At 67.3% G+C, this 57671-nt stretch carries 44 protein-coding genes (2 of these 44 cut by a window edge); 20 read left to right on the top strand and 24 right to left on the bottom strand.

Translation table 11 applies throughout. The annotated features are described in order from the left end of the window. The 3 genes in view from IFSED24_RS12335 to IFSED24_RS12325 are tightly spaced (at most 46 nt apart) and all read right to left on the bottom strand, a layout consistent with a single transcriptional unit that may run on beyond the window. Positions 1-267 carry the start of a succinylglutamate desuccinylase/aspartoacylase family protein gene (locus IFSED24_RS12335; protein ID WP_491331769.1) on the bottom strand. Its footprint begins 852 nt before the window's first position, so only the first 267 of its 1119 coding nucleotides appear in the window; the start codon lies at positions 265-267; the stop codon falls past the left edge of the window. Positions 268-271: 4 nt separating this feature from the next. Beyond that, the gene (locus IFSED24_RS12330) at positions 272-1486 is read right to left on the bottom strand and encodes a RimK family alpha-L-glutamate ligase (protein ID WP_491331768.1); all 1215 of its coding nucleotides are present in this window, start codon (positions 1484-1486) and stop codon (positions 272-274) included. Between the two features lie 46 nt (positions 1487-1532). Then, on the bottom strand, positions 1533-1997 hold the full coding sequence (locus IFSED24_RS12325) for an ATP-dependent zinc protease family protein (protein WP_491331767.1): 465 nt from the start codon (positions 1995-1997) through the stop codon (positions 1533-1535). Positions 1998-2196: 199 nt separating this feature from the next. Here IFSED24_RS12325 and IFSED24_RS12320 point away from each other — a divergent pair, with 199 nt between their 5' ends. From IFSED24_RS12320 to IFSED24_RS12305, 4 genes are read left to right on the top strand one after another with little or no spacing between them, the layout of a single operon-like run. Then, complete coding sequence (locus tag IFSED24_RS12320; protein ID WP_491331766.1) at positions 2197-2976, top strand: ABC transporter permease; 780 nt, start codon at positions 2197-2199, stop codon at positions 2974-2976. Between the two features lie 4 nt (positions 2977-2980). Next, complete coding sequence (locus tag IFSED24_RS12315; protein WP_491331765.1) at positions 2981-3733, top strand: ABC transporter ATP-binding protein; 753 nt, start codon at positions 2981-2983, stop codon at positions 3731-3733. A gap of 21 nt (positions 3734-3754) precedes the next feature. Then, positions 3755-4777: an MlaD family protein gene (locus IFSED24_RS12310; protein WP_491331764.1), complete on the top strand. Its 1023-nt coding sequence runs from the start codon at positions 3755-3757 to the stop codon at positions 4775-4777. Between the two features lies 1 nt (position 4778). Next, the gene (locus IFSED24_RS12305) at positions 4779-5645 is read left to right on the top strand and encodes a tetratricopeptide repeat protein (RefSeq protein ID WP_491331763.1); all 867 of its coding nucleotides are present in this window, start codon (positions 4779-4781) and stop codon (positions 5643-5645) included. 107 nt (positions 5646-5752) lie between these two features. Here the strand turns inward: IFSED24_RS12305 and IFSED24_RS12300 are convergent, their stop codons facing one another. The 3 genes from IFSED24_RS12300 to IFSED24_RS12290 all read right to left on the bottom strand — a co-directional run bounded on the left by IFSED24_RS12300 (position 5753) and on the right by IFSED24_RS12290 (position 10730). After that, on the bottom strand, positions 5753-6475 hold the full coding sequence (locus tag IFSED24_RS12300; RefSeq protein ID WP_491331762.1) for a hypothetical protein: 723 nt from the start codon (positions 6473-6475) through the stop codon (positions 5753-5755). Positions 6476-6895: 420 nt separating this feature from the next. Beyond that, a complete protein-coding gene (locus IFSED24_RS12295) occupies positions 6896-8257 on the bottom strand; it encodes a sigma-54-dependent transcriptional regulator (protein ID WP_491331761.1) in 1362 nt (453 codons plus the stop codon). 55 nt (positions 8258-8312) lie between these two features. Further along, positions 8313-10730, bottom strand: a complete 2418-nt coding sequence (locus IFSED24_RS12290) for an ATP-binding protein (protein ID WP_491331760.1) — start codon at positions 10728-10730, stop codon at positions 8313-8315. Between the two features lie 445 nt (positions 10731-11175). Between IFSED24_RS12290 and IFSED24_RS12285 the strand changes: the two genes are divergently transcribed. The 4 genes from IFSED24_RS12285 (at position 11176) to IFSED24_RS12270 (ending at position 19118) form a co-directional block, all read left to right on the top strand. After that, a complete protein-coding gene (locus IFSED24_RS12285; RefSeq protein ID WP_491331759.1) occupies positions 11176-12177 on the top strand; it encodes a hypothetical protein in 1002 nt (333 codons plus the stop codon). 215 nt (positions 12178-12392) lie between these two features. Continuing rightward, on the top strand, positions 12393-15836 hold the full coding sequence (locus IFSED24_RS12280) for a protein kinase domain-containing protein (protein WP_491331758.1): 3444 nt from the start codon (positions 12393-12395) through the stop codon (positions 15834-15836). Between the two features lie 167 nt (positions 15837-16003). Next, positions 16004-16579: an ECF-type sigma factor gene (locus tag IFSED24_RS12275; RefSeq protein WP_491331757.1), complete on the top strand. Its 576-nt coding sequence runs from the start codon at positions 16004-16006 to the stop codon at positions 16577-16579. A gap of 370 nt (positions 16580-16949) precedes the next feature. Continuing rightward, complete coding sequence (locus tag IFSED24_RS12270) at positions 16950-19118, top strand: FlgD immunoglobulin-like domain containing protein (RefSeq protein WP_491331756.1); 2169 nt, start codon at positions 16950-16952, stop codon at positions 19116-19118. Positions 19119-19230: 112 nt separating this feature from the next. Here IFSED24_RS12270 and IFSED24_RS12265 read toward each other — a convergent pair whose 3' ends face one another. The 4 genes from IFSED24_RS12265 to IFSED24_RS12250 all read right to left on the bottom strand — a co-directional run bounded on the left by IFSED24_RS12265 (position 19231) and on the right by IFSED24_RS12250 (position 25025). Further along, positions 19231-21165, bottom strand: coding sequence for a peptidoglycan-binding domain-containing protein (locus tag IFSED24_RS12265; protein ID WP_491331755.1), 1935 nt, complete (start codon positions 21163-21165; stop codon positions 19231-19233). Further along, complete coding sequence (locus IFSED24_RS12260; RefSeq protein WP_491331754.1) at positions 21162-23504, bottom strand: efflux RND transporter permease subunit; 2343 nt, start codon at positions 23502-23504, stop codon at positions 21162-21164. Before IFSED24_RS12260 ends, IFSED24_RS12265 begins: the two co-directional genes overlap by 4 nt. A gap of 15 nt (positions 23505-23519) precedes the next feature. After that, positions 23520-24293: an outer membrane lipoprotein-sorting protein gene (locus IFSED24_RS12255; RefSeq protein WP_491331753.1), complete on the bottom strand. Its 774-nt coding sequence runs from the start codon at positions 24291-24293 to the stop codon at positions 23520-23522. A 69-nt stretch (positions 24294-24362) separates the two neighbouring features. Continuing rightward, entirely contained in the window at positions 24363-25025 is a 663-nt protein-coding gene (locus tag IFSED24_RS12250; RefSeq protein WP_491331752.1) for an outer membrane beta-barrel protein, read from the bottom strand. 288 nt (positions 25026-25313) lie between these two features. On the opposite strand from IFSED24_RS12250, the gene IFSED24_RS12245 reads away from it, so the two are divergent. After that, the gene (locus IFSED24_RS12245) at positions 25314-25832 is read left to right on the top strand and encodes a hypothetical protein (RefSeq protein WP_491331751.1); all 519 of its coding nucleotides are present in this window, start codon (positions 25314-25316) and stop codon (positions 25830-25832) included. 100 nt (positions 25833-25932) lie between these two features. On the opposite strand, the gene IFSED24_RS12240 is transcribed toward IFSED24_RS12245, so the two are convergent. After that, positions 25933-26385 carry a DsrE family protein gene (locus IFSED24_RS12240; RefSeq protein ID WP_491331750.1) on the bottom strand — a complete coding sequence of 151 codons (453 nt, stop codon included), beginning with the start codon at positions 26383-26385 and terminating at the stop codon, positions 25933-25935. 124 nt (positions 26386-26509) lie between these two features. Between IFSED24_RS12240 and IFSED24_RS12235 the strand changes: the two genes are divergently transcribed. Next, positions 26510-26710, top strand: a complete 201-nt coding sequence (locus IFSED24_RS12235) for a tautomerase family protein (RefSeq protein WP_491331749.1) — start codon at positions 26510-26512, stop codon at positions 26708-26710. A 45-nt stretch (positions 26711-26755) separates the two neighbouring features. Here the strand turns inward: IFSED24_RS12235 and IFSED24_RS12230 are convergent, their stop codons facing one another. The 5 genes from IFSED24_RS12230 to IFSED24_RS12210 form a co-directional block, all read right to left on the bottom strand. Further along, positions 26756-28609 carry a serine hydrolase gene (locus IFSED24_RS12230; protein WP_491331748.1) on the bottom strand — a complete coding sequence of 618 codons (1854 nt, stop codon included), beginning with the start codon at positions 28607-28609 and terminating at the stop codon, positions 26756-26758. Positions 28610-28869: 260 nt separating this feature from the next. Beyond that, positions 28870-30300, bottom strand: a complete 1431-nt coding sequence (locus IFSED24_RS12225; protein ID WP_491331747.1) for a S41 family peptidase — start codon at positions 30298-30300, stop codon at positions 28870-28872. Positions 30301-30437: 137 nt separating this feature from the next. Continuing rightward, positions 30438-32978 (bottom strand): hypothetical protein, encoded by a 2541-nt coding sequence (locus tag IFSED24_RS12220; protein ID WP_491331746.1) that lies wholly within the window; start codon positions 32976-32978, stop codon positions 30438-30440. 81 nt (positions 32979-33059) lie between these two features. Continuing rightward, positions 33060-34124: a magnesium/cobalt transporter CorA gene (gene corA / locus IFSED24_RS12215; protein WP_491331745.1), complete on the bottom strand. Its 1065-nt coding sequence runs from the start codon at positions 34122-34124 to the stop codon at positions 33060-33062. A 91-nt stretch (positions 34125-34215) separates the two neighbouring features. After that, on the bottom strand, positions 34216-34809 hold the full coding sequence (locus IFSED24_RS12210; RefSeq protein WP_491331744.1) for a CIA30 family protein: 594 nt from the start codon (positions 34807-34809) through the stop codon (positions 34216-34218). Positions 34810-34939: 130 nt separating this feature from the next. Here IFSED24_RS12210 and IFSED24_RS12205 point away from each other — a divergent pair, with 130 nt between their 5' ends. Continuing rightward, positions 34940-36385 carry an SDR family oxidoreductase gene (locus tag IFSED24_RS12205; RefSeq protein WP_491331743.1) on the top strand — a complete coding sequence of 482 codons (1446 nt, stop codon included), beginning with the start codon at positions 34940-34942 and terminating at the stop codon, positions 36383-36385. A gap of 17 nt (positions 36386-36402) precedes the next feature. On the opposite strand, the gene IFSED24_RS12200 is transcribed toward IFSED24_RS12205, so the two are convergent. Both IFSED24_RS12200 and IFSED24_RS12195 read right to left on the bottom strand, forming a co-directional pair. Next, the gene (locus IFSED24_RS12200; RefSeq protein WP_491331742.1) at positions 36403-37131 is read right to left on the bottom strand and encodes a metallophosphoesterase family protein; all 729 of its coding nucleotides are present in this window, start codon (positions 37129-37131) and stop codon (positions 36403-36405) included. A gap of 3 nt (positions 37132-37134) precedes the next feature. Next, positions 37135-39201, bottom strand: a complete 2067-nt coding sequence (locus IFSED24_RS12195; protein ID WP_491331741.1) for a cache domain-containing protein — start codon at positions 39199-39201, stop codon at positions 37135-37137. A 261-nt stretch (positions 39202-39462) separates the two neighbouring features. On the opposite strand from IFSED24_RS12195, the gene IFSED24_RS12190 reads away from it, so the two are divergent. From IFSED24_RS12190 to IFSED24_RS12175, 4 genes are all read left to right on the top strand, one after another. Continuing rightward, positions 39463-39762, top strand: a complete 300-nt coding sequence (locus IFSED24_RS12190; RefSeq protein ID WP_491331740.1) for a DUF485 domain-containing protein — start codon at positions 39463-39465, stop codon at positions 39760-39762. Then, on the top strand, positions 39759-41630 hold the full coding sequence (locus IFSED24_RS12185) for a sodium/solute symporter (RefSeq protein WP_491331739.1): 1872 nt from the start codon (positions 39759-39761) through the stop codon (positions 41628-41630). Before IFSED24_RS12190 ends, IFSED24_RS12185 begins: the two co-directional genes overlap by 4 nt. Positions 41631-41800: 170 nt before the next feature. Then, positions 41801-44245, top strand: a complete 2445-nt coding sequence (locus tag IFSED24_RS12180; protein ID WP_491331738.1) for a tetratricopeptide repeat protein — start codon at positions 41801-41803, stop codon at positions 44243-44245. Between the two features lie 158 nt (positions 44246-44403). After that, entirely contained in the window at positions 44404-45729 is a 1326-nt protein-coding gene (locus tag IFSED24_RS12175) for an SdrD B-like domain-containing protein (RefSeq protein WP_491331737.1), read from the top strand. Positions 45730-45795: 66 nt separating this feature from the next. Here the strand turns inward: IFSED24_RS12175 and IFSED24_RS12170 are convergent, their stop codons facing one another. Beyond that, positions 45796-47028, bottom strand: coding sequence for a hypothetical protein (locus IFSED24_RS12170; protein WP_491331736.1), 1233 nt, complete (start codon positions 47026-47028; stop codon positions 45796-45798). A 98-nt stretch (positions 47029-47126) separates the two neighbouring features. Continuing rightward, positions 47127-48581, bottom strand: coding sequence for a FlgD immunoglobulin-like domain containing protein (locus IFSED24_RS12165; RefSeq protein ID WP_491331735.1), 1455 nt, complete (start codon positions 48579-48581; stop codon positions 47127-47129). 327 nt (positions 48582-48908) lie between these two features. Between IFSED24_RS12165 and IFSED24_RS12160 the strand changes: the two genes are divergently transcribed. The 3 genes from IFSED24_RS12160 to IFSED24_RS12150 all read left to right on the top strand — a co-directional run bounded on the left by IFSED24_RS12160 (position 48909) and on the right by IFSED24_RS12150 (position 53310). Further along, positions 48909-50708: a hypothetical protein gene (locus IFSED24_RS12160; RefSeq protein WP_491331734.1), complete on the top strand. Its 1800-nt coding sequence runs from the start codon at positions 48909-48911 to the stop codon at positions 50706-50708. A 189-nt stretch (positions 50709-50897) separates the two neighbouring features. Further along, positions 50898-52631 carry a TolB-like translocation protein gene (locus IFSED24_RS12155; protein ID WP_491331733.1) on the top strand — a complete coding sequence of 578 codons (1734 nt, stop codon included), beginning with the start codon at positions 50898-50900 and terminating at the stop codon, positions 52629-52631. A gap of 238 nt (positions 52632-52869) precedes the next feature. Beyond that, positions 52870-53310: a hypothetical protein gene (locus IFSED24_RS12150; protein ID WP_491331732.1), complete on the top strand. Its 441-nt coding sequence runs from the start codon at positions 52870-52872 to the stop codon at positions 53308-53310. A gap of 159 nt (positions 53311-53469) precedes the next feature. Here the strand turns inward: IFSED24_RS12150 and IFSED24_RS12145 are convergent, their stop codons facing one another. The 4 genes from IFSED24_RS12145 to IFSED24_RS12130 all read right to left on the bottom strand — a co-directional run bounded on the left by IFSED24_RS12145 (position 53470) and on the right by IFSED24_RS12130 (position 55128). After that, positions 53470-53760, bottom strand: coding sequence for a type II toxin-antitoxin system RelE/ParE family toxin (locus tag IFSED24_RS12145; RefSeq protein WP_491331731.1), 291 nt, complete (start codon positions 53758-53760; stop codon positions 53470-53472). Continuing rightward, positions 53757-54038: a type II toxin-antitoxin system Phd/YefM family antitoxin gene (locus tag IFSED24_RS12140; RefSeq protein ID WP_491331730.1), complete on the bottom strand. Its 282-nt coding sequence runs from the start codon at positions 54036-54038 to the stop codon at positions 53757-53759. Before IFSED24_RS12140 ends, IFSED24_RS12145 begins: the two co-directional genes overlap by 4 nt. A 195-nt stretch (positions 54039-54233) precedes the next feature. Continuing rightward, a complete protein-coding gene (locus tag IFSED24_RS12135) occupies positions 54234-54524 on the bottom strand; it encodes a hypothetical protein (protein ID WP_491331729.1) in 291 nt (96 codons plus the stop codon). Positions 54525-54606: 82 nt separating this feature from the next. Then, positions 54607-55128, bottom strand: a complete 522-nt coding sequence (locus IFSED24_RS12130; protein WP_491331728.1) for a YkgJ family cysteine cluster protein — start codon at positions 55126-55128, stop codon at positions 54607-54609. Positions 55129-55459: 331 nt separating this feature from the next. On the opposite strand from IFSED24_RS12130, the gene IFSED24_RS12125 reads away from it, so the two are divergent. Both IFSED24_RS12125 and IFSED24_RS12120 read left to right on the top strand, forming a co-directional pair. Next, complete coding sequence (locus IFSED24_RS12125; protein ID WP_491331727.1) at positions 55460-57121, top strand: FlgD immunoglobulin-like domain containing protein; 1662 nt, start codon at positions 55460-55462, stop codon at positions 57119-57121. A gap of 90 nt (positions 57122-57211) precedes the next feature. Continuing rightward, positions 57212-57671, top strand: partial view of a right-handed parallel beta-helix repeat-containing protein gene (locus IFSED24_RS12120; RefSeq protein ID WP_491331726.1) — the start only. 578 nt of this gene lie beyond the right edge of the window; only the first 460 of its 1038 coding nucleotides appear in the window; the start codon lies at positions 57212-57214; its stop codon lies off the right edge, out of view.

Genomic DNA, 57671 nt, shown 5'->3' with positions numbered 1-57671 from the left:
GATCACCGCGCCGCGCTGCAGCTGGAACTCGGGGTCGTGGATCAGCTCGCGGATGGCGCCGGTGCCGTTGATCTCGTCGCCATGCAGGGCGGCCGTGACGAACACCACCGGACCCGGCTCGGTCGCCCGGCGGATATGGATGGGGATCTCCACGGTCATGCTGCTGTAGCTCTCGCTGACCGGGAGGGTCACATTGCGGGACTGGCCGGCGGGGATCTCCTCGCCGAACCACTCGTCGATGGGCTTGCGACGTCGAACCTCGGTCATGATGTCAGTCCTTCCCGCTCGTCGCGGACTCGTCTGTCTCCTGATTGGGCAGCACCTTGGCAGTGGGCCGACGGCGACGGCGCGTGGTCTGGGGGATCAGCCCGCGCATGAACTCCAGCTTGCCGAAGCAGAGCAGACGATCGCCGGCCTCCAGCACCCGCGAGGACCGGGGATTCGGAATCACCGTGGTGCCACGGTTGAGCGTGAGCACGTTGATGTCCTGCTCACGCAACTTCGAGGATTCGATGGTCTTGCCCACGTACTCCGATCCTTGGGGGATGTTCAACTCGGCCACGCCGTAGCCCCGGCTCACCGTCAACCGCTGTCGCAGGTCGATCTCCGGAAAATCCACCTGGGCGGCGATGTAGTCGATGATCACGCCGGCGATGTCCAGCTGCGTACAGGTCTCGATGCCCTCGAGGCCCGGCGACGAGTTCACCTCGACCACCTGGGGCCCGTCGCGTCCCTCCAGCAGATCGACGCCAGCGATGCGCAGGCCCATGATCTGGGCGGCCCGCACGGCGGTCTCGCAGTACGCGTCGTCGAGAACGACGCGCTCGGTGACGCCGCCCCGATGGACATTGCTGCGGAACTCCTGGCCCTGGGCCATGCGGCGCATGGCGGCCACCACACGGTCGCCGACCACGAAGGCGCGGATGTCGCGACCCTTGCTCTCGGCCACGAACTTCTGGATCAGCACGTTCTGCTTCTGGCTCTGCAACAGTTCGATCATCGCCTCGGCCGATTTCACCGTCTCGGCCAGGAGCACCCCGATGCCCTGCGTGCCCTCGATCAGCTTGATGATCACCGGTGCGCCGCCCACCCGCGCGATGGCCGGCAGCACGTCACGCTTGTCGCGCACGTAACTGGTGGTGGGGATGCCGATATGGTGGCGGCTGAGGATCTGCAGACTGCGAAGTTTATCCCGCGAATTGCCGATGCCGATCGACGAGTTGGCGCAGAAGATATCCATCTGCTCGAACTGCCGGACCACGGCGGTACCGAAATAGCTGATCGAGGCGCCGATGCGTGGCAGCACGGCGGTGTAGTTCGCCAGGTGTTTTTGCCGGTAGAAGAGGTCCGGCTCTCCCTTCTCCAGGTCGATGGCGAATTTGAGGGTGTCGAGGACCTTGACATCGTGGCCGCGCTCGGCAGCGGCGATCCGCAGCCGGCGGGTGCTGTAGCACCCGGGGCTGCATGATAGGATGGCCAGTTTCAAATTGTCTCGTTTCGATAAAGCCCGGAGCTGGATCCGGCCGAGTTGTTCAGGTGGAGCGCTTCTTCTTGGGCTTGCCCCCGTAGTAGGACGTCCCGGCATCGACGAGGAACCGGTGGCGAATGGCTTCGCGGCCCAGCAGCATGCGGAACCCCATCTCGTCACGGCTGGCCAGGGTCAATTCGACGGGCCAGATCTGGCCGAGCAGGGAGATGTCGGTGACGATGACCGGTCGCCGTGTCGCCTTGCCGTTGGAACTGCGCACCGTGCGGTATTCCAGCACCGGCGCCTCCACCTCGACGATCCTGGTGCACTTGCGCTGCATCGGATAAACCTGGAAGTGGACCCAGGTCTGCCCGTGGCGCTCGAAGGTTTCGAGGTTGAACGCATGGAGCGACGAGGAGCGTGCACCGGTATCGACCTTCACCTTGATGGTCTTGATTCCCAGCTCTGGCAATCCTACCCATTCCCGCCAGCCGATGATCGATAGCGGAGTCCGTTCACGTTTCGCCATGGTGTTCATTCACCCGAGGATGTTGAGGAAGATCATTTGTTCTCCACCCAACATAATTCCGTTTTTATCCCGGCACCTCTCCTGGTCGCGCGGCCAGGACCGGCGGCTCGATGGATCCGAGCAGTGGCCCCAGCCCGCGGTGAGCTGCGCTGCACAGAACACTGGACCGCCCAGCGGACCGCAGCCTATCATCGCTCCCATGATCACGACACTCGGCCGCCGCGTCCGCCACACCGCCAGTGACATGTTCTACGGCCTGGGCTTCGCCTACGTGCTGCAGCGGGAGTCGTTCCTGTTCCTGCGGCGGGGGCGCATCAGCCTGCCCGTGCTCGTGGCCCAGGTGTACTTCACCGGCGTGGAGGCGCTGCCGATCCTGGCGCTCATCTCGCTGGGCATCGGCGCGGCGGTGATCATCCAGGGCACCAGCCTGCTGCCGCAGTTCGGCCAGAGCGAGCTGGCCTTCCGCATCCTGATCCTGGTGATCACTCGCGAGCTGGGCCCGCTGCTCACCGCCCTGGTGATCGCCGCCCGCTCGGGCAGCGCCATCACCACCGAGCTGGGCAACATGGTGGTCGACCACGAGATCGAGGCGTACCACGCCGCCGGCATCGACCCCGTCGCGTTCCTGGCGGCGCCGCGCCTGATCGGCGTCACCGTGGCCATGGTCTTCCTGAACCTCTACTTCAGCCTGGTCGGCCTCTTCGGATCCTGCGCGGTGGCTTCCCTCATCCACGACGTGCCCCTCTCGGAGTACCTGCGCAACCTCGTGGGCGCGCTCAACGGCGCCGACATCGCCTCCTCGGTGGTCAAGAGCCTGGTGTTCGCCAACATCCTGGCCACGGTGGCCACCTACTACGGCTTCAAGGTGGAGCGGGCGGTGACCGAGGTCCCCCAGAAGACCATCGCCTCGCTGGGGGTCGCCATGACCCTCTGCATCGTGGCCAACGTCGTCATCACCATCCTTTTCCAGCAGGGGTAGAAACGTGCGCATCGAGCTGCAGGGCGTGACGGTGGCGCGCAGGGACCGGGTGATCCTGCACGAGGTCGACGCGACCCTCGAGCCCGGCCGCATGACCGTGATCCTGGGCCGTTCCGGCGCCGGTCTGAGCACCCTGCTGAAAACCGCCGCCGGGCTGATCCGGCCCACGTCCGGCCGGGTCCTCTACGACGGTCGCGATCTCGACGCCATGGACGGCCGCTCCCGGCAGATCCTGCAGACCCGCACGGGCTTCATGTTCCAGGACGCCGCCCTCTGGGCCAACACCTCCCTCGCGGTCAACCTGGACCTGCCGCTGCAGGCCAAGTTCCCCGGCCTCGATCCCGCCGAGCGCCGCCGCCGCATCGACTCGGCGCTCAACTCCTGCGGCTTCGATGCCGATCTGGAAAGGCGACCGGCCATGCTCTCGCATGGCCAGCAGAAGGTGGTCTCGTTCCTGCGGGCCCTGATACCGGGACCCGAGGCGCTGTTCCTCGACGAGCCCATGGCGTCCATGGACCAGCGCTGGCGCCGCATCCTGATCCGGATCCTCGGCGAGCAGCGGGAGCGGGGCGTGACCCTGGCGGCCGTCAGCCACGACGCCGAGCTGACCCGGGCCCTGGCCGACCGCCTGCTGGTCCTGCACGAGGGCCGCGTGCTGGCGTCCGGGTCGCCGGACGAGGTGCGGGCCGTGCCGGATCCGCTGGTGGGCGAGATCCTGCGCGACCGGCTCGAGCCGGCGGATCGTGAGCACGGATGAGGCGACGAAGGAGCGTCCGGGATGAACATCATGCTGCGCTACCGCGATCAGGTCGTGGGGGCCTTCGTGCTGGCGGGGATCGTCCTGCTGGTGGGCGCACTGCTGTTCGTGGGCGTCAACAAGCGCTGGTTCAAGCGCGACCCCTTCTACACCACCCGCTTCCTGACGGCCGAGGGGCTGAGCCCGGGCCTGGCCCTCGAGCTGCGCGGCTTCGCCATCGGCCACGTCAAGCAGCTGCGTCTCGGCGCTGACGACCAGGTCGAGGTGACCCTCTCCATCCACGAGGAGTACGCCGACCGCGTCGTGGCCGGCTCGGTGCTCGAGCTGGCGGTGCAGCCGCTGGGCTTCGGCTCGAGCCTGGTGCTCTATCCGGGACGCCAGGGTGGCGAGCCCGTGCCGCCGGGGTCGCTGATCCTGTCCACCGACATGCCGGCGGGCCGGGCGCTGCTGGAACGAGGCGACGTCGACCGTCCCCAGCGACGCGACGCCGTGGCCGGATTGCTGGCCATGCTGCCGCCGCTGGTGGGGGAAGCGGAGTCGCTGGTGACCACGCTCGAACAGCTACTGGCCCGCCTGGACACGCGTCTCATGGGCACGGTCGGCGAGCCGGCCGGCGGCCTCCTGGCCACCGTCGACAACACGACGCGCGAGTTCGGGGACCTCGCGGCCGCCGTCAACCGCAACGCCGCCGAACTGGGCGCCGTGGTCGCCAACCTCGCCGCCTTCAGCGAGCACCTGGCCGACCCCGACGGCCTGATCCCCACCTTGCTGGGCGAGGAAGGCACGGCCGCCCAGCTCTTCCACGACCGCGCCGCGCTCTACGAGCGCCTGATCGCCGCCACGGACCAGCTGGTGGCCCTCACCGAGTTCCTCAACCGATCGGCCCCGGAGATCGGCCTCCTCATGGACGAGACCATCCGCACCCTGGCCGAGAGCGAGAAGGTACTGCAGGGCCTGAAGAACAACCCGCTCCTGCGCGGCGGCATCCCGCCGGAGACCGAGGCGCCCGGGACCTTCGAGGGCCGGCGCCGGGTGGGAGGCTGACATGACGCTGCGCACGACCTGCCTGCTGGCCCTGGTCCTGATGCTGATGGCGGGTTGCTCGTCGTTGCCCCGCAGTCCCGAGCGGGTGACGGCCCTCGATACGCGCGCGGCCACCATCTACCAGGCCGGTCTGCGCCAGTACCGCGAGGGGCGCTTCGCCCAGGCCGCCATCTGCTTCGAGCAGACCCTGGCCTTGCACGCGTCGGTGGACGACCGTGCCGGCACTGCCCAGGCATTGGCCTCGCTGGGGCGCGCCCGCCTGGCCCTGAGGGAGACGGACGCCGCGGCGGCGGCGTTCCAGCGTTCCCTCGACGCCGCCCGTGGCCTCGGTGTTCCGGCTCTGGAGGCGGAGGCCCTCGGCGGTCTCGCGACCGTCGCCCTCGAGCAGGATCGTGTCGACGACGCCCGCGCCTGGCTCGAGGCCGGCCTCGCCTTGCCCCTGGACGATCCGAGCCCCGAGCGTGCCGTGCTGCTGCACGACCTGGGCATGGCCCTCCTGCAGGAAGGCGACGCCGTGGCCGCCGAGGCCCACCTGCGCCGGGCGCTGGCCATGCACGAGTCGTTGAACGATGCCCTCGGCGTGGCCGCCGATTGCCACAGCCTGGCGGTGTTGCGCGCCGGGGCCGGCGACCTCGACGAGGCAGCGGACCTGGCCCGGCGCGCGCTCTCGCGCGACAAGGCGGAGGAGAACCCTCGCGGGGTGGCCCAGGATCTGTCGCTGCTCGGTCGGATCGCCGAACGACGCGGCGAGACGGCCGACGCCGTCGGCTACTTCCGTCGCGCCGAACTGGCCTGGTCCGCCCTGGGCGATGGGGAGGCGGCGGCCGATGTGGCCGTGCGGATCCATGGGCTGCAATCCACTGACTGACGCGCAAGGTAGGCCCGAGCCGATCCATGGTGAGCCTGGCTCGCTGAATGCAATGCCAGCCGGTTGGCTGCTCCTTGCCTGTTAGGCGCCAAAAATGGTCTTGCTGCTCATTGATAAGAAGAACTCAAGTCCAGAAAATTTACGCCTGTCAGCTCTCTTTGCACCCGTAAAATACCGTCTCCATACTCCAGCTCCTTGACAATACCAATCCCCGGGGCACAGAAAACGACTCTGCTGTGTTGAGGCGCCGAAGGTGTGCCCCACCTGTACTTAACACACTCGAAGGTCCCCGCCGGCACTTCAACAGGAACGCCTACGCCAAGAACGACAACGCTCCGGTCATCCGACCTACCATTGTCATCACCTACTTCACAGGGATAGGGCAGGAACAAATGTTCTTCATAATTATCGTCATTAAGCCCGTCTTCACCTGGCGTCAGATATGTCCACCAGAGACCGTCATCACGATTCTTTCTGTAGTATAGTGGGAACTCTGGAGCCGCATAAGCGAACCATTCCTCCCCATGAAATTCGACACTTTCGTGGATCCTGAACCACTGGTCCTCAAAAGTCTGATCAAAAACTCCATCACCATTATTATCGACCTGATGACGTCCGTACCATACATAGTCAACGTGCATCGGCCAGATCTCACTAGTTGAGATTGAACCATCGCCTCCCGCCGGGCTCGTACCTCCATCACCATCGCTGCACGCAATAACCAGAGCGATTAGGATCGCACACGAAATATATATTGATCGCTTAAACGTACGTCGGAACACCGCTCCCTCCCCATGCTTTAACTCAGCGATTGAAAAACGATTGAACATGAAAGCCTCCTCGCTAGCGCCTCCAATGGGGGCAACTTTCATGGCACTCCCCCCAAGATTTTCCTATAACGGTGGATTGACAGCAATCCTTGAGCCCAAAATTTTTCCTTAAATAGTTGTTACTGAATGATTTAATAAATTGGCGCTGAGGTTGGATTAACATTTCCATTAATTCGTCCAGGCAAAGAAATACAATTCATTGTGAAATCGTAAAATACGGAGTGCGCGCTTGAGTTACATGGTGTTGCAGTATGTTAAGAGAGAAGGGGTTTGATCTGCGCATGCCTCCGGTCATCCGACTTGAGGCCACTGCCACGGTTCTTGTATTGGTGAGATTCATAGGCCGAGCAGCGGTGCTTATGATTCAGTTGGCGCAGTAGATATGGAGTTCTTGCCGTTTAGGAGGGAGTCTGCCTTCCCTCATCTCACCCCATACTCCCGACACAGCCGCGAAAAACTCTGCGGCAACACCCCGCTCAACCGCGCCGCTTCCTTCACGCTCCCCCCGGCCAGCGCGAGCTGCGTGCTCAAGTAGCTCACGTAGAATTCCCGCTCCGCCTGCTTCTTGGCCTCGTCGCGCGGGAGCATCGCGTAGCGCGAGCCCACGCCGCCGAGCGCGAGGTCGCTCATGCCGACCAGCTCGCCCTCGCAGTTGATCACCGCTCGCTCGACAGCGTTGCGCAGGTCGCGGACGTTGCCCGGCCAGCGCGACGACATCAGGTAGGTGCGGGCCTGTTCGCTGAAGCCGCACACCGGCTTGCCCTGATCGGCCGCGAAGGATACCAGGAACCGCTCGGCGAGCGGCATGATGTCGGCCGGCCGATCGCGCAGCGGCTGCAGGTGGATACGGTAGACGTTGAGCCGATGATAGAGGTCCTCGCGAAAGCGGCCGTCGTCGCGGGCCTGCTCGAGATCGGAATTCGTGGCGGCGATCAGGCGCACGTCGGTCGTGATCTCGCGGATCCCGCCCACCCGAGGGAATTGCCCCGACTCGAGCACCCGCAGCAGCTTCTGCTGCAGCTCGGGGGCGCTGTCGCCGATCTCGTCCAGGAACAGCGTGCCGCCGTCGGCCAGCTCGAACTGGCCGGGCCGCATGGTGTCCGCGCCAGTGAACGCCCCCTTCTCGTGACCGAACAGGGTCGACTCCATCAACGTATGCGAGATCGCCGTGCAGTTGACCGGCAGGAAGACCTCGCTCCGGCGACGGCTGAGCTGGTGGATCCGCCGGGCGATCATCTCCTTTCCCGTGCCGCTCTCGCCGGTGATCAGCACCGTTGCATCGGTGGGCGCCACCTTCTCGATCTGCCGCGCGACCTGCACCGATCGAGGGTCCTCCGCCACGAGTTCCCCGGCATCCTCGTTCAGTCGACCGGACAGTAGCCGCGTCCGGCGCAGCATCGCGATCTCCTTGAAGCAACGGTCGACGCGCAGGCGCAGCTCGGCGACGTTGGGAGGTTTGCAGGCGTAATCGGTGGCGCCGGCCCGGATGCACTGGACGACCGTGTCGACCCGCGCGTCACCGGTGAGCATGACCACGCGCGGCGGGTCATCCAGCCGCTGCAGTTGTTCGAGGACCTCGAGTCCGGATGGTCCCGAGCCAAGATCGATGTCGAGCAGTACAACCTCGCTGCGCTCGCGGATGACGAGCGGCACCGCGTGTTCGCCCGTCGTGGCGGTCGCAACCTCATAATCGTCCGCGAACAGCGCGAACATGTCCTCGAGGAACAGCGCGTCATCATCCACGATCAGCAGCTTGCGTTGGATCAATGATTCCGGTGCCATACTTGCTCCCATGTCCGAGCGGTCGTGTCGACCGTCTTCAGGCCGTGCCGTTCCGTCAGTTCGCGTCGTCGGTGACCAGTGGCAGAACCATCTCCAGCGTGGTGCCCTGTCCCGGTTCGCTCGCCATCACCCGCAGCGTCCCGCCGAAGACCGCGAGCTCCTGCCGCGAGCGCGCCAGGCCGTAGCCGCCGCCAGGGCGGTCGCTCCAGCCGTCCTCGAAGATGGCCTGCCAGTCGTCGGGTGCGATGCCGCAGCCGCTGTCGGCGACCGTGCACACCACACGTCCGAACTCGACGCGCCAGGCGATGGCCAGAAGGCGTACCGTGCTGTCGCTCATGGCCCGGATCGCGTTGCCGACCAGGTTGTCGAGCACGAACGCGAGGTCCTGGGTGTCGATCGCGACCTGCGGGCCACTGATAGCATAGTCGGGATCCGGATTGCGCACCTCGACCGCGATCCCACCCGCTGCGATCGACTCGCGCTGGGCCTCGAGTACCCGTCCGATGGTGGCGGTCAGATCATCGCGGAAGTGCTTTTCGACGCTGCGGCGGAGTCGCTGCAATACCGCGTCGAACTCCACGGCGAGGCGCGAGACCAGCGGATCGACATCGCGGTAAGGCACCTGATCGCGGTCCGTGTCGGCGCTGCCCGTCACGCGATCGAGCGCTCCGTCGAGCTCGTCTAGCAATTCCCCGCAGGAGACCAGGAGGTGGTCGGGTGCCCCGACCCTGCGGGCCAGCACCAGCAGTTCGTCGAGGCGCGGCGAGGTCTCGCGACGGAACGCGGCGATGGCCTCGCCCACGCGCTCCCTGCTCTGCGGCGTCCGGTCGGTATCGTCACCCATTTCCGCTTCCTTCACCGCCTCGGACTGCAGGCGCCACGAGAGCCGCCGCAGGTGCTGCAGCGCACCGATCTTCTCGTGGCCGCCCTTGGCCAGGCGCGCCAGGAGCTGCAGCCGCAGCTCGCGGAGGATCACCGGATCCGTTTCGGGCTCGCCGCGCCGCTCGCGTCGCCGGCGCCGGGCGTTCCAGATCAAGGTCGCCGCGCCGAGCAGGGCGGCACCGCCGCCGGCGAACCAGGCTGGCGCGACCCGGCGCGGCGCGCGCACGATCCGTAGGGGCGACGTGATGCCATCGGCCGCCTGCACCAACCGTACGCCCTCGGCGGCTTCCCAGACGATCACCGCCGAGGGCGATCTGTCCCCGGCGACCTGGAAACCCGCCAGACGCCTCAGGTCGTGATCCAGGATCTCCACGCGATCATTCATTCTGGCCACGATCTCGGGTCCAGGCTCTTCGGCGATGACCTCGGCGAACTGGATCATCCGGGAATCACGGATCGTGTGTCGGGCCAGAAGCTCGAGGTCGGTGCCGGTCCAGCCGTGGATCTCGATCGCATCGCCCGAGAAATTCAGGCCGACGAGCGCCGTTGCGGAACTCGGGTCGTCGGCGACCGTCAGAGGTTTCAGCAGGCGCTCGGGATACGTACGGTCGAGCCGCAGGTCTCCGGTCGCCGACCAGATCGTGACCCGTCCCCGCGGCGCTCTTGCGCTACTAGAGCCCACGATGATTTCGCAAACGCCATCGCCTTCGAGGTCGAGTGCGCGCGCGGTACTGCTCGCGCCGGGTCCTCCCAGCGCGTGCTGCCATCGGGTCTCGCCGTGGTCGTCGAACACGAACACGCGGCTGCTGTCGTCGCTCGCACCGTAGATCCGCTCGCCGTCGAGGTTGTTGACCGCCAGGGAGGTCGCCAGGATCTCCGGCCGTCCGTCCCGGTCGAGGTCGACGATCTCGACATCATGGGCGCGGATCTTGGCATCGAGGAAGCGGCGCCAGACCACCGTGCCCTCGAGCGGATCGACAGCGAGGAGCCCGCGGCCATGTACGTCGTACTGGACGCCGCAAACGAGCAAGACCGTCGTCCGCGGTCGACCGGCGATGGGCAACTCGCCGATCGGCAGGTAGTAGCCGTCCCAGCGCCCGTCGAACCGTCGTTCTTCGTGGGCGGGCAGGATCAGGCCGCCACGGGGGTGTTTCTCGGAGACATTGGTGGCCCAGACACGCCAGCGCGAGCCATCGCGAGCCGGCGCGACGGCGACCACGTCCTCGCGCCCGTCCCCGTCGCCGTCGTAGGGGATCAGGTCCAGGAACGGCAGCTCGTCGACGTATTCCGGAGGAAAACTCTGCTGGCCGACAACGTAGGGCAGGGATCCATCATGACGGTAGAGCACCAGCCCCTGGTCGATGTTGATGACGAGGTCGTCGTACCCATCGCCATCGGTATCTGCGAGGGTGAAACCGAAGAGGCGATTTCCGGAGATGCGGGCCGGGAGGTAATGGCCTGGATGATCGAGGAGCGTGTAGGGTAGTCCTGCGCTGGCGCGAGGCGACGGCGACACCTCGCTCCGATCGGTGGCCGGCCGGGCGTTCGAGGCGAAGAATGCGAGGAGCGTAAGCAGGAGCAGGTGACGCAAGGCGACTCGGGTTCCATGTCGAATGGGTCGAAGGGTCGTCGGGTGGACGGCTGCGATTCTAGACCATTGGCGATCGCGTTGGAAGAGGGTGATGGTCGACATATTGCCAACTGCGTGAGCGATGCCCCGGCAAGACTTCCCACAGGCGGTTGCCTCGGTACCCTTCTCGTTCACGGCGATGAACGTATGTCTCGCAGAAGCAAAGTTTTCGCACGATATGAAGTCGCTCGCGGTGGTCCCGGTGATCAGTGCTTCCCCATCCCCGTGTCCGCCCGGCCACGTTCCAGCAGTGTCGAGCCGGACACATTAGCGGTGACCGTGACGGGAGTAGACGGCTAAGTAATAGAACTGCAACACGTTATGGATTGGTTATATAGATTGATCCTGGTATACGTCTTGCAAAATCAAGGTGTTGCATCAATCCCCGCACCCGAAGGAGCCCATCTTGCGCCGTCTCGCCATCGCCCTGCTTCTGGCCGCCGCCGTTCTCCTCGCCGGCTGCGGCACCGCCTACTATGGCATGCCCCCGCGCACCCTCCAGAAGGACGAGATGTCCTACGGGGTCGGCATCACCTGGAACTCGCTGGAACCGTGGGGCGATTGGCGCGGCTGCGCCCTGAACGGCCACGTGTGGTGGGGCGTCAGCGACAGCGACGCCATGGGCCTGAACTTCAGCCACATCGATCTGCCGTTCTTCTTCCCGGAGTTCTCCTACGCCCATTCGTGGCATCCCGACCGGGACGGCCGTCGCCTGGTGGGCTCGGTCCACGCCAGCCTGGCCCTGGACTGGAACCCCGGCCTGGAGGCCGGCCTGGGCGTGTCCCGCGAGAGCGGCCGCTTCGCGCACCTGGCGTGGGCGGGCGCCGGCCTCTGGCGCGACGGCTCCGTGACGCCCTCGCTACGCTACGTGGCGCAGACCGGCGAGCTGCGCGGCGAGGTCGGCTGGATGCCGGGACGGATGGCGACCGCGCTGCGGGTGGCCAAGGGCTTCTACTATGACCGACGGGACCGGGCGATCCTCGAGCTGACCCGCGACGAGATCGCCTCGGTGCAGCCGTCGCCGGCGGATAGCTGGCGGGGGCGGGGTGGCGGCGACGGCGTGGTCGTGACGCTGCACGACGGCGGCGTCATCGAGATCATGACGCGGGATCCCTACGTGGATATGGCGTTCGAGACCTGGCGTCGCGCATTCATCGACAAGTTTCCTCCCGAACCCGGCGTGCAGATGTGGTGGGTCTACGACGAGTGGGGAGATGAGTACGATCCGCGACGCGACTTCCCCGCCGAGGTCGACCTGGACCGTGTGCTCGCGCGCTACGAGCGTGAGGGCGTCCTGGTCGTCGAGCGCGATCCGGCGGTCATCGAACAGGCCGTGGAGCGCTACGACCAGTGGTGGCGCGACGTGACCGTGGGCGCCTGGTGGGCGTGGTATGATCCGCGGGACTGACGGTGAGGGTGTCGGCCGGGGATGATCCCGGGCTCGGCGATTTATGGCTTGAGGCCAGGTGTCCACCCTGTCTACGCTGGTGTCTGTTGGATGCGGCACTCGATCCGGCCGTCGTCGACAGGTCCGGTTCCCGTTCGGCGACGTTCTCGCGCAAGTAGACATGAGGATGTCATTGGAGCGCGAGCAATCTCGTCCCGGACAGGAGCGTCTGGATCATGACCAGCGAACGGTATCGTCGGATCAAGGAGCTCACCCAGCGCGCCCTGGAACTGGATCCGGACGAGCGGGCGGCTTTTCTCGCGCGCGAGTGCGGCGACGACACGGATCTGCTCGGGGAAGTCCAGCAACTCCTCGCCTTCGACGATTCCCGGACCGACGATCTCACCATCCTCGACCCGGATGGCTCCCGCGGTATGATCGGCTCCCAGGTCGGGCCGTACCAGATCATCGAGCCGATCGGCGAGGGTGGCATGGGGGAGGTCTACCTCGCGGCGCAGAGCGCACCGCTCCGGCGGAAGGTCGCCGTGAAGGTGATCAAGCTGGGCCTGAGTACGCGTGAGGTCATCACCCGGTTCGAAGGCGAACGCCAGGCCTTGGCGCTGATGGACCACCCGAACATCGCCAAGGTGCTGGACGCCGGCGCCACCGGGGACGGTCGGCCGTACTTCGTCATGGAGTACATCCCCGGGATCCCGCTCAATCGTTATTGCCAGGAGAAGGGCCTCGGTCTCCGCCGCCGTCTCGAGCTGTTCATCCAGGTCTGCCACGGTGTGCAGCACGCCCACCAGAAGGGCGTGATCCATCGGGATCTCAAGCCCGGCAACATCCTGGTGACCGAGATCGAGGGCAAGCAGGTGCCGAAGATCATCGACTTCGGCGTGGCCAAGGCCACGGGGGCCCATCTGGCGGCGCGGACCTTCTTCACGCAGCTCGGACGGATGATCGGGACGCCGGAGTACATGAGCCCGGAGCAGGCCGATCTCGGGCGCCAGGACATCGACACGCGCAGCGACGTGTTCTCGCTGGGGGTGGTGCTCTACGAGTTGCTGACGGGGGTGCTGCCCATCGGTCGGGAGGAGTTCCTGCAGGCGGGATTCGACCGGATCGGGTCGCTGGTGAAGGAGCTCACGCCGCCGAAGCCCAGCACCCGGCTCACGTCGCTGGACGCGAGGGCCGAGGCGGAGCGCCCCCCGGCTTCGATCGCGCCGCGGACCTGGGTCAAGCGCGTGCGGGGCGACCTGGACTGGATCACGATGAAAGCGCTGGAGAAGGAGCGGGAGCGGCGCTACGCCACGGTGACCGACCTCGCCGGCGATCTCGATCGCTACCTGCACGATCAGGTAGTGTCCGCCGGCCCGCCGAGCCGGCTGTATCGCGGCCGGAAATTCGTGCGCCGCAACCGGCAGAGCGTGGCGGTGGTCGCGGCGCTGATCGTCGTCCTGGCGGGCATCGCGGTCTGGCAGACCGTGCAATCGGGGATCATCGCACTCGAGCGCGATCGGGCCATGGCGAACGAACGGCTCTCTTTAGCCCGCGGATTCGTTAAGAAGGATCCGACCGTCGCCGTCGCCTATGCGCTGGCGAGCCTGGAAGTCGCGCCGCAGCCCGCCGCACGCGACTTGATCCGCCAGGCCGTCGCCAACGGAATGTTGCGCGACGAGCTTCCGCGCTGGGGTCAGCCGGGGAATCCGATCTCCTGCGACGCCAGTCCCGATGGAAGCCAGCTCGCGGTGTCCTGGTCGCAGTCGGAGCAGCCGACGATCGGCATCTACGACCTGGAGGATGCGTCCATGCGGATCCTCAAGGCGCCGACCGATGGGATCGTCTACGAGGTCATCTTCAACGCCGACCAGTCGTACGTGGCGGCCTCCGGACCGTCCACCGGCATCCACATCTGGCGGACCGCCGACGATCGGCATCTCTGGCACTTGCCGTGGACGACCGAATTCAACACGATCCGGATGCACCGTCATCAGGACCCCCGTCGACTCGTGATATCGGGAAACCGCGAGGGAGAGCGCACGGAATGGTACGAAATCGACCTCGTTTCGGGCGAGAGGTCCCGGCTCGGACGATCCCTGGGCGTCATGCATGACGTGACCGACGCCCATAACCCGGCGATCGACACGTCCACGGGCTGGATCATCGACTACGATGGCTCGCGACTCTTCCTCCAGCGACTGGCGGATCTCGATTCGGATCGGGCGATCACCGTCGGCGACCACGAGGCTCCGATCTGCTGCGTGGCGCTCGCTCCGGCGGCACGCGCGGCGGGCTCGATCGATCGTGAGGGGCGGATCAAGGCCTGGAGCATGGGCGACGATGCGCCGGTCTTGTCGCGCGAGTTCAAGGAGGGCCCGGGGCAGTTCTGGCTCGAGTTCGACCCGACGGGCCGCCGGTTCTTCACCTCGTGGTCCTCGTCGACGGTCCATCTCTACGAGCTTTCGCCGCATCCGCCGCGACGCCCCTGGCTGCTGTTCGACCGCACGCACTGGGCGCATGATGGCAGCTTTCTTCCCGGCGGAGCCCTGGTCACCTCGCGCAACGGGCTCTACACCGGTCCGATCGCGCTCTGGCGCGGGCGGTCGCCCATCGCCTGGACGCTCGATCTCGGCGGTGAGAGCGGGCGAATGGCCCGTGTCACCGTGTCGAACGACGGCTCGATGTTATTCGCCTGGTCGCAGGACGGCGAACTGACGGCCAGTCCGCTGGTTGACGCCGCCGATGATCAGGCCCTGCACATCAGCGGAACCATCGGCTGGTCCACGGGCGTCAGTGGCGCGATCCTGGTCGATACGGAACGGCGGCGCTGCCTGCTCGGCGGCGACCAGAACCGGACCGAGGTGGTCGATCTGGACAACGGCGAATTACGGCCGGTTCCGATGTTCGGCGCAGGGCAGATAGCCGTCGATCTGAGCCCGGACGGGCGGCGAGCCTGCTTCCGTTATGAGGGCGAACCCGGGACCGCCCGCCTGATCGATCTCGACCGGTTCGAGGTCCTGTCCGAGCTCGAGATCGGACAAGAGGCGAACCGCATCGAAGGCGAGTGGACCGCGGGCTGGCGCGATGCCGCAATGGCTGACGGGGACCATCTGCTCCTCGCCTGGAACGATGTCATCGAGCGTCGAGATCTCATGAACCCCGCAGCCGCGCCGGAGACGCTCTGGACCGGGGACGCGTCCAGTGGCGTCAAGTTCGTGGCGGGCGGGACGGCCGTCGTGCTGCGGGACCGCTCGGACGGGATCTGGCTCGTCGATCTCGCGCAGGACACCAGGACCATGCTCGGTTCCGTAACGATGGGGAGGCTCCTGTGTGCGGACTACGATCGGGAGCTCGGGCTGGTGGCCGTGGGCGGATGGTCGGATACCGTGGACGTCTTCTCGGTGCGCTCCGGAACGCACTGGCAGCTACCTGTCGTCGATGACGATGGCATTTATACCGCCCTGGTCTTCATCGACTCGCAGCGCCGCTGGCTGATCGCCAACCACGTGAGAAGCACCGTGGCGTGGAAGCTCCCGCTCGATGCGCTCTACACTGATCTGTCGCCGGAGGAACTGCTGGCCACCGTGCGCGGTCTGACCAACCTGCGCGCGGTGCCGGACCCGGACCAACCGGCGGGCTTTGCCATCACGAACACGCTCCTGCTGGCTGGTGATTGACGTTCGCGACGACACCCCGACCGCTCCCGCCACCACAAACAATGCCAGCCAGTTCGATGCCGAGCTCATCGCCGGCAGCCTCGTCGAGGCCAACCGCTTGCCATGATCGCCGCCATCGCGGTAGAATCGCGAGAAGGCCACTCCCCGATTACTTCCTGGAGGTAACCATGGCCGTCCGAGGGCGCGATCAGATCACGGCCAGCCTGAGATCGGCGGCCCGCGGCGATGCCGACGAGGCGACCGCCGCCGCGCTCTTCGCCGCCTGTCAGAACGAGCTGCGCGCAGTGGCCGCGAACCTGATGCGAGGGGAACGGCCGCACCACACGCTGCAGCCGACCGCGCTGGTGAACGAGGCTTACCTGCGCCTCTTCGATGTCGAGACGCTCTCGGTCGAGAGCCGCACGCACTTCGTGAACATCGCCGCGCGCGTCATGCGGCAGATCCTGGTCGAGCACGCCCGCCGCCGTAACGCCGCGAAGCGGGGCGGCGGCCGGCGGGCCGTCACCCTGTCGGGGGCCGAGGCGGCTCAGGTGAGCGAGGAAGTCGGCATCCTCGATCTCCACGACGCGCTGGAGAAGCTGTCGCGCCTCGACGGTCGCGCGGCCGAGATCGTCGAGCTGCGGATCTTCGGCGGGTTGACCATGGAGGATGTCGCCGCGCTCGTGGGCGTCTCGCGCCGGACGGCGCAGAAGGACTGGCGGTTCGCGACGCTCTGGTTGCGGCGGGAATTCGCTGGGGCTTGAATCCGCAGGCTCCTGATCGACCAGATGGGGGAACGGGGCACTTGTCATCGAGTATTTTGTTCCCTTTGGTTCGACCGTGCCGCCCTACAACCCGATCCCGAACAGGTACTTCCCCGTCACGAAGATGTGGGAGTAGTTCTGGTAGCTGCCCAGGATGGCCGTGTAGGTGAAGTCCCTCATGCTGCTCTCCCAGATAATCAACAGCTGTTTTGCGCGGTGAATCACTCCTTCCTCACCTGGTGATGAAACTACGCGGCCGCGAAGAAGAGCAACGGTCTGGCCCCGAGGAGACCGGATTCTGTGTCATCCCGCACCTGACTGATGTCTAATATTCAACGCCATCGATTCGACTCTGGCCCGGAGGAACGTAATGATTCGCCTCGCCCTGCTGCTGTCGCTCTTCGTCGCCGCCCCGCTCCTGGCCCAGACCGGCCACTGGGTTTCCCACTCCCACGATATCGGCGGCCAGTACGGCCAACTCCACGCTGCCGGCGATCGCACCGCCGTGGTTACCCAGGAGTTGAGCGCCCGCCTTCTGTTCTTCGACACCCTGGCCGGCGCCTGGGTCGGCCACGACCTGGCCGATGAACATCTCTGGCATCTGGTGGACGCCCGCGGCGACCTCGCCCTGGCCGTGGCCGACGGCGTGGCGGTGGTCTACAACGGCCTGACCTCCACACCCCACGAACTGGATCTGCCCGACGATCTGCTGCGCAACGACAGCAACCAGCAGAGTTTCGGCTGCGGGCCGGCCCTGGCCTACGTGGCCACCGAGAGTCGGTTCTACGTCTTCGACGCCGAACTGGATACCTGGCAGGAAAGGACGATCAGCCTGCCCGGCGGCTTCAACACGTCCATGTCCAATGTGGGCGACGACTGGGCCGGCCTGGCCCTTTACCCCACCACCTACGGCTCCAACGTGCCGTGCTATGCCTACAGCCTGCCGCAGCACCAGTTCGCCAGCACCGACAACGGCCCCCGCTGGGGCGCCACCGAGTCCATCCTCGACCACGGTTTCGCCGGCACCAACGGCTTCGAGACCAACCAGCGTCTGGTGGGCTACAGCGCCATCACCGGCCAATTCTCATCGAGCCAGGTACCCGATGACCATGGCGACATCACTGAGGGTACCGGTCCCCTCACCGGCGTGGCTTTACGCACGGTGTACGCCGCGGTCTACGAGATTCCCGGAGCCAACCCCCGCGAGCACCACTTCCAAGCCTTCGACACCCGGGAAGGCGCCTGGGAACACGACGTCCGCGAGTATCTTCCGGCCGACGGCTCTGCCTGGGACAACCTCCACGTGGGCGGACAGTACGCCCTCACGGTGCACGAACTATCCAGCGGCATCGTGCAGTTCCGGATCTACCGCGGCGCCCTGGGCGAGGTGCAACTCTACGAGCCCGAGTTCGGAACGTCTGGCCTGAACCTCATCGCCGGCGGCTCCACTCTCGTGGTCATTGATCTCGATTGGTATGCCTGGGGCCTGAACACGGTCACCAGCGACAGCTCCCGATACGAACTGGAGAACAACCTCACGGCCCCCCTCAGCGTCGGCGGCGAGGACTGGGGCCTGTTCACTCTCTACGACTGGAACGAGGACGAGGGCCTGGCCATCGCCTACGACGGTCACGAAAACACATGGACGGAGCTGGCGGTGAATGTGGCCAGCAGCGCCCACAGCTTCGCCGGCGAATATTGCTTCGTGACGCCCCTGACGGCCGACGACATGGATGTGCTGCTCTATTCCGGCCACCACGGCGCCTTGTACAAGCGCACCTTCCCGGCCGGCGCCTATCCCTTCTTCGGGTATTCCGCGAACCTGGTGGCCCTGCACAACCACGGCGGCCAGGGTCTGGTATTCGACGCCAGTCGCGATCAGGTGTACGACCGCGCCCTCACGTTCGAGCGCGAGGGTGTGGGACAGAGCGTGCTCGTGGGGGCCGACGGCTTGACCGCCTGGGGTTACAGTTCCCTGTCGGGATCATGGGTTTCGGCATCGCTGGACGAATCGCCCAGGTTGGGCCTGTCGAGCACGTACCTGGGCTGGGTTGCCGACACGACGCCGTCTCGCCACTATCAGGTCTTCAACGCTTTCCACGACGAGTGGACCCCGCTGGATCTGACGCGGTCGGCCGAAGGGGAATCCCTGGGCGGACGCACCATGGTGGTGGTGACCGATCAGGAGGTGTGGGCCTATGACCCCGACGGTCCCATCACCAGACTGGAAGATGACCGGACGCCCGAGGGCGACCTGCCCGCGGCAATCCAACTGGCACCGGCCGCACCCAACCCCTTCAACCCGCGAACCACGCTGGCTTACGACCTGCCTGCCCTGGCCCGAGTTCGCTTGCGGATCTTCGACCTGCGTGGTCGCTGTGTGGCAACGTTGGTCGACGGAGAGCAGACTGCCGGTCGGCACACACTGGTCTGGGCTGGGGTGGGCGCCACCGGGCGCGACCTGCCCAGTGGTACCTATGTTCTGCGCCTGGAAACCGAACAGGCCTTACGCACGCAGAAGCTGATCCTGGTGAGGTGATATGTCGTCGGCTCCATACCCGATTGCGGCGATCGACATCGTGACGGTGGCGTGCTGACCTGAGCCCACATCACCGTGTTGCAGGGAGCCCACAAGGGCTGCCTCGGATGCCCTACAACCCGATCCCGAACAGATACTTCCCCGTCACGAAGATGTGGGAGTAGTTCTTGTAGCTGCCCAGGATGGTCGTGTAGGTGCTGTACTGGTCGAAGACCTGCTCGCTCTCGCCGAAGAAATAGTTGATGCCCAGTCCCAGCTCCACGGAGTCCAGCGCCCGCGGCACGTAGCGCAGACGGGGCGACAGATAGCCCGAGCCGCCGGTGGTCTGCAGCAGGGACGATAGCGAGGCCGTGAACTGGTTCTCGGCGAACGACTTCTGGGCGTAGAAGGTCATGTCGACGTAATCCGCCTCGCCGAAGTAGATCTCCTCGTAGCCGAAACGATGGCGGTACCCGAGTTGCAGGGCCGTGATGATGTCGGCGCCGGGGATGGTGTACTCGCCGCCGAATTGCAGATGCAGGGCCGCGTAGCGATCGCCCACCTCGGTGTAGTTGCCGTAGATATCTGCGTTCTCGGCCACCCGCCGGAACAGCTCCTGCATCCCGGCGCCGCTGACGATGTCCGGGAAGTAGCGCCGACCGTAGGTCACGGCGGTCTCGTTCTTGAGCCGGAACTTGCCTTTGACCGTCTCCACCGAGAAGCCTCCCGCATACACCCGGGAGAAATCCTGCTGGATGCGCGTGTAGATGAGCTGGACCGTGCGCTGGCCGATGTTGCCGCCCAGATCGATGGTGCCGAAATCGAACTTCAGATCAGTGGCGATCGTGGGCTTGGGGTCCTTGCTGGTGATGAAGTAGGCGCCCAGGTCGTACTCGCCCCTCGTGGTCAGGAACCGCGTGCCCAGGGAGAAGGTGCTCGGGTCCTTGGGCGGTTCCTTCAGGCCGGCATGCTCGTTGTAGTACACCATGTCGATGAGCTGTCCGTTCTCCAGTTCCACCGCATTGCCCAGCCAGATCAGCTCGGGGATGCCGGCGAAGATCGGCGGCAGCCAGTAGTCGGCGGCGATCGCGTCGGGATCCTCGAATCCCGTGCGGGCCATGGGCACGATGGAGCGGTTCCAGATCGGCGCCAGGAAGACCTCGAGCCGATACTCATCCACCTTGTCCCAGTTGAAATGCAGGCCCCACTGTCCGCGCTGGTCGTGCAGGCCGGTGTTGACGAAGGGGTCGAGGAAATTGGCCGAGTTCAGGATGTTGAACGGCGAGATCAGGTCCATCACGCCCCAGTTGATCTTCTCCTTGCCCGCGGTCCAGCTGATCTCCTTGCCGGCATAGGTCACGTAGGCCTCGTCGACCTCGAAGGTCAGGTCGTCGGTGAACGGGCGTTCCGGGCCGCCGAAGAAGGTGAAGTCCAGCGCCGCGTAGGCGCTGAGATTGTTGGCGAACGATCCTTTCCACCAGAGCTGGGCGTAGTTGGCCTGGTAGGTCATGGCCTCGGTGGCGTCCACGGCGTCGAAGCCCTGGGTGTTCTCGTCGATGTAGACCAGGACGGGAAAGCGCACATCCGAGTCGGAGAACTTGGCGCCGTAGCCGGTCCTGATCTCGCCGCCCATCTCCATGGTGCTGGATTCACCGCCGGCAAGGCCCCACTCCGAGAGGTCGAAACCGTCGTCCAGCTCGCTCGCGCCCTCGGCGGACTCCTCGACCACCGCCTCTTCCGTGGGGGCGGCCGCCTGCCCCCCGGCCATGACGGTCTGCCAGGTCGCTTCGTCGACCTTGCCCGTGGGCGGCAGGTCGTTGTCGAGCTGGAATCGCCGCACGGCGCCGCGCGTGCGGTTGCCGTAGACGCCGTCGACCAGCCCCACGTCGTAACCCAGCTCGGTCAGTTGCTGCTGCAGTTGCTTGACGCCGGCGCCGCGGTCTCCGGGCGCCAGTTCATCGGCCATGGCCACGTCGGCCAGCCAGAGGCCCGCGGTCAGGATCAACGCCAGGGTGACTGCCGTGCGGGTCAGGCCGGTGCGGCGAGAAACAGGTCCCGTGTTCATCATTGCGCATCCTCCGCAGTCAGGGCGAGCGGCTGGTCGGACCGGGCGGGCCCGAGATTCTTGGCGAAGTCGAAGGTCAAGGTCAGCGCCGTGGTCAGGAAGAGATCCGAGATCAGGCAAGTGATCATGGTGATGCCCGACAGCAGACCCACCGCGAAGAGCATGCCGAAGTCCGAGAAGCAGATGACGGCGAAGCCCAGGGCCAGGGCGAAGCTGGTGAAGATCACCGGCTGCCCCACCTGGCGCAGGGCCACGGCGACGGCCTCGCGGCGGTCGATGCCCCTGGCCAGGGCGCGGCGGTAGTTCACCAGGTAGTGGATGGTGTCGTCGACGGCGATGCCCAGCGAAATGGACGCCACGATGCTCGTGCCCAGATTCAGCGAGATGCCGAACCAGCCCATGATGCCGAAGATCACGAAGATCGGCACCAGGTTCGAGATCATGGAGATCAGTCCCACCCGGACCGAACGGAACAGCACGGCCATGATCGCGCAGATCAGTCCGACGGCCAGCAGCAAGGAGTCGCGTTGACCGTCGATCACGGCACCGATCATCTTGGCGAAGATCACCACCGTACCGGTGGCCTCCACCGACACCGCCGGCGGCAAAACCTCGCGGGCGTAGGCCTCGATCTCGTCGATGGTCCGGGCCAGGTCGGTGGTCGAGACGAGCTGGGAACGGGCGAACACCGCCAGCTCGCTGTAGTCCTCCACCACGTAGTGCGCCCGCACCGCGGGTTCCTCCTGATCGATGGTCAGGAACACGGCGGCGTCCAGGGCCTGCTGGTCGGCCGGCACCTTGAAGGAATCGGGATGGTCGGCCGACAGGGCCTGGTGCCAGAGCTGGATGATGTTCACCATGCTCGTGGCCTTGTCGATGCTGGGCCTGGCTTCCATGTAGCGCTGCAATTGCTCGATGCCGCGCAGCACATCGCCCTCGCGCATGATGTCGGTGGAGTCGGAGGAGGCGATGACGTAGAAGGTCGACACGCCGGCCAGGTTCTCGCCGATGATGTCGGCGGCCTGGCGCACGTCCGAATCCTCCTTGAAGTAGGAGAGGAAGTCGGTGTCGACCTCGATGCGCAGCAGCCCCACCACCGACAGCACCATCACGGCGCCCGCGGTGGCCAGGATCAGGCCGCGTCGCCGCAGGTTGAAACGGATGATCGCCTCCACCAGCCTGGGCATGATATCCCGGCCCGGGCGCCCGGCGGTCCTGGCGCGAGGCAGCGGCAGGATCGAGAGCATCGCCGGGGCGAAGGTGAAGACCACCCAGATGGCGAGCAGGATGCCCGCCACCGCGAAGACGCCCACCTTCTGGGTGTTGGGAATGGGGCTGATGACCAGCGACCCGAAGCCGATGGCGGTGGTCAGGGCCGCGATGATCAGCGGGGCGGCCACCTCGCTGAAGGCGCCGACCACGGCCTCCTGCTTGTCTCCCGTCGCGGCGGCCTGGGCCTGGAAGGCGGCGACGACGTGAATGCTCATCGAACAGGCGATGGCGATCAACAAGGGCGGGATGATCGTCGTGGTCAAGCTGATGGTCACCCCGAGCAGGCCGATCAGACCGAAGTTCCAGATCAGGGCGATCAGGATCGTCATCGCAGGCAGCAGCACGCCGCGGACGCTCCGGAAGGCCACGAGCAGGATCAGCAGGATCATCACGAAGGACATGGGCACGAAGCGCCCCAGATCCCGTTTCATGGTCTTGTTGATCTCCATCCGCGTATGGATCAAGCCGGCGTAGTACACCTCCTCCGGCCCTTGGGCGGCGGCCACCAGCTCGGCGATCCTGTCGTCCAGGCCCGTGGCCAGGAGCAGGCTGTCCGGCTGATTGGCCAGGAACACGTTGATGGCCGCGGCCTGCCCGTCGGGCGAGACCAGGGATTTGTGGAAGATGGGGTTGTCCAGGACCTCGCGCCGCAGGTTGCGGGCCGCCTCGCGGTCGCGAGGGATTTCCGGTACGATCAGGTCGTTGACCAGCTCGTCGCCGCCCATGCCCGACAGGAAGGTCGAGTTGGTCAGGCTGACCACGTTGTCCACGCCATCGAGCCCGGCCAGGGTCTCCGTGAGCATCTCGACCTTCGTCAGCGTTCGGGCGTTGAAGACCCCCAGTTCGTCCCGGCTCAGGAGAACGACCATGGCCACCTGGTCGTTGCCGAAGTCCTCCTTGACCTGCTCGAAATAGGCCTGGTTCGAGTCGTTGCGCGGAACCGACCCCTCGCTGGAAGAATCGAAGCGAATCGTGGCCACATGGGGTGTCAGCAGCACGGTGACGGCGAAAGTCGCCGCCACGACGGCCCAGCGCGCCCGGTACATGGCTGCGAAGAAGGATCGACCCATCTCAATCGCCACCCCTCATGAGCCCTTTTCCAGGCTCGTCTTGGAGAACAGATTCGCCGGCAGTTTCTGGTCGAACTGCACCCGGTCGATCTTCATGACGGTCTGATGATCGGTCTGCACGTTGTGCATGATGGTCGTCATGGGCGTCCAGTAGCCGTCGACCTTCTTGAGCTCGGTAGCGAAGGAGGTCTTCAGCTTTTCGCCGGCCGGGTCGTAGAAGTCGATCTTCACCGGCAGGTAGATGTCCTTGCGGATCCACTGGACGACCTTGCTGTAGATCTCGTTGTCGCCCTGGGGCAGCGACGTGCACACCCAGCAGTCGTGGCCCTCGTAGGTCTCGCTGCGCAGCGGCTCGTAGTTGTCCGAATCCACGTCGTGCGGGCTCAGGTCGTAGTAGGTGAAGTCCGTGCCCTGGAAGCTCTTCTTGTTGTCGCCCTCGGGCACGCGGCGGGTCTTCTTGTCCGCCGGCGTGTACAGGTAGCGCAGCGGCTGGTCGCCTTCGTTGACCACCAGGAACCCGATGCCCTTGACCCGTTTGGGTTCCAGGAAGCGGGTCAAGGTGTTCTCGATCTTGCCCACCTGTTCGGCGAAGATCACGAGCTTGCGATCCTGGGTGCGGCCCTTCTTGTCGATCAGTTGCATGGAGACCTGGGAGACCTGGGAATGGCTGTCGTTCTTCTCGCGCACCAGCTCCATGAGTTCCTTGCCGGTCCTGGGCTCGGCCAGGCCGGCGGTCGCGCCCAGCACCAGCAACAGCGTGGCCAGGCATAAGATCAGACGGCAGTGCATGGTATCGCCCTTTCGCCGGGGGATCGGCCCGGCGGTGATCGGGATCGCCGCCGGGCCGCGGAGGCTCCGCTAGAAATAGAACGTCGTGCCGGTCATGACCATGAAGACGCCGCTCATGTCCTCGGCGAACAGCAGGTCATATTGCAGCCAGAACGGAATGGACAGGTTGGGCTTGATCTGGTAATCGAAGCCGACCATGGGGCCCAGCGCGATGCTGGTCTTGCCGTCGGCCGCGTCCAGGGTGGTGTCGCCTTGCCGGAACTTGACGTCCACGTCGCCGAAGCTGTTGATGTTCAGCTTCAAGCCCAGACCGCCATAGGCGCGCAACTTGGCCGTGGGCGGCATGAAGTAGTAAACCGGGTGGACGCCGAAGTTGATCTGCGTCGTCTTCCACTCCATCGTCTCCAGATTGGCCTGCTGGCCGTCGCCCACGTTGATCAGCATGCCGCCGAAGTCGATCTCCGTATTGAAGAACCCCATGTTGAAGGTGGGATTCAGGAAGAAGTTGCTGGCCAGGGGCAGCCGGTAGGTCAGGCCGAAGCGGAAGGTTCCCCCCGCCGACTGATCGATCTTGCCCAGTTCCAGCGTCTTCTCGGCGTCGATGCCCTTCGTGAAGCCGAGGCCCAGATCGACCTGCACTCCGGACCGTTCCTGCGCTTGAACGGTGGACGGCAAGGAGCCGGTAGCCAGGATCAGGGCGATCGCCAGGAAGAGTCCTGTCATTCGCTTCATGTGTATACCTCCCGAAGTGTTGGTTCATCATGACAGCGCCGTGACACGAAGACCTGCCGAGACCATGGTCGGAGATCCAATACCGCTGCTTGGGGCCGATCCCGGTTCGTTGCAGACCAACTGGTTATCAGGAACAAGATCCACCGGGGGCGTTACGCAGGCGTTACGCGCAGACAGGCAAAACTGATATTTGTCACCTTTTTTCACTCGACCGTATTGCTCGAAATCCCTATAGTCCTGGCATCGCCCACAGATCCTGAAATGCCTCCATAGAGGGAGAATCCACTCATGCAACGCATTACGGTATTCCTGGTCGTACTGATGATGGGAATCGTGTTGATCGCCGGCACGGCGCTGGCCCAGAGCCCGAGCTCGAACAATGCGATGCGATTCGGCGTGGGGACCGCCCTGACCCGGATCAACGACGGCTTGCTGGGCAAGACGGCGTTCATGCCCCTGGGTGTCCTGGACTTCCCCCAGGCCGAGGTCGAGTTCGGATTCTCGCTGCGCAGCGGCGAGGACCAGACCCAGTTCATGATGCAGGTCGGCGGCGGCTACTCGCCGATCGATCTCGGACCGGGCCGCATCTACTTCGGCGGCATGTTCTATCTCGAAACCGACGCCATCGTCATCAACGACGACGGGAACTCGGCCTTCACCTTCGGCCTCTTCGGTGAATACCGGATCCCGGCCACCGAGAACCTGGATATCGGTGTGCGCGTGTTCCCCTTCCAGCTGACGAGCTCGGATAACTATTCCCGCATCGGCCTGTTCGCACCCGGTTTGACGGCGACCTTCTTCTTCTAGGCTCCGTTCTCCGCGAGCGAAGACGGCACGAAGAAGCCCCGGGGACCTTGCCCCGGGGCTTCTTCGTGTCCGACCGATTGCGGTTACTTTCCGCTCGCGTTCAGTAGCTGAGCACGGTCACGTCGTCGGCGAACAGCGGCGGCCAGGTGACCTCGGAACTGCCCACCTCGATGCCGTCGAGGACCTCGGCCGCGGTGATCCCCGCCACGTTCTTCAGGCACATGGGACAGACGATCACGTGGCCGCCGGCGGTCAGGAATTTGGAGAGCATCTCTTGCAGGGTCTGACCGGAAACGTGCCGGTGCGGGGGAAGTCCGGTGTCGGCCAGCCGGGCGCCCTCGACGTTCAGGAAGATGGTCACCGGGATCTGCTTCTCGGTCCGCACCCGGGTGCTGAAGCTGATGGCCATGGCGGCGCGGTTCATCTCGTCGCTGGTGAGGTTGACGAAGAGCGAGGGCTGGTCGTCCTGGTCGTCGTCCTGAGCCATGGCGGTGCCGGCCATGAGAAGAATAAGCAGCGCCAGCAGGGAGAGGGCGGGGGTCAGGCGTGGCATGGGATTCCTCCATTCTGCACGGAGACGAATGCATGACGAGGGATCGACCTCGTTGCCGACATGGTAGACTGGAGAGACGGGTGACGCCGCCCGCCCTATGGAACGCCGACAGCGAGGAGCCAGCATGCCCTACGTGAACATCAAGATCACCCGGGAGGGTGCGACCCGGGACCAGAAGGCCGAGCTCATCGCCGGGGTCACCGAGCTGCTGGCCCGGGTGCTGGGGAAGAACCCGGCCACCACCGTGGTGGTGATCGAAGAGGTCGACACCGACAACTGGGGGATCGGCGGGGTGCCGGTGACCGAGCGACGGCGAGTGGAATAGGCCAGGACGTCCGCGCATCCGCTGCGTGACGATCCGGAAAGCCACTCAGTGCTGGCTTCCGGTCCTCAGTTCCGCCAGGATCCTGGCCGCATTCGTGTTCTGCGGATCCAGCGCCAGCGCCTTCTCGTAGCTGGCGATCGCCTCGTCTTTCCGCCCGCTGGCCAGGAGCGCCTCCCCGAAACTGTCGTACACGTTGCCGCTGGCCGGATAGAGCACGGTGTTGAGTTGGAAGACGGACAGGGCCCTCTCGACGTTCCCTTCCCGCAACAGCCGGTAGCCCAGCCGGTTGAAGCGCGACTCCTGGATGTCCTGGTGGTCCGGGTATTCGGCCATGAACGCGAGATACTCCGCCTGGGCGGCCGCCATCTGGCCGGCGAGCAGCTTCTCCAGCGGCGTCGTCTCCCCGGCCGCCAGAATCGTGGCGCGCTGCGCGGTCTCGCCCACGCGTCCGAGCTCGTCGGAGAGGCGGAAATCGATGTAGTTCTCCCTTGTCGCCGGGTCCACGCCCATGGCCAGCTCGCCTTTTCGCTGCAAGCAGACGAACGTATCGGGAGCCACCTGGAACAGGCGGCAACCGCCGATCGATTCGCTGTTGAGCTCGAGGTTTTCCCCGTCACCATGCAGGGCGATGACGGTGTCGAGCCCCATGCGGTAGCGGCCCTGCAGCCTGTCCACATCGTCCCTGGTCAGTGGGATCTCGTGGCGCGTGGCCGGCAGATAGCCGGGCCAATCGTAGACCCTGGCCACGCTGCGAATCACCTCGCGGCAGAGATTGATGCCGCCCTGGCCGTTGGTCATCACCACCGCGCCGAATCCCTTCGTGCGGTGCGACGCGAAGCCGGCCACGAAGCCCGGCCCGTCGCCGATGTGGCTGAAGAAGGGTTCCTCCCCGTTGCCCTCGTAGAGGAACACACCCAGGCCGTAGATCGTCGCGGCGTGCGGGGAGAGCATCTCCAGCGCGAGCTGCTTGGAGAACAGACGGTTGGATTCGCCGTGCGCCGATTTCTGCAGCTCCACCACGAAGTGGGCGTAATCTTCCGCCGTGATCCACAGGCCGCCGGCGCCGAGATGGGGCATCCAGATGTGGGGGTCGGCGATGTTCTCGCCGTCGGCGCCGTGACCGGTGGCCGCCCTGGGCATCAGGTCGGCGGGCAGCGGCGTGGTGAACGTCGCGTGCGTGAGACCCAGCGGCGCGAAGACCTGCCGACGGGCCGCCTCGTCGAACGGCAGGCCGGTCACGTCCTCGGTCAGGATCTGCAGCACCGTGAAGCCGCCGTTGGAGTACTGGAAGCCCGTGCCCGGGACCTGGACCACGCGCAACGGCGTGGAACGCGCCGGCGGTTCGCCCTCGACCAGCTGGATCGCGGTGGGCAGCCGGTCCGCGGTGTAGGTGTGGGGCGGCCGATGCGGCAAGCCCGCGCTGTGGTTCATCAGCAGCAGGGGCGTGACGCGGGCCTGGGCCGTGAACTCGTTCTCGGGGATCCGCCAGGATTCGAGCTGCGGATTCACGTCCGCGTTCAGGTCGATCTTGCCCTGCTCGACGAGGGAGAGGATGCACGCCGAGGTCATCGCCTTGCTCAGCGATCCCACGTTGAAGTAGGTCTCGCCGTCCACGGGTTCGGCGGACGCCGCCGCCTTGACCCCGTAATGGGCCACCCACTGGACCTCGAAATCCTCGATGACCGCGATGCTCACGCCCGGGACGCGGTAATGCTCCATGCGGTCCGGCAGGCGGTAGGCCGGCTGGGTGTCGATGATCTGGTAGGGCAGGAGATTGGTCTCGACCCGGGCGATGTGCGGATCCGTGGTCGGCTTGGATCGCGCCACGCCGAGGCACAGGGTGAGCGAAATGGTCAGGAGAACGGCGATCCGGACGGTCGGTCTTGTCGGGGTCTTCATGCTTCCTCCTGAGCGTCGGTTCGGACCATCGTCGGCAACGGGGCCGCCTCCCCACTCGGCGCAGAATACTACCCGGCGGCAATACGGTGATGGCTTTTCAATTCGAACCTTGGTGGGTAACGGATAAATCAGCATTTGGTTGCAGGGCGACGCTCCCTCCGCATCCGCGGGAGCGAGGCGGTGACCGGGAAGGAGAGGTCCTGGTCGTCGCTGATGAGGCTGGCTGGCGGCGAGAAGTGGTGGCGCAGGTGCCCGCGGGATCAGCGCAGCCGCCGCAGCATCCTCTCGGCGTTACGGTTGTCGGGATCCAGCTCCAGGGAGCGTTCGTAGTTCGCGATGGCGAGTTCGGTGTCGCCGCGGACCATGTAGGCCTCGCCGAGGCTGTCGTAGGCGTTGGCGTCGTGGGGCTTGAGCTCCACGTAGATCAGGAAGACGCCGACGGCGTCGTCGACGCGGTCGCGGCGGAGCATGCGGTAGCCCAGCGCGTTGATCTCGTCGCGGTCCGCATGGCACTGCTCCGGGTTCGCGTCCTGCCGCAGGCGATCGAAACGCTGCCGCACCGCCGGGAACTCGTCGGACTCGAGGAGCTCCTCGAGGATCTCGACCAGGTCGAAGCGGGCCGCCGCCGCGCTGGCGCTCTCGTCCTGGAGCGGCGGGCCGTCGCCCTGCAGCAGCCGCAGGGCGGTCTCGAGGGCGGCGTCGGGGCCAGGGCCGCCCGGATCGGCGGCGACCACCGTGTCTGGGGGTACCCCGATCCCCTCCCAGCAGCGGTCGTCATGATCGACGAAGAGGTTCCGCGAGAGCGAGACGCGCCAGCCGTTGGGCAAATCGTACCATTGCATGTCGGCCATGCAGCCCGAGGTCGTGTCGCCGACCACGGTGACGTGGGGCAGGGTGCGCATGGCCAGGGCGAAGTTCTCGGCGGCGCTGATGGAGAGGCGGTTCGTGAGCAGGATCACCGGACCGTTGAAGGCGTGCGCGGCGGGATCGACGTGCCAGTACCTCGCCCTGGCGAAGTCGTCATGGTCGGGGCCGTGGCGGTCGCGGGAGACCATGTACAGCCGCCGGCGATCAGCGAAGCGGTCGGCGACGGCCTTGCCGACACGGTCGTCGCCACCGCTGTTGAAGCGGACGTCCACGATCCAGGCGCGGGCGTCGGCCATCTCGAGGAGGATCGTGTCGACGGCCGCCGCGCTGACGTCCACGCCCTCGAAAGCGCCGAGGTGCAGGTAGCCGACGCGGTCGTCCAGCCAGCCGTACTGGATCCTGCCCTCGCCCGCGAGTCGCGGCTCGCCCCGGAACGACGAGCTGGCGAGCGGGCGCTGGTCCAGCCATTCCAGGGCGCCGTCCAGGCCGAGGTCGGCGATGTAGTGCCCCAGATTGCCGGCGTTGAAATCCTTGCCGAGCGACGTCGCACGCAGCATGACGTGGTTGTCGTCCAGATGCGAAAGCATCCGGGTGAGGACGTCGAAGAGCTCCTCCTCGCTGGAGTCTCCGGTGATCTGCGGGCGGTACTCGTCGCGGAGCGCCTGCCAGTCGACGTCCTTGACCTCGAAGAGCGCGTAGTGCTCGTCGAAGGTCGTCCAGACCTTATCGAAGACCCTCTCGGGAGAGTCGGCCAGCGGTACCAGCTGGAACACGACGATGGCCAGGACCACGAACGCGGCCATGATTGCGGCGACCCGGATCAAGACGTGAACCTCCGTGGGCTTGACGGCCTCCATCGTGCCTGGGATCCGCCTTCATGACGAGTGACGGCGGGATAAGGATGCATCGCGACGCGCATCGTCGCCCTCGCCGGCGCCAGGGCCAGCAGCGGGTCGGCTGCTCAGAACCCCAGCGTCAGCCCCAGGCTCCAGGTCCAGCGCTGGAACGACAGCTCCTCGATGAGCCCCTCGCTCAGGTCGCCCGAGCCGGCCACCCGCAGCCAGTCGTCGATGCCGAGGCTGGTGCTCGTGTAGGTGAACTCGCCCACCAGGCTCACGTCCACGCCCTGGGGGAAGGGCGCGCCGCTGCGGTAGGTCAGGAGCTCCAGGCCGGCGCCGACGTGCCAGCTGTTGGGCAGGATGTCGGCGAAGCTGTCCAGCGAGGGGCGGTTGATCCACTCGCCGTCGGGCGTGGGGAGCTGCTGCCCGTCGACCGCGGTCTTCTCGGAGCGATACCACGTCCAGCCATAGCCGGCCTTGAGGTAGGGCCGCAGCGAGGCGTCGCGCAGGTCGTAGCGGAAGCTGCCGGCGTATTCCCACAGGTTGAGCTCGGAGGTGGCCCGGTGCTGGTTGCCGCTGTTGGCTATCCCGGACACAACCAGGTCGCTGCGCGAGTGCAGCAGCGTGTTCTGGGTGGAGAATCGTCCGCCGAGATAGAAGCTGATCTGCCACCACCAGGTGTTGGTGCTCTCGGCTTCCGGGGTGGAACTCGCGAACCCGTCGGGTTCGAGGATGGCGAGAGTCAGCAGCGCCTCGAGCCCGGGTTCGCCGTTGAAGACCAGGGTCGCGACGTCCTCGTTGAAGTGCAGGGTGCTCAGACCCGCGTTGACCCCCACGAAGCGCGAGGGGATGGTCGCGGTGGGGAAGAAGACCGGATCGTTGCGCTGCAGGAGCAGTCGGAAGGGATAGGCCACCAGGCGCCAGGCGAAGTCCACCGGCGGCAGCGAGGCGACCACCGGCAACGTGAGGTTCAGATAGCCCCAGCTGTTGACGAAGGTGTCCTGCAAGCCGAGCGGGAAGAGCGTCTCGAACCGGTGCGGCTCGTAGTCGTTGCTGCCGCCGGTGCTGCCGGGGCGGTTCCAGTTCGCCTGGGACATGGGGCCGAACGGGGCGAGGTTGCCGGTCTCGGCGTGGGCGACCACGCCGGCGAAGGGGCTCTCGGTGGCGGGGTAGCCCCAGCGGACCGGCAGCAGCATCCAGAACCAGTCGCGGCGGGCGGCGGGGTCGGTCATCACCGGGGTGACCACGCATTCCCAGTCGGGCAGGACCTCCACCCGCTCGGGGGTGGTGTAGGGCACGGCGTCGCCGCGTCCGAAGCGCTTCTGGTCGCGGCCGGCGAGGTCGCCATCCCGTTTGCGGTACCACTGCCGGTGGTCGAGGAAGGCGTTGATCTGCTCGGTGGCGCCGCCCGGGCCGATGTCCTTGTAGAGGCCGGGGAAGGGGTATGTGCCGTGGGAGTCCCGGTTCTTGCCGCCGGGGGCGGTCAGGAGCTGGTCGAGGCCCTTGTTGTCGGCGCCGACGTAGCAGATGGGGTGGGTGTTGACCACGGTTTCCGCGCCGTCCCACCAGGCGTTGCGGCGGATGGCGCGCCAGAGCTGGCGCTCGCCGTGGATCTCCTGCAGCTCGGCGTCGCATTGCCGGCGCCAGATCTCCGCCGGGGCGTAGGCGTCGGGCGTGGTGTAATCCATGCGGTAGACCTGGTAGTGGAAGTAGTAGTCGACGTGGCGGATCACCAGCGGATCGTCCAGGTCGGCGTCGGCGTAGGCGCTGCCGCCGAGGATGGCGCGGACCTCGTCGGCCGTGAGCAGGCGCGCCATGGTGCTGCGCGGCGCCACCGAGACGTTGATGTGCTCCCAGTCGCCCTCGTGGTTGTTGCCGCCGTCGTTGGTGGGGTAGAAGAAGTAGTACTGCAGGATGAACTCGTAGCCCGGCTCGCCGCCCCGCGGCGAGACGTGCTCGTGAATGAAGGGGTGGACGTAGACCTTGAGGAAGTCGCGGTAGCGCGAGGGGAGCAGGCCGGAGAAGCTGTCCTCGAACTCGGTCTTCCAGGTCTCGGGGCTGTCGCCGGGGAAGTCGAAGAACATCACCTCGAAGGTGCGGTGCGCCGGATCCTCGGTGCGCGGGGCGATCGTCGCGTAGTCGGGGTCGTCCGGGCCGTAGCGCGCCAGAAGGTCGAGCAGGAGGCAGTCGCCGGCGACGTCGCGGGCGCCGCGGGGCAGGTCCGGGCACGGGGCGTCGGTCATGGCCAGCAGGTCCACGTTGTCGCTGCGCAGGAGCTGGGCGCCCTGGCCCACCAGGCTCCAGGTGTCCACCTGCAGGTTGAACGACTGGCTCTGCGTCATGAAGCGACGGAAGTCCATGGGCAGGTTGGTGGTGTTGAGCACCATGATGGGGCCGAAGCGGGCGCCGAGTTCCTGGAGGCGCCGGCCGCGCTCGTCGTCGATGCCGTCGCGGGGGGCGTCGTCGCGGAACGCCGGGTCGGCGGGATCGCCGAAGAGCTGGAACGCGGCGCTGGCGGCGGTCTGCTCCACGAGCGCGGGATGCTCGAGCGGCACGTAGTGGAGGTACTGGTCGCGGGGGATGGCCTGGGCCCGGGCCATGGTGCAGGCGCCGATCAGGAAGGCTGTCAGCAGGCCGAGTCGCCGCAGCTGGATGGGGGACATGGTTTCCCGCCTCGGTTGGAAGGCCTTGGTGCCAGGGTGCCAGGAGCATGACGCCTCATGGTGGTCCCTGACGGCATGATCTCAGAGCCATTTCTTGCGATGGAAGTATTGCAGCATCCCCACAACCATGGCCACGATCACCACCCAGAAGATCGGGTAGCTCCATTTCCACTGCAGCTCGGGCATGAACGAGAAGTTCATGCCGTAGATGCCGGCGACGAAGGTCAAGGGCACGAAGATCGAGGCGAAAACGGTGAGCACCTTCATGACGTCGTTCATGCGGTTGCTGACGTTGGACATGTAGAGGTCCTGCAGGCTGGCGAGCATGTCGCGGAACGACTCGATGGTGTCCACCACCTGGATGACGTGGTCGTGGAGGTCGCGCAGGAACGGCGAGATCTGGTCGCCCACGAGTTCGGACTCCAGGCGATCCAGACCGGCCACGACCTCGCGCATGGGCCAGACCGCCCGGCGCAGGAGCACCAGCTCGCGCTTGAGGCCGTGCAGCGCGCCGAGCGCCTCGTTGGCGGGCTCGGCGAGCAGGGCCTCCTCCATGGTCTCGATCTGTTCGCCGAACTTCTCGGCCACCACGAAGTAGCTGTCGATGACGGCGTCCAGGAGCGCGTAGGCGAGGTAGTCGGGACCGTGGCGCCGCAGGCGGCCGCGACCCGCGCGCAGGCGCTGGCGCACCGGTTCGAACACGTCGCCGGGGACCTCCTGGAAGGTGATCAGGAAGTTGGCGCCGAGCACCATGCTGAGCTGCTCGGAGTGGATCTCGGTGTTGCGGGTGTCGAGGCGGAGCATGCGGCAGACCAGGAAGAGGGTGTCGCCGAAGTCCTCGAGCTTGGGCCGCTGGTGGTAGTTGACGATGTCCTCGAGCACCAGGGGATGCAGTCCGTAATGGCGGCCGAGGTCGTTGATCAGGTCGGTGTCGTGGAGCCCGTTGATGTTGATCCAGGTGACGGTGTCGCTCTCGCGATAGGCGAAGCACTCCGCGATGTCGGTCACCTCGCGCTCGTCGAACTGTTCGCCGGCGTAGTCGATGATCTTGATGGTGACCTGGTCTACCTTGCGCTCGCCGGTGTACTCGACCGTGCCGGGCGACTGGGCCGCGGGCTTGGTGACGCGGTGGTAGAGTCTGGACATGGAAGGGCTCCTCGTCCTGAAGGTGAGAGGATATGGGCCATTCTAGGGGTGCCGGTGCCGAATAAACAAGCGGGGATCGGCCAGGAGTGCCTCAGGGACCACCGGGATCCGGTGCATAGGTCCGGACGTGGTCGATCTCCAGGGTGAACGGCCCCGGATCCTTGTCCGCCAGCATGAAGGCCACCTGCTGGATGCGGGCGGTGTCGAGCGGGGGCGCCGCGGTGAGGACGCGACCACGGAACGTGGGCTCGAATTCGCCGAACGCGAGGCGGATCGTGGTCCAGGCGCCGTCCGTGGTGGGGAAGAAGGCGCGGTAGGCCACGCCGTCGAAGCGGTCGTCGGTGCGCAGCCGGAGCTGGTAGGTGCGGCCGTCGCCCCGCACGCGGATCTCGAGGCCGGTCTGGTCGGAGAGGTCGCGCCGGCCCACGCGGGCGCGCACCGAGGCGAAGCCGCCGTTGTTCTCGAGCGAGAGTTCGCCGGTGAAGAGGCCAGTCCCACGGTCGGTGCGCCGGATGTCGCTCTGCGAGCGGCCGCCCATGACGCCGTCGTTGACCACATACCATTCGCTGCGGTCGGCGGCGCTGAAATCGATGACGGTCGACCCTTCGGCCATGGTCTCTCCTGCGGCGGGGGTGCTCCCGACCCCCAGCGAAATTGCCAGGACGAGGGCGAGGCGCGGATTCATGGTTCTCGACTCCCGGTGGTGGCTCACCTGCGAGGCACGGGCAACGTATCAATACTGACGAAACCTCGCCACGGGACGCCGGTCGCGGTAGCTTGGCCGGGGAATCACCGCACCACCGGAAGGATGCCCCATGAACGGGATCAACGATGACCGACCCCGGGTGCTGGTCACCGGGGCCACGGGCTATGTCGGCGGCCGGCTCTGGCCGCGCCTGGAGTCCCGGGGACTGCCGGTGCGCCTGCTGGCCCGGAACCCCGGACGCCTCGAGGACCGCGTGGGCCCCGGCTCCGAGGTCGTGGCCGGCGACGTGCTCGATGCGGCCTCCCTGCCGGCGGCCCTGGCAGGGGTCGAGACCGCCTACTACCTCGTGCATTCCATGGGCTCGCGCGATGGGTTCGAGGAGCTGGACCGCGCGGGCGCACAGAACTTCGGGGAGGCGGCGCGGGCGGCCGGCGTCCAGCGGATCGTCTACCTGGGCGGACTGGCTCGCGACGATGCCGACCTCTCGCCACACCTGCGCAGCCGTCACGAGGTGGGGCGGATCCTGCGCGACAGCGGCGTGCCCACCATCGAGTTGCGTTCCTCCATCGTGCTGGGGTCGGGCAGCCTCTCGTTCGAGATGATCCGCGCGCTCGTCGAGCGCTTGCCGGCGATGATCACGCCCAAGTGGGTGGGCGTCGAGGCCCAGCCCATCGCCATCGACGATCTTCTCCAGTACCTGATCGAGTCGCGCGACCTGCCGCCCGAATCGCGCGTGTTCGAGATCGGCGGCGCCGACCGGGCGTCGTACGGCGACCTCATGCGCGAGTACGCGCGTCAGCGCGGCCTGCGCCGGGTGATGGTGCCGGTCCCGGTGCTGACGCCGCGCCTGTCCAGCCTCTGGCTCGGCCTGGTCACGCCGCTCTACGCGCGGGTGGGCAAGAAGCTCATCGAGAGCATCGAGCATCCCACCGTGGTGCATGACGACGCGGCGCTTCGCGCCTTCAGCGTCCGCCCCCGGGGGATGGCGGAGGCCATCGCCAGGGCCATGCGCAACGAGGAGCAGGAGTTCGCCGAGACCAGCTGGTTCGACGCCTATTCCGCCGCGGGACCGCAATCGGGCCGTGCCGGGGTGCGCTACCGCAACCGGCTGCTCGACGCCCGCTCGCTGACGGTGGACGTGCCCGTGCCCAGGGCCTTCGCTCCGATCCGGCGCATCGGCGGCAAGAACGGCTGGTACGCGTTCCAGTTCCTGTGGCAGCTGCGGGGCTGGCTCGACCTGCTCGTCGGCGGCGTGGGCCTGCGCCGCGGTCGGCGCGATCCGGAGACGCTGCACGTGGGCGACGCGGTGGACTTCTGGCGGGTCGAGCGCTATGAACCCGACCGGCTGCTGCGCCTGCGGGCCGAGATGAAGTTGCCGGGACGGGCGTGGCTCGAGTTCGAGGTGGAGCCCCGCGACGACGGTGCGGTCATCCGCCAGACCGCCATCTACGACCCGGAGGGCCTCTTCGGGCTGGTCTACTGGTACACGCTCTATCCGGTGCACGGACCGGTGTTCAACGGGATGCTCCGCGGCATCGCCAGGCGGGCGCACTAGGGCGACCTGCCCGCCGCCTACCGCAAGCCGAACCACCGCCGCCAGCGCGAGCTGGAGCGGATGGGGACCTCGTGCGCCACCGTCCGGACCTCGCCGTCGGCAGCCAGCAACGCATAGCCGAGCCAGCTCTGGGGCAGGCCGAGGTAACGCGTGCCCTCGTGGGTGACCTCGTGCCAGCGATGGTGGTGGCCGAAGATCCACAGCGGCGGCCGGTAGTGTTCGGCGATCTGGTTCAATTCGGGCACCCCGGGCTGGCCGTAGTGCTCGAGCCCCGGGGTGTTGGGCACGCCGATGCCCACGGGGCAGTCGTGGGTGATGACCAGGTCGACGGCGTCGGGCGAATGGGCCAGGCTGGCGGCGACATCGGCCTGGGAGATCTCGCAACCGCGGGGGGTGGACCAGGCGTCCATGTAGCGCGCGCCGCCCAGGCAGAGGCAGCGCCAGGGTCCGGCCACGTGGACCGTGCCCCGGGGCAGGTGGGTGATCACGTCGGCGTAGCTGTCGGCCAGGGCTTCCAGCGAGCCGTGATCCTCGTGGTTGCCCTCGATGAAGGCCACCGGGCAGCGGAAGCGGCGCTTCTGGCGGCGGAAATAGGCGTGCAGGTCGTCGCCGAAGAAACCGAAATCGCCAAGCACCAGGACTTCCTTGACCGGGATGCCGAGCTCGGTCTCGGCGTGCTCGACCTGGGCGTCGATGACGTGGTAGTTGGCGTGGATATCGCTGATGAAGAGGATGGTGTCGGGCATGGTTCAGCGGCCCCCGAATTCGTGTTCGAGCCCCGCCTGCAGGGCCTTGATGTGGCCGAAGATGCGCTTGAGCTCGTGCTGCTGGTCCTGGGGGAGGCGATCGGGGGCGATGAGGTTGTCGGGGTCGAGCTGGGCGTTGATGCGGCGCGCCTGGTGGCCGAGCCGCAGCTCGAGGAGGCGGCGGAAGGCGTCGGCGGTGTCGGTGGCGGTGCGGGGCTGGAGGTGCCCGGCGGCGGCCAGGGCCTCCAGACGCTCCAGCGTCCCCACCGCGGTGACCCCGTGCTGCAGCGCGCGCAGTCGCGCCAGGTCCACGACCTGGGCCAGGACCCCCTTGATGTCGAACGCCTGGCGCGCGTCGTCCGTGAGCTCCAGGACGAAGGAGCCGAAGGAGTTGAGCGGCGGCTCGTACTGCAGCACGCTGTGGGCGAGCAGCGGGATGAAGCGGGATTCGCGCGCGAGCGTGGCGTGCAGGTGCTGCTGGAGCGCCGGGATGAGCCGGCCCTCGTCCAGCGCGCTGCGGAAGTCGAAGAAGATCTTGGCGTGGAGCAGGTCGTCGGGCTCGAGGGTGGTGATCCAGCGGTCGAAGGTGGCGCACCAGCCGCTCAGCGACTGGCAGCAGGACTCCTGGCTGGCCATGATGCCGCCCTGGCAGTACGGGTAGCCGGCGGCGTCGAGGAGGTCGGCCAGACGGGCGCCCATGGCCAGGAAGTACTCGCGGACGCTGGCGGCTTCGGACGCTGGCGGGTCGGGGTGGATGATGGCGTGGTCCTGGTCGGCGAGCAGGGTGACCTCGCCGCGGCCCAGGCTGCCCATGAGCATGACGTCGAAGGGCGACGGTGGCGCGCCCAGCTCGGCCACGATGAACTCGATGGCCTTGCGCACCACCGCGTCGGCGCTGGCCGAGAGCATGCGGCTGACCTGCACCGCGTCGGCGCCGTGGTTCATCATGAGGCTCGCCAGGTCGCGCATGCGGCGGCTGGCGGCCTCGAGGTCGTCGCCGCCGGCGGCCGTGGCGATGTCCAGCTCGCGCGGCCGCGAGAGCCGCGAGGCCACCGCCATGAACCCCACCCGGCCCTGGACCACGATGCGAGAGAGCGTGAGCATGACCCGCAAGAGCCGGCCGTCCTTGCAGACGAGCTCGGCCTCGTAGCGCGTGGGGGCCACCACGCCGTCGGTGACCGCCTGCCAGTGCCGGCGGCCGCTCTCGAGCTCCTCGGGCGTCGGCTTGATGATGCCGGCGATGTCGAGCCGGGCGAACTCCTCGCGCTGGTAGCCGAGCAGCCGCAGCAGGCTCGTGTTGGCGTAGAGGCCCTCGCCGCCCAGGGCCATGACGATGGCCTCGCCGGCCGATTCCACCAGCGAGCGGTACTTCTCCTCCGACACCGCCAGCGCCGCGGCCACGCGGAGGCGGCCGCGTTCGGACTGGAAGCTGGCGCGCAGCAGCACCACCAGCAGCAGCGCCACCACCAGGACGATCAACAGCGCCGCGGCCTGCAGGTTGCCGGTGAGCGAGGCGATCTCGGCGTCCACGTCCTCGGTATAGACGCCCGTGCCGATGATCCAGCCCCAGGGCGCGAAGCCCTTGACGTACGACAGCTTGGGCACGATGCGGTCGCTGTCGTCCTTCCACTGCCACATGTAGCTCACGTAGCCGGCCTGGTCGCGCTCCACCGTGCGGACCATCTCCACGAACAGGCGCTTGCCCTGGCGGTCGGTGAAATCGCCGAGGTCGGTGCCCTCGAGGTCGGGCCGGTAGGGGTGGACCACCATGCGGGGCTGCATGTCGATGATCCAGAAGTAGTCCTTGCTCTCCTGGCCGTAGTGCAGGCTGCGCACCTGGCCGATGGCTGCGGCCTGCGCCTCGGCGCGCGTCAGGCGGCCGGCCTCCTCCTCGGCCGCGAACCGCGCCAGGATGTTCCACGCCGATTCGGTCAGCTCGCGGATCATGAGCCGCTTCTGGTCCATGACCGCGCGGTCGAGCGACGGCAGCAGGTAGAGGAAGACCACCCCCGAGAAGAGGCCGATGGCGAGGAGGGCGGGCAGGACGGTGCGCCAGGCTAGGCGTCGCATGCAGGGTCCCATCGCGAGGGGTTCGTGGCCGGCGACCCCGCCAGTGTAGCCCAGCGGGTGGCCCAAGCCAACAACGCTCTGTCATTGATCTCCGGTCAAAACAAGCCAATTACGGCGTTTTGATGCGGCGAAATTCAATTTTCCATTGACGTGGCTGTTATAAATCCAACATGGTTACTTCGCCTTGTTCCGCGTCCCGACAGGTGGGGGCCGGACAAGGTTCGCTGTTTCCACCTCTGCTCGCCTTCTCAGGAGGTCGCCATGCACCACGGACCAGCTCGGGATTCCGGACCGGATCCGGCCAGCCGCTACAAGAGTCGACTCGGCGTCGGCATGTTCATCGTCTACTGCCTCGTCTACGCCGGCTTCGTCTTCACCAACGTCCTGACCGAGGGACGGGCCATGCAGACGATCGTGGTGGCCGGCCTGAACCTGGCCGTGGTCTACGGCATGGGGCTGATCATCTTCGCCCTGATCCTCGCCCTGATCTACAACCACCTCTGCACGACCAAGGAGAAGGAACTGGCTGGCGGCACGGCGCGTGGGGAGGTCCAGGAATGAATCTCCACGGCACTCCGCTGTCCATCGTGATCTTCGGCGCCTTCGTGGGGCTGGTGCTCTACCTGAGCTGGTTCTTCGCACGCAAGGCCAAGTCGGCGGCGGGCTACTATGCCGCCGGTGGCCAGATCCACTGGGCCGTCAACGGCATCAGCTTCGCGGGCGACTACCTGTCGGCCGCCTCGTTCCTGGGCATCTGCGGCATGATCGCCACCCTGGGCTACGACGGCTTCCTCTACTCCATCGGCTACCTGGCCGGCTGGATCGTGGCGCTGTTCGTGGTGGCCGAACCCATGAAGCGCATGGGCAAGTTCACCTTCACCGACGCGCTCGACGCCAAGTTCAACAGCCGCGGCATCAAGCTCGCGGCGGCCATCAGCACGCTGGTGGTGTCGATCTGCTACCTGATCCCCCAGATGAACGGCGCCGGCTCGCTGGTCGAACCGCTGCTGGGGCTGCCGCACTGGGTGGGCGTGATCATCGTGGGCGTGATCGTGATCACCATCGTGGCCACCGCGGGCATGACGTCGACCACGTACGTGCAGTTCCTCAAGGGCGGCCTGCTGCTGATCTTCTCCACCATCCTGGTGGTCTTCCTCATGGTGCGCGGCATCAGCACCGAGGCGCCCAGCCTCACCGGGGACGACGGCCAGAACCTCCACTACATCCCCACCGAGGCCACCCACGATCAGCTCCTGGCCGAAGGGTACCTGCTCGTGCACCAGGCCGGCGAGTTCGCCAAGTACAGCCAGGCCGGCGAGGCGAGCTGGTGGAAGCAGGACGGCGCCGCGCTCTGGAAGTGCCAGTGGCAGACCGCCGACCTGATCAACGGCAAGCCCGACGGCCTGCTCTATCCCGTGGGCCGCATCACGGCCATCGGCGGCATGAGCGCCGAGGACGCCGCCAAGGGCACCGGCAGCCTCAACCCGGTGACCTTCCTGGCGCGGCTGACCCATCCCGACACGCGCATCGAGCAGTGGCACCAGACCAAGGTCTTCGACGAGGCCGGCACCAAGACCACGGTCTTCTACCCCAAGACCGTCACCGGCACCGACCAGATGAAGCCCGGCGTGAAGTTCAAGGTGAAGACGGGCTGGGAGAAGCTGAACTTCGTGTCGCTCATGCTGGCGCTGTTCTTCGGCACCGCCGCCCTGCCGCACATCCTGATCCGCTACTACACCGTGCCGAGCCCGGCGTGCGCGCGCAAGTCCACCATCGTGGCCATCGCCGCCATCGGGTTCTTCTACGTGCTGACCCTGTTCATGGGTCTGGGCGCGGGGATCGGCGGCACGGTGAACCCCGCCGACAACAACATGTCGGCGCCGCTGTTGGCGCTGTCGTTCGGCGGCGTGCTCTTCGCCATCATCTCGGCCATCGCCTTCGCCACCGTGCTGGGCACCGTGGCCGGCCTGATCGTGGCGGCCTCGGGCGCCGTGGCCCACGACCTCATGGACCGCTTCGGCCAGATGAACCTCACCGAGCAGAAGAAGGTGCTGGCCGGCAAGGTGGCGGCCTTCGGGGTGGGGATCATCGCCATCGTGCTGGGCATCGTGTTCCGCGGGGTGAACGTGAGCTTCCTGGTGGGCTGGGCGTTCGCCGTGGCGGCGTCGGCCAACCTGCCGGCCATCCTCATGCTCCTGTTCTGGCCCCGGACCACGTCGGCGGGCATCGTGGCCTCGATCATCGTGGGCATCGTGTCGGCGCTGGGCATCATCCTCACCGGTCCGGCCATGTTCGCCGGTCCCTACGGACTGACCGCGGCCGACGCCTGGCATCCGCTGGGCCAGCCCGGTATCATCTCCATCCCGCTCAGCTTCCTGACGCTGGTGGTGGTGTCGCTGGTGACGCAGAACAAGCGGGTGGCCGAGTAGGCCGGCCGCCACCGATCGGTGCGGGGGCCGTCCCATCGGGGGCGGCCCCTTTACGTTCCCGCCGGCGCCGCAACCTCGCCAGAATGAAAGAGAAACATTATCCTGGATGGCGATGTTCCGCCCGGCCGCACCCCGGCCGGGCCCCGACGCCTCAGCCGAAGCAGACGACCGTGGATGACGAGAGGACCCAGGCGTTCAGCCCCGAGGACGACGGCGCCCGCACGCCGTCGGGGGCCAGCGCGCCCGCCGGCGACCGCATCGGCCCCTACCTCCTGCTCGAGCAGATCGGCGAGGGCGGCATGGGCCAGGTGTTCCTGGCCGAGCAGCAGGAGCCGATCCGGCGCAAGGTCGCGCTGAAGATCGTCAAGCAGGGCATGGACACCCAGGAGTTCGTGGCGCGCTTCGAGTCCGAGCGCCAGGCGCTGGCGCTCATGGACCACCCCTGCATCGCCAAGGTCTTCGACGCCGGCGCCAGCGAGCGCGGTCGGCCGTACTTCGTCATGGAGTACGTCGAGGGCATTCCCATCACCGACTACTGCGACGCGCGGCAGCTCGACCTGCGCCAGCGACTCGAGCTCTTCATCCAGGTCTGCGAGGGCGTCCAGCACGCGCACCAGAAGGCCATCATCCACCGCGACCTCAAGCCCTCCAACGTCCTGGTCACCGAGGTGGACGGCAAGCCGGTGCCCAAGATCATCGACTTCGGCGTGGCCAAGGCGGTGGACCAGTCGCTCACCGATCTGACCATGCAGACCAACCTGGGCCAGCTCCTGGGCACGCCCGCCTACATGAGTCCCGAGCAGGCCGACCTGGATTCGCAGGGTATCGACACGCGCACCGACGTCTACGCCCTCGGCGTCCTGCTCTACGAGCTGCTGGTGAGCGAGCGGCCGTTCACGAAGCAGGAGTTCGAGCAGTGCGGCTTCCAGGAGGTGCTGCGGAAGATCCGCGAGGACGAACCGCCGCGACCCAGCGCGCGCGTGACCACCATGGCGACCTCGCTCGACGAGGCGGCCCGCCTGCGCGGCTGCGCGCCCTCGAGCCTGCACAAGCGCCTGCGGGGCGACCTGGACTGGATCACCATGAAGGCGCTGGAGAAGGACCGCGCCCGGCGCTACGAGACCGCCAACGGCCTGGCCATGGACATCCGGCGCCACCTGGCCGACGAGCCGGTCCAGGCCGGTCCGCCCAGCAAGGCCTACCTGGTGCGGAAATTCGTCAAGCGGCACCGCACCGGCGTGCTGGCCGGCGCGTTCGTGGGGCTGGCCGTGCTGCTGGGCATCGCCGGCACCACCGTGGGCCTCATCCGCGCGGTGCGCGCCGAACGCGTGGCCACCCGCGAGGCGGCCACCGCCACCCAGGTCTCGGACTTCCTGGTCGACCTCTTCGAGGTGTCCGACCCCGACCAGTCGCGCGGCAACACCATCACCGCGCGGGAGATCCTCGCCGCCGGCGCCGAGCGCATCGAAGGCGAGCTGGCCGACCAGCCCTATACCCAGGCGCGGCTGATGAACACCATCGGCAAGGTGTACCGCAACCTTGGTCTCTACGAGGAGGCCGAGCCGCTGCTACAGACGTCGCTCGAGCTGCGGCGCCAGGAACTGGCCGGCGATGACCTGCGTCTGGCCACGAGTCTCATCGAACTGGCCGACCTGCACATCCGGCTCGCGCGGTACGACGAGGCGGAGGCCATGCTCCAGGAGGCCATGGCGCTCATGGGCCGCCACCCCGGGGCGAGCCAGCTGGCGCTGGCCCAGAGCCTGGGCGAACTGGCCAGCGTCTACCGCCGGCAGGGCCGCTACGACGAGGCCCACCCGCTGTACGAGCGCGCCCGCGACCTGCGGATCGCCGAGCTGGGCCCGGACAGCCCCGAGGTGGCCGGCAGTCTCAACGGCCTGGCCATCCTGGCCTGGAACGAGGGCGACTACGAGACCGCCGAGGCGCTCTACAAGCAGGCGCTGGCGATCTGGCGACAGGCCTACGGCGAGAACCACGCCGACGTGGCCAAGGGCCTGAACAACCTGGGCCTGCTCTACCACCAGATGGAGCGGTTTGAGGAGGCCGAGGTCCACTACCGCGAGGCCATCGCCATCTACGAGAAGGTGCTGGGGCCGGAGCACCCGCGGCTGGCCACCGCGGTCAACAACCTGGCGTTGCTCAGCCAGGTCCGCGAGCGCTACGACGACGCGGCGCCGCTCTACCAGCGCGCGCTGGAGATCCGCGAGAAGGTCCTGGGCCCCGACCATCCCGACGTGGCCCAGACCGTGAACAACCTGGCCAACCTCTACCGGCTGCAGGGGAAGTACGACCAGGCCGAGCCGCTCTACCGCCGGGCGCTGGCCATCCGCGAGCGCACCCTGGGCGCCGACCACCCCGACGTGGCCTGGACCAAGCGCGATCTGGGCGTGCTGATCTGCGAACGCGGCGATCCCGAGGCCGCACTGCCCTACTTCGAGAGCGCGGTGGCCATCTTCGTGCAGGCCCACGGTCCCGACCATCCCGAGCTGCCCGGCATCCTCAAGGACTACGCCGACGCGCTGGGCCGGCTGGGTCGCGAGGAGGAGGCGGCGGCCATGGTCGCGGAGGCCGCGCGGATCGAGGCGCTCGCCGAGTGAGCCGTCGGGCTCGCTGAAGACCCCCCTTATTGCGGATGAAACTCATCATCTTTACGTTGCGGCCTGATATCACCGACGGTCATGGCTTGCAGTATGGATGCCCGGGGGAGCCGGAGGGCCAGCAGCGACCCGATCACGATCGATCAAGGAGTCCCAGCATGCGGTATCTCTGGATCTTCCTCAGTGTCCTGTTCCTGGCGAGTTGCTCCTCCGAACCGCCCACCGAGCCCGCCGGCGTCCTGCCGGGCGCCGCCGATCGATCGGGCGTGGTCGACAAGACCGCCAACCAGACCCTGATCAACAACTACATCGTCCAGTATGACGGGCGCACGTTCACCGGCGACGAGACCACCTTCCGCTACACCGTGTTCGGCACCGGCGTGGATCCCGCGCTGAGCCACTTCACCCTCGAGCTGCCCGACTGCGCTCCCGAGCTGAGCGGCTATTCGCCGACCAACTCGGTGAGCATCAACGAGAATCCGCAGACGGGGATCTACGGCATCGAATGGCACCTGAACGTGGAGGCCGACGACTCGGTGGGCCGCCAGTACTCGATCAGCTTCCTGGGCGACGTGCCCGAGGGCGTGATCTTCAGCGCGGTCAAGACCGGTAACACCAATGGCGTGGGCCAGGTCTACGGCCCCTGTGCGGGCTTCGTGATCGCGGGCACGGTGTTCGTCGATGCGGACGCCGACGGCGAGCGGGACTTCGACGAGTCGGGGATCGCCGACGTCGTGGTCGAGCTGACGCACGACGACGGCACGGTGGACATCCTGCGCACCGACGCCTTCGGCGGCTACAGCATCATCCGCGCCGCGGGCACCTACACGCTGGCGATCCCCGCCGCCTATCCCGACGCGTTCAACGCCGAGCTCTCCGAGTCGTTCGACGCGACGACGGCGCTGAGCCGCGAGGTCGTGGTGGCGGCCGATGCGCCCGGCAACGACTTCGGCTTCTCGCCCCAGACCGAGGAGATCATCTTCGAGCTGGAAGGCGGCGTGCTGGCGACCGACGGCGAGTCGGTGAAGTTCTGGATCCGGGAGCTGCGGGCGGCGCTGCGCAACGGCGGCGGCAACGCGGTGTACGACCGCGCCACCATGGAGGGCTTCCTGGCGGATATCCAGGAGCTCTTCCTCGACGAAGTCTTCGCGTTCACGCCGGGCAACGAGTTGCAGGAGGCCTACGACATCCTCCGCTCGAACTCGCGCGAACCCATCGACGAGCTGCTGCGCCAGCTGCTGGCCACCGAGTTCAACGAGGTCAGCGGCCGCGGCCTCATCGGCGAGAACGCCGAGCTGCAGGACGTGTTGATCGCCTGGGGCGAGGCGGTCTGGGTGGAGAACCAGGAGGCGGCTCGCGTGCCCGGCACCGGCAGCGAGTTCGACTACCAGGACGTCATCCTGGCCCAGGACGTGGCCATCCCGCCGGCCATCGAGATCTTCACCCTGATCAACACCGGCGGCGGTGGCGGGGCCGACGAGTAGATCCGGACCGCTGGCGACAGGATCCACGAGGCGCTTCCCGCGGGAGGCGCCTCTGCCGTGTGCCGGTCACCGCATCTCGTAGCAGATCACTTCCAGCGGCCGCTCCTCGCCGCCGGCCGACTCGTCGGTGGTGGAGTTCACCTCGCGGCGGTAGGCCTCGGCGGCGCCGGTGACCACCACCACGCGGTCGTCGGGCAGGAAATGGATGGCGTCCTGCTCGGGGTTGCCCGGAGCGAGGAGGCGGCGCTGCTCGGCGAACCGCCCCTGCGCGTCGAAGAGGTCGACGGTGCAGAGGACGCCGGGTACGCGCTCGCGGTCGCCGCGGCTGGTGCGCACCCAGAGCGTGCCGTCGGGGTGGCACCACAGCGCGGTGATGTCGGGCTCCGTATCCTCCACCGTGACGCCCTGTAGCTGCTGGCCGTACTGCGAGCCGATGGCCTCCGTGTTCAGCTCGGCACGGCGCTCGTCGGCGTCGGTGCGCCGGAGGCTCTCGTAGTCGCGGGTGACGATCCGCTCGACCGTGCCGTCGGCGGCGCAGACGTGGATGGCGTACTCGTTGCGGTGAGGGGCGAAGCAGACCTGGCCCGTGGGGGTGATGCCGAAGCGCGACCAGACGAAGTCGAAGCCCAGCTCGTCGAACACGAAATGGGTGGCGTCGAAGCGGGAGGTCTTGGTCAGGTAGTCCACCCCGGGCGCGCCGTCCAGGCCGTAACGCCGCAGGAACATGTCCTGCTGCAGCTCGCCCGAATCGCTCAGGCGCCAGCGCATGCCCGTCAACGCCAGGAACGTGTCGTGGGCCTGGCCGCCCATGAGCAGGATGTAGCCGCCGCCGTCCGATTCGCTGTCGGTCAGGCGCAGCGAGCCGGCGGGGTCACCCTGGCGGTCGATCAGGACCAGCTTGCCGGGCAGGACCTGGCCCAGGCCCAGCGAACCGTCGGCCAGGGTCAGCATGCTGTTGGCGTTGCGGACCTCGCCGGGGCCCTCGCCGCGGCCGCCCAGGGTGCGCAGGAGCGCGCCGTCGGCGGCGAAGACGAAGACCTGGACGAGCTGCACGTCGAGGACGTATACCTCGCCGTCGGGGCCGCCGAGCACCTGCAGGACGTTGCCGAAGAAGACGTCGTCGTCCTCGCCGCCGGCGCGCCAGAGCTCGGTGAGCGCGACATCGGTTACGCCGTGCTCCGGTTCGGGGCCGTTGGCGACCGTGGGGACGGCCGCCGCGGCGCCGGCCAGCAGGCCGGCGGTCAGGGCCAGGGCCGCCAGCGACCTCCGGGCGGGGACGTTCGTCCGGCAGATCATCATCGCGATACCTCCGTTGTGGGTCGGCGTCCGTGGGTAGGACGGAGCGCTCTCCCAATGGTTGCACGCGATGCGCGGTGCGGACAACGTCCGACCGCCGCCTACCGGACCATGACCACCTTCCCACCGGCCTGCCGGGTCCCGTCGTCCCAGCGCAGGAAGTAGGTCCCGGAGGCCACCGCGCGGCCGTCGGCGTCGCGGCCGTCCCAGGCCAGGCTCAGGTGGCCGGCGGCATCGGTCTCTCCGCGCAGATGGCGGACCGTCCGGCCCCGTACGTCGAACACCAGGAGCCGACCGCGGGTCGAACGTGCGGCCGCCGCGGCCTCGATGGTGCAGCCGGCGCCGGTCTGGGCCGGTGAGGGGAACACATGCAGGTTCGCCAGGCCGCCCAGGATCTCGGCCTCCACCACCGCGGTGGGCACGAAGCCGTGGGGCCCGGGACCGCTGGGTGTGTGGCCGTGACAGACGGTGCAGTCGCTCAGGGTGCCCGCGTGGCCCTGCAGGTCGATCATCACCTGGTTGTCGGCGTCCTCGCGGCTGGGGAAGATGGCGTGGGGGCTGTTGTGGCAGGCGGTGCAGAGCAGACCGCCGTGGCCGCGGCTGTTGCGGTAGAGCTGTCCCACCGGCTCGCCGTAGGCGGCGGTGTGGCAGGTGCGGCACGCGGGCTCGTCGACCCAGGGGACGCGGCCGTTGTCGATGGAATTGGCCACTTCTTCGAGGTCCCCGTGGCAATCCTGGCAGATCATGTCGAAGTCGTTGCCCATGGTGCCGCGCAGGCAGCGGGTCTGGGGGCCCGGGTGGCAGAGCTGGCAGGCGTCGAGGCCGCCCACGGTCTCGTCGAGGAAATGGTGCTTCTCGTGGATGCGCTCGGAGAACCAGCCATACGGGCCGGGGAACGGGCCGGTGAGCGGCGTTGAGCCGTGGCAATCGGCGCAGAGGATGGGGGTGGCGGTGGGGTCGAATCCGCCCTCGTCCTCGTGCGCGAAGAGGATGGCGGTCTCGCTGGCGTGGCAGCCGGCGGTGGTGCAGTTGATCTCGGTGGAGACCGGCATCACCGGCGTGGCGCGGGCCAGCTCGTTGCCCATGGTGTCGCGGAGGATCACCAGCGCCTGCTGGTAGGGGACCTCGACGGTGGGCGTGGCGTCAGGGAACGGTGTCAGCGGCACGCCCTCGGCGATGAAGAGGTCCTCGTGCAGGTCGAAGACGTCGTCCAGGCCCTTGCCGGTCAGGCCGATGTTCGGCGGCAGATCCACGCCGAACAGCTCCACGTCCCAGTCCCAGAAGTCGGTCTTGCCCACCGAGTAGGTGTTGCCCGGGATCGAGTACTCGAGGACGACGTCCTCGGTGATCAGCTGCGGCGGGTTGGTGGCGTCGCCGCGCAGCACGACCTGCGCCTGCAGCGTGTTCCAGGGCGGCAGGATGGACAGGGTGTGGTGGTATTGGTTCATGCAGTGCATGCCGAGGTCGTTGGCCACCAGGATCACGTGCTGGGCCGGGGCGGCGAGGGGGAGCAGGAGCAGGGAGAGGACGATGGCGGCAGTGTGGCGGCGGACCATGACGAACCTCCTGGCGACTGGTAAGCAATGAGATTGGCAGCTTAGCAGACTTGGAGTACAAAACCTATTAAAATAGTATATTGGTGTTTTCCGGGAAGGTCTATGCCGGTTTCTCTGCCAAGTCTGGCTCGAAATGTGCCGGCGATATCTGGAACCCGATCCGGATCGCGGACGTTACCCAGCCTGGAAGTTGATCGGGTACGGACCAACCGGCGTCGGATAACTTCCTTGGCCATTGGCGCGATCTTGGCATACTCTTTCTCTGTACAAGCCACCCTGTTCTACGCTCCGCGTCGTTCAGAGTCACCCTTGGAGACCGGAGCCGACATGGGTCAGCACCCGCACAAGCCCGTGCACACCTTCCACATTCCCGTCATGGGAACCGGATTCACCATCGACACGCCGCTGAAGGTGGCGCGCTACGGCATCGCCTCGGTGGTGTCGCTGGTGGACGACGTGCTCATCGAGCAGGTGCGCCAGCGCCTCTGCCGCGAGCACGGCGAGCCGTGCGAGCCCATCGAGGACCACGCGGAGGACGCCCGCGCGCGTCGCATCACCGCCTACCTCGACCTGCTCGACGACCTGGTCCAGCGCCAGGTCGAGCGCGTCCGCAGCGCGGTGTTCGAGACCGGCAGCGAGATCGTGCGCTACTTCGAGCTGCTGCCGCCGGGGCCGCTGCGCGACATGTACGACACCATGATGGCCACCGCCGACCCCGAGGCGCGCCGCGAGCTCCAGGACCGGCTGCGCGAGTTCGTGCGGCCCGGCCCCATCGACGTGAACATCATGACCAAGCTCGACCGCGACCACGACCGCCGCGGCCGCAAGCTGCCCGAGCGCTGCAGCGACGCCCTGAGCGCGCTGCGCGGGTTCATGAACAGCAAGGTCGACGCCTCGGTGGTGCTGTCGGCGGGGATGAACCGCCGCCTCTTCGCCTACATGGGCGAGTTCAACGACTTGCTGCCCGACGAGCGAGGCAACCTGCGCAAGCGCATCGTGCTGAAGGTGAGCGACTACCGCTCGGCGCTGCTGCAGGGCAAGCTGCTGGCCAAGCTGGGGCTGCACATCTCCGAGTTCCGCGTGGAGTCGGGCCTGAACTGCGGCGGCCACGCCTTCGGCGGCAAGGGCCAGCTCCTGGGCCCCATCCTCGACGAGTTCAAGCGCGAGAAGGCCAGCCTGGCCGAGAACCTGCGCAAGATCCGCCGGCAGGCGCTGACCGCGCTGGGCCGCGGCGAGGCCGGCGAGCCCGCTCCCGCGCGCGTGACCGTGCAGGGCGGGATCGGCGACGCCCACGAGGACCTGTTCCTGCGCGAGTACTACCGCGTGGACGGCACGGGCTGGGGGAGCGCGTTCCTGTTCGTGCCCGAGGTCGTCAACATCGACCCCACGAGCCTGGCGCGCCTGACCACCGCTGGCGAGAACGACATCGACCTGAGCGGCGCCTCGCCGCTGGGCGTGCCGTTCTGGTCGCTGCGCACGTCCACGAGCGAGGAGAACCGGCTGCTGAACATCGCCGAGGGCACGCCCGGCAGCCGCTGCCCCAAGGGCTACCTGGTCTCGAGCACCGAGTTCACCGAGAAGCCGCTCTGCACCGCGAGCCGCGCGTTCCAGCGCCGCAAGCTCGAGCAGATCGCCGGCTCGGCGCTGTCGACGCTGGAGCAGAAACGCGCCCAGGAGTCGGTGCTGGCCAAGGCGTGCATCTGCCACGACCTGGCCGGCGGCGCCACGGCGAACATGGGCATCGATCCGGCCGCCACCACCGCCGTCTGCTGCGGCCCCAACGCCGCCTACTTCGAAAAGGTGACGAGCCTCGACGGCATGGTCGACCACATCTACGGCCGGGCCAGCCTGCCGCTGGCGCCCGGGCGGCCGCACATGCTGCTCAAGGAGCTGTCGCTGCACCTGGAATGCCTGCGGCGCGACATCGCCAAGCAGCAGGAGACGCCGTCGGACCGCCTGGCGCGGTCGATCGCCGAGTGCCGCGAGAACCTGCAGCACGGCGTCGACCACTACCGCGAGGTGGCGGGTAAGCTGATGGCGCCGCATCGCGAGGCCTTCACGGCGCGGCTGGCGCGCATGCAGCAGGAGCTGGCCGAGCTGGTGCCGGCGTGGGTGACCACGGGCTGACCGGTCCGCTCCGGAACGAACGAACGCGCCCGGGAGATGGATCCCGGGCGCGTTTTGCGTGGGCCCGGTCGGCGCGGCGCCATGCGCGGGGGACTCCATGGCGGAGGGATGGAATCGCCCCCTCTCACCGACGGTGTGCTACCATCGTGTCGTGCATCATCGTGACCAGCGATCCCCGGAGGACCACCCATGCTGCTGCGCCTCTGCTTCGTCCTGCTGCTCGCCGCGCCCGTCCTCGCCGCCTGGCCCGACGACCCCACGGTCAACGTGCCGCTGAGCCTCGCGGTGGGCGACAAGTCCGACGTCTTCTGCGTGAGCGACGGCGAGGACGGCGCCATCGTGGCCTGGGAGGACACCCGCGACGGCGACCGTGACATCTACGTCCAGCGCGTGAATGCCCAGGGCGCGGTGCTCTGGCAGGTCGACGGCGTGCCGGTGTGCACCGCGCCCGGCGACCAGGGGCTCTACCACTCGTCCACCGGCACCACGGGCTTCACCCCGCTGGTGGCCGACGGCGCGGGCGGCGCCTGGCTCGTCTGGCAGGACGAGCGCGCGTTCGGCGCGCGGCTGCGCGACGTCTACGCCCAGCGAATCAACGCGGCGGGCGAGGTGCTGCTGGCCGACGGCGGCGTGCCCGTGGCCACGGGCGCCGGCATGGAGGACCAGCCCACGGCGTGTCCGGACGGCGCGGGCGGGGTGATCGTGGTCTGGCAGGACAAGAACACCGACCCCGTGTTCTACGACCTCCACGGCCAGCGCCTCGCCGGCGACGGCACGCCGCTCTGGAACGGCGGCCAGCCGCTGCCGCTGGTGGTGATGGGCTGGGACCAGGACGGCCCCACGCTCTGTCCCGACGGCCACGGCGGCGCCTACCTCGCCTGGTCCGACGCCCGCGACGACGTGGGCGACGTCTACGCCCAGCACCTGGATCCCGACGGGACGAGCCTCTGGACGGTCAACGGTGTGGCGGTGTGCGTGCGGCCGGACGGCCAGGACGCCATCACCGCGCGGCTGGCCGACGACGGCGACCTGCTGCTGGCGTGGGTCGACCGGCGCGGCGCCGGGCCCGACATCTACGCGCAGAAGCTGGCGGCCGACGACGGCGCCGGCCGCTGGACCGCGGGCGGGTTCGCGGCGTGCAGCGCGGGCGAGTCGCAGTACCGGCCCGCGCTCTGCGGCGACACCGCCGGCGGGGCCATCGTCTGCTGGTTCGACTACCGCAACGCCAGCGGGCCGCCCTGGAACCTGGACATCTACGCGCAGCGGATCGGCACCGGCGGCGCGGCGGCCTGGCCCGTGAACGGCGTGCTGGTGTGCGGCGCCCCCGACGCCCAGCGCGACGCGGACCTCGCGCCCGACGGCACGGGCGGCGCCTTCCTCGCCTGGGAGGACAACCGCGAGGGCCTGGGCCACGAGGACGTCTACGCCCAGCGACTCGACGCGGCCGGGACCGCGCTCTGGGCCGCCGACGGCGTGCCGGTGAGCACGGCGCCCAACAACCAGAAGCGCCCCGACCTGGTAGCCGGCGCGGGCGGCGTGCTGATCGTCTGGCCCGACGATCGCGAGCTGCTTTATGCAGCGGATATCTACTGCGATCGGGTGGCGGTGGACGATCCCACCGCGGCGCCGCCTCTGGCGCCCGGTGCGGGGCTGCGGCTCGAGGTGCGGGGGGATCCGGCGGCTGGCCGGTCGGTGGTGGCGTTCGCGCTGCCGGGGGCGGCGACCGTCACGGTGGAGGTGTGCGACCTGCGGGGGCGGCGGCTCGCGGTGCTGAGCGCGGGGGCGGCGCTGGCCGCGGGGTGGCACGAGCTGGGCTGGGACCGCCGGGATGCCGCGGGCCGGGCGCTGCCGAGCGGAGTGTACCTGGTGCGGCTGCGCGCGGGCGGGGCGGTGGCCACGGCGCGGGCGGTGGTGGTGCGGTAGGGGTTAGACTGCGGATATTTTTGGAAGATTCGCAAGCTGGTTCCGGCTGAGTTCTTGAATCTCACACCTGATCCGGACATCCTCACTCATCGTCTGGCAAACCTGCGCGCTGCCACGAATCCATGAGCGCCGCTCACTGCGGCGTCCTGGCGGTCGCTGCCAGGCGATGCCCCTCGTGGTCCGGGCCACGATCCGGACCTGGATCGAGTGGCCGTCACCTCGAACAGGGAGACCAACGATGAGCCGACCCGACCGTGCCGTCGCCGCACTCGCACTGATCCTCGCGCTGTCGCCGCTGGGCGCCCTCGCCGATGGCCTGATCCACTACGAGAAAGCCCAGGACGCGACCGAAGCCCTGCTGACGCCCATCCTCGCCAACGCGATGGACCGCGTCCGCGAGGTGCTCCAGCAGCATTTCGACGAGGGAAGTGCGGATGTGGTCATGGGGATCATCGAACAGTTCCTCTCCGAGGACGAAGCGTTCAACTACCATGACGTGATCCTGCACGAGCAGCACGGCGACACGCTGCTGCGGGAGGTCCACGCGCTGGGCACGACCAAGGATGACCATCTCTTTCTCGAGCTGTTTCTGGTGCGTGGGGCGAAGGGCTGGGTGATTCGCCATCTGAACCTGAATTCGGATGTCCAGGAGTTCTTTCCCGACTGGATCGAGATCTGAGGGTTGTGCCACGGAGAGTGTGTCCGGCAGATTTCGTGACGTCTTCGGCCCTGAATTATGATCCTTCGGCACCTTGACGACAGTGATGGTGCGGTCCTCGGGCTCGATTTCGGGGCAGACACAATCTCGATGGCACAAGGAACGGTTGCTATGCGGGGTTCAATTGCCCGGACCAGCCGGCAATTGCGCCGAATGCCAAACGGAAACTATCCATACTGTCTTTCCGACGATGCGATAGAAGAACCGGTACGGCCGAACGATGACCTCTCGATGCGGCAGTTCCGGGAACTCCGGGATCGCTCGTCCCGAATCCGGGAACTCACTCAACCGGCCAAGCACTGCTTCCGCCTTGAGCCGAAACTGACGAGCTGCTGTCGGACTATCTTGGCGGATGTACTCCAGACCTTCGAGGAACTGCCGCCGCGCCGACGGGGTGAACTTGATCTTCACGACTCGTCATCTCCGAGCAGTGCGTCGGCCTCCCTCATCACGCTAGCCAGCGAATGCCCCTCTCCGGCAGCGATCTCGCGTTCTCCCGCGGCGAGAAGCCGCAGCAACTCTCGCTCACGTTCACGCTTCTCGTACGCCTCGACGCTCTGCATGACGGCGACGGCCCGACCGCGTTGGGTGACCACCAGGGGTCCCGCGCCAGATTGCAGCCTTTTGAGCACCGCGGCGGCATCCTGGCGAAAATCACTGACGGGAACGATATCGGGAATCTTGCTCATGTTGCGCCTCCATTCGTACGTTTTATAGTACGCTTGGATGTATCTCTCGTCAATCCGTATAACACCCTGGTGTTAAGCTTCGGGCGGTTCTGGCGCGCAGCTGGCTCCTGCCAGATGCGTGACAGAGCCGACTGTCAGCTTGACCGGCTTGTTAGACAGAATCGCAGCGAGCGACGGGGACCCCACCCCGATGAGCTACCATTCCTCGTGTCGAATTGGGCCGTCCACCAGATCAATGATCACTGAATCGATCGCTACCTCGAACCACTCTTGAAACGTTTCTAGATCCCGTTGCTGCGGCCAAGTCTCTTCGTCGAGGTACCAGCTCTCGAGTTCGTTTTCGAAGATTCGATTGAACCATAGTTCGATTGGCGCGGCCTCTTGCTCCTCCTTCGGATCCGGAGGGATGAGGTAGACCGATACGTTCGCGCGAACGTCTTCCTCAAACTCTTTCGCACCAGCATCCACCGACGTTGCCCATTTCACGTACGGCTCCCTCGGGCGGACGACTGCAACTGATCTGTTCACTGACCTCATGGGCTTACATCCAAAGTCTTGTGCCTAACGCCTAATATGCGGATAGCTCCGCGAACAGGCTGCGTAGCCCGATACGCTGCGGGGGTATGAAGCCCAGGGCCTCCTGCGCGGCAACCTGCAGGCCGGCGAGGCGGTCCTCCACCGGGCCCAGGGTCCAGCAATCGGTGACGGCGAGCCGGGCGAGCGGTTCGCCGTCCGCGTTGAGGGGGCAGATATCGCGCTGCTCGCGGCCCTCGTCGTCCAGCCAGCGCAGCGGCAAACCCTGGGTGCGGCAGACGTAGGGACGCGCCGGGTAGATGCGGCAGGCGCCGTCGGGGTCGAGGAAGGCGCAGGCGCCGGGGGGATGAGGCGCGAGGCCGGCGAGACGGTCGGCGGCGTGGGCGCGGATGCGGTGGGCCTCCACCTCGAGGACGGTGTGGTCGTCCTGGCAGCAGGCGGTGCAGCCGCGGGCGCAGCGGAGGCGAGCCCCGTGGCGGCGGGCGAGAGGGGCCGTGCGGCGGTCGACCTCGGCGTGGAGGTGGGTGACGGCGGTGATGATCTCGGCGGGAGTCATGCGGGGAAGATAGTACGGGAGGATGGCGTTCCGATAGGGAATCCTGGGCGGCGGCACGGTGCGGAAACATTATTGATAACCCTAAGTCGTTTCATGGCAAGATGTTGGAGCGTTGTGCCGGCGCAAGCGTGTAAGTTATATCAGCACAGTGGATTATGGTCTAAAAGAATGATTCCTGACACCCGTCCCCGCCCCCGCCGACCGGGGAAATTGATAGGCGACCGAAAATACCGTATGATCATCGGGACGATCACGGCATTCATCCGACGCCGCCGCGCGGTCGACCGCTCCCGGAGATTCCCGCGCGGTGTCGAGACCGAGGGGATTGGTCATGTTCCGCGTTTCGCTCGCCCGAACGCTGGGCGCCTGCCTGCTCGCCCTGCTCACCACCGCCACCATCACCGCCGCCGCCCCGCCGACGGCCGACACCGACACCACCTACGTCCTCGGCGGCCCCGACCGCTGGGACGGCCGCTTCGAGGACCAGGCCGGCGAGCCCGACTGGCACGGCTGGACCCACGTCGATCTCCACGATCCCGATCCCGGCAGCTACTGGCACGTGAGCGACCTGCTGCCGCTGGCGGGCCAGTTCTCGCTGTGGTGCGGCACCTGGTACGGCGACGACGACGGCTACGGCAACCAATGGCACGATCCCGTGGTGTTCACGCGGCCGGCGGCCGACCCCGCCGAGCCCACCACCATCCGGCTGCAGGCCACCGTGCAGGTCGACACCGAGCCCGGCTACGATTTCCTCCACCTGCAGAAGCGCCAGCAGGCGAACCCGGTCCTCTGGTTCTCGCTGCGGACCCTCGACGGCACGCAGGAGATCCAGCTCGACGAGACCATCGTCATCGAGCCGGAGTCCTACATCGACGGCGCCTGGAGCCTGCGCTTCCTCGGCACCAGCGACAGCGCCGTCTCCGACGCCGACGGCCTCTTCCAGTCCCACGGCCTGGCACGGATCGACGACGTCACCGTGACGGTGGACGGCGTGGTGGTCAGCGTGGAGGATTTCGAGTCGGGCACGTCGACCGACTGGGTGCCCGACACCTCGCCGCTGGTGGGCGACTTCACCGCGCTGCGCCAGGACCTCGACGACCTCGATCCCGAGCACCAGAACCCGAGCTGGCAGGCCACGTTCATCGACGACGGCGTGGTCGTCCCCGGCACCGGCGGCACGCCCTGCGTGGACTGGTGCTACGGGCCGGACGGCTGGGTCTTCAACGTCACCGCCGGCCTGCACGGGTCGGGAGTGGACAGCGGTCCGGTCTTCGGCTGGTTTGCCAACTCGGGCGTCTGGAACGGCCTCGTCTCGCCGGTCGTGAGCTGGCCCGAGCTCCACGACGCGGGCACGCTGGCGTTCGACGTCTACGCCCACATGCAGTACCTCGAGTGCGGCCTGACCACCTACGGCTGGTCGCTGCGCACCACCGACGCGGCGGATCCGGGCGCGCTCGCGAACGTGCCCTGGCAGGACACGCGCTGGTCGTACTACCTGCCGGACGACATGCCGGGCGGGCCGGGCTACTACCGCGTGACCATGCCGCTGGACCTGCCCGAGGCCGAGTTCACGCGCTGGGTGCAGGTCCGCCTCGAGGTGTTCGAGGGCGGCCCCTACTGCTGGGGCGATTACGTGACCCAGGGCACGCCCGCGCCCTACTTCGACAACGTGGCGGTCCGCGCCTGGCGCCTGGTCACCGACGCGCCCCCGGCCGCACCCGCGCTCTTCCTGACCGCCGCGCCCAACCCCTTCAACCCGCGGGTCGTCCTCGAGTACAGCCAGCCCGCGCCCGGCCCGGTGGACCTGGCGATCTTCGACGCGCGCGGGCGCCTGGTGCGCCGCCTCCTGACGGCCGACCGGCCCGCCGGCGCCGGCGAGCTCATCTGGGACGGCTGCGACGATGCGGGATCGCCCGTGGCCGCGGGGATCTACCTGGCCCGCCTGCGGACCGACGCGGGCCGTGAGCAGAGGAAGCTGACCCTGGTGCGGTGAACCGCGCTTTCGACCCGAACAGGATGGTAACCCATGGTGATTCACCGCTCAGGAGCCCGGATCGTTGTTTGTCTGCCAGCGTGCCTCGCATTGGTACTAGCCGTGCCCGCCGCGGCGGCGGTCTTCGTCGTCCACCCCGACGGCTCGGGCGATTACCCCGACATCCAGACCGCGATCCTGGCCTGTGACCACGGCGACGTGGTCGAGCTCACCGACGGGGTCTACACCGGTGCGGGCAACCGCGACCTCCACAACAACGAGACCGCGGTGCTGATCCGGTCGCAGAGCGGCGACCCGACCGCCTGCGTCATCGACCTCGGCGGGTCGCCCACCGAGCCGCACCGCTTCATCACCCTGGTGATCACCGGCGAGCAGCCGCGCGAGGTCTGGGGCCTGCACGACCTGACCGTCACCGGCGGCTGGGCCGAGCACGGCGGCGCGGTCCTGGTCTACGACTGGGCCTCGCCCGAGATCCACGGCTGCGTCTTCCGCGGCAACACCGCCGCCGTCTTCGGCGGCGCCATCGACGGCGGCGTGGGCATCCCGCGCA

The organism is Candidatus Latescibacter sp. IFSED24, assembly GCF_058273205.1.
Note: the sequence above shows the minus strand (reverse complement) of the source record. Positions and strands in the feature narration are given on the sequence as shown.

Excerpts from the sequence above, each read along its gene's own strand:
- IFSED24_RS12220 (WP_491331746.1), bottom strand. The coding sequence starts at position 32,978 with ATGTCCCCCATCCAGCTGCGGCGACTCGGCCTGCTGACAGCCTTCCTG.
- IFSED24_RS12275 (WP_491331757.1), top strand. The coding sequence starts at position 16,004 with ATGGCCGTCCGAGGGCGCGATCAGATCACGGCCAGCCTGAGATCGGCG.
- IFSED24_RS12175 (WP_491331737.1), top strand. The coding sequence starts at position 44,404 with ATGCGGTATCTCTGGATCTTCCTCAGTGTCCTGTTCCTGGCGAGTTGC.
- IFSED24_RS12205 (WP_491331743.1), top strand. The coding sequence starts at position 34,940 with ATGAACGGGATCAACGATGACCGACCCCGGGTGCTGGTCACCGGGGCC.
- IFSED24_RS12255 (WP_491331753.1), bottom strand. The coding sequence starts at position 24,293 with ATGCACTGCCGTCTGATCTTATGCCTGGCCACGCTGTTGCTGGTGCTG.
- IFSED24_RS12305 (WP_491331763.1), top strand. The coding sequence starts at position 4,779 with ATGACGCTGCGCACGACCTGCCTGCTGGCCCTGGTCCTGATGCTGATG.
- IFSED24_RS12320 (WP_491331766.1), top strand. The coding sequence starts at position 2,197 with ATGATCACGACACTCGGCCGCCGCGTCCGCCACACCGCCAGTGACATG.
- IFSED24_RS12235 (WP_491331749.1), top strand. The coding sequence starts at position 26,510 with ATGCCCTACGTGAACATCAAGATCACCCGGGAGGGTGCGACCCGGGAC.
- IFSED24_RS12280 (WP_491331758.1), top strand. The coding sequence starts at position 12,393 with ATGACCAGCGAACGGTATCGTCGGATCAAGGAGCTCACCCAGCGCGCC.
- IFSED24_RS12160 (WP_491331734.1), top strand. The coding sequence starts at position 48,909 with ATGGGTCAGCACCCGCACAAGCCCGTGCACACCTTCCACATTCCCGTC.
- IFSED24_RS12250 (WP_491331752.1), bottom strand. The coding sequence starts at position 25,025 with ATGAAGCGAATGACAGGACTCTTCCTGGCGATCGCCCTGATCCTGGCT.
- IFSED24_RS12195 (WP_491331741.1), bottom strand. The coding sequence starts at position 39,201 with ATGCGACGCCTAGCCTGGCGCACCGTCCTGCCCGCCCTCCTCGCCATC.
- IFSED24_RS12130 (WP_491331728.1), bottom strand. The coding sequence starts at position 55,128 with ATGACTCCCGCCGAGATCATCACCGCCGTCACCCACCTCCACGCCGAG.
- IFSED24_RS12265 (WP_491331755.1), bottom strand. The coding sequence starts at position 21,165 with ATGATGAACACGGGACCTGTTTCTCGCCGCACCGGCCTGACCCGCACG.
- IFSED24_RS12210 (WP_491331744.1), bottom strand. The coding sequence starts at position 34,809 with ATGAATCCGCGCCTCGCCCTCGTCCTGGCAATTTCGCTGGGGGTCGGG.
- IFSED24_RS12300 (WP_491331762.1), bottom strand. The coding sequence starts at position 6,475 with ATGTTCAATCGTTTTTCAATCGCTGAGTTAAAGCATGGGGAGGGAGCG.
- IFSED24_RS12295 (WP_491331761.1), bottom strand. The coding sequence starts at position 8,257 with ATGGCACCGGAATCATTGATCCAACGCAAGCTGCTGATCGTGGATGAT.
- IFSED24_RS12270 (WP_491331756.1), top strand. The coding sequence starts at position 16,950 with ATGATTCGCCTCGCCCTGCTGCTGTCGCTCTTCGTCGCCGCCCCGCTC.
- IFSED24_RS12240 (WP_491331750.1), bottom strand. The coding sequence starts at position 26,385 with ATGCCACGCCTGACCCCCGCCCTCTCCCTGCTGGCGCTGCTTATTCTT.
- IFSED24_RS12190 (WP_491331740.1), top strand. The coding sequence starts at position 39,463 with ATGCACCACGGACCAGCTCGGGATTCCGGACCGGATCCGGCCAGCCGC.
- IFSED24_RS12230 (WP_491331748.1), bottom strand. The coding sequence starts at position 28,609 with ATGAAGACCCCGACAAGACCGACCGTCCGGATCGCCGTTCTCCTGACC.
- IFSED24_RS12310 (WP_491331764.1), top strand. The coding sequence starts at position 3,755 with ATGAACATCATGCTGCGCTACCGCGATCAGGTCGTGGGGGCCTTCGTG.
- IFSED24_RS12125 (WP_491331727.1), top strand. The coding sequence starts at position 55,460 with ATGTTCCGCGTTTCGCTCGCCCGAACGCTGGGCGCCTGCCTGCTCGCC.
- IFSED24_RS12325 (WP_491331767.1), bottom strand. The coding sequence starts at position 1,997 with ATGGCGAAACGTGAACGGACTCCGCTATCGATCATCGGCTGGCGGGAA.
- IFSED24_RS12170 (WP_491331736.1), bottom strand. The coding sequence starts at position 47,028 with ATGATGATCTGCCGGACGAACGTCCCCGCCCGGAGGTCGCTGGCGGCC.
- IFSED24_RS12140 (WP_491331730.1), bottom strand. The coding sequence starts at position 54,038 with ATGAGCAAGATTCCCGATATCGTTCCCGTCAGTGATTTTCGCCAGGAT.
- corA (WP_491331745.1), bottom strand. The coding sequence starts at position 34,124 with ATGTCCAGACTCTACCACCGCGTCACCAAGCCCGCGGCCCAGTCGCCC.
- IFSED24_RS12245 (WP_491331751.1), top strand. The coding sequence starts at position 25,314 with ATGCAACGCATTACGGTATTCCTGGTCGTACTGATGATGGGAATCGTG.
- IFSED24_RS12155 (WP_491331733.1), top strand. The coding sequence starts at position 50,898 with ATGCTGCTGCGCCTCTGCTTCGTCCTGCTGCTCGCCGCGCCCGTCCTC.
- IFSED24_RS12260 (WP_491331754.1), bottom strand. The coding sequence starts at position 23,504 with ATGGGTCGATCCTTCTTCGCAGCCATGTACCGGGCGCGCTGGGCCGTC.
- IFSED24_RS12185 (WP_491331739.1), top strand. The coding sequence starts at position 39,759 with ATGAATCTCCACGGCACTCCGCTGTCCATCGTGATCTTCGGCGCCTTC.
- IFSED24_RS12150 (WP_491331732.1), top strand. The coding sequence starts at position 52,870 with ATGAGCCGACCCGACCGTGCCGTCGCCGCACTCGCACTGATCCTCGCG.
- IFSED24_RS12165 (WP_491331735.1), bottom strand. The coding sequence starts at position 48,581 with ATGGTCCGCCGCCACACTGCCGCCATCGTCCTCTCCCTGCTCCTGCTC.
- IFSED24_RS12200 (WP_491331742.1), bottom strand. The coding sequence starts at position 37,131 with ATGCCCGACACCATCCTCTTCATCAGCGATATCCACGCCAACTACCAC.